Annotated in this window: 55 protein-coding genes, 3 tRNA genes and 1 pseudogene (1 of these 59 running past the window's edge); 16 read left to right on the forward strand and 43 right to left on the reverse strand. The window is 69.2% G+C overall.

The features are described 5' to 3' along the window. The coding region (locus Vse01_RS20525) for an AfsR/SARP family transcriptional regulator (protein ID WP_275415514.1) at positions 1–893 on the forward strand (893 nt) is incomplete at its 5' end. 318 nt (positions 894–1,211) lie between these two features. Then, positions 1,212–1,709 carry a nitroreductase/quinone reductase family protein gene (locus Vse01_RS20530; protein ID WP_093407933.1) on the forward strand — a complete coding sequence of 166 codons (498 nt, stop codon included), beginning with the start codon at positions 1,212–1,214 and terminating at the stop codon, positions 1,707–1,709. A 144-nt stretch (positions 1,710–1,853) separates the two neighbouring features. Here the strand turns inward: Vse01_RS20530 and Vse01_RS29435 are convergent, their stop codons facing one another. Next, complete coding sequence (locus Vse01_RS29435) at positions 1,854–2,867, reverse strand: DUF3885 domain-containing protein (protein ID WP_232511355.1); 1,014 nt, start codon at positions 2,865–2,867, stop codon at positions 1,854–1,856. 343 nt (positions 2,868–3,210) lie between these two features. Between Vse01_RS29435 and Vse01_RS20540 the strand changes: the two genes are divergently transcribed. After that, on the forward strand, positions 3,211–4,203 hold the full coding sequence (locus tag Vse01_RS20540; protein WP_232511361.1) for a DUF1152 domain-containing protein: 993 nt from the start codon (positions 3,211–3,213) through the stop codon (positions 4,201–4,203). A 60-nt stretch (positions 4,204–4,263) separates the two neighbouring features. Continuing rightward, a complete protein-coding gene (locus Vse01_RS20545) occupies positions 4,264–4,893 on the forward strand; it encodes a hypothetical protein (RefSeq protein WP_093407931.1) in 630 nt (209 codons plus the stop codon). A 147-nt stretch (positions 4,894–5,040) separates the two neighbouring features. Here the strand turns inward: Vse01_RS20545 and Vse01_RS20550 are convergent, their stop codons facing one another. The 6 genes from Vse01_RS20550 to Vse01_RS20575 form a co-directional block, all read right to left on the reverse strand. Next, positions 5,041–5,799 carry a formylglycine-generating enzyme family protein gene (locus Vse01_RS20550; protein ID WP_093407928.1) on the reverse strand — a complete coding sequence of 253 codons (759 nt, stop codon included), beginning with the start codon at positions 5,797–5,799 and terminating at the stop codon, positions 5,041–5,043. Positions 5,800–6,036: 237 nt separating this feature from the next. Continuing rightward, entirely contained in the window at positions 6,037–6,594 is a 558-nt protein-coding gene (locus tag Vse01_RS20555) for a hypothetical protein (protein WP_093407926.1), read from the reverse strand. A gap of 105 nt (positions 6,595–6,699) precedes the next feature. After that, positions 6,700–8,838, reverse strand: a complete 2,139-nt coding sequence (locus Vse01_RS20560; RefSeq protein ID WP_093407923.1) for a substrate-binding periplasmic protein — start codon at positions 8,836–8,838, stop codon at positions 6,700–6,702. 872 nt (positions 8,839–9,710) lie between these two features. After that, positions 9,711–10,781 carry a M23 family metallopeptidase gene (locus tag Vse01_RS20565; RefSeq protein WP_093407921.1) on the reverse strand — a complete coding sequence of 357 codons (1,071 nt, stop codon included), beginning with the start codon at positions 10,779–10,781 and terminating at the stop codon, positions 9,711–9,713. A gap of 416 nt (positions 10,782–11,197) precedes the next feature. Then, a complete protein-coding gene (locus tag Vse01_RS20570; protein WP_093408122.1) occupies positions 11,198–12,151 on the reverse strand; it encodes a DUF2637 domain-containing protein in 954 nt (317 codons plus the stop codon). Positions 12,152–12,422: 271 nt separating this feature from the next. After that, positions 12,423–13,220: a hypothetical protein gene (locus Vse01_RS20575; RefSeq protein ID WP_093407918.1), complete on the reverse strand. Its 798-nt coding sequence runs from the start codon at positions 13,218–13,220 to the stop codon at positions 12,423–12,425. Here Vse01_RS20575 and Vse01_RS20580 point away from each other — a divergent pair. Beyond that, the gene (locus Vse01_RS20580; RefSeq protein ID WP_093407916.1) at positions 13,219–13,596 is read left to right on the forward strand and encodes a hypothetical protein; all 378 of its coding nucleotides are present in this window, start codon (positions 13,219–13,221) and stop codon (positions 13,594–13,596) included. The genes Vse01_RS20575 and Vse01_RS20580 overlap by 2 nt on opposite strands. A gap of 369 nt (positions 13,597–13,965) precedes the next feature. On the opposite strand, the gene Vse01_RS20585 is transcribed toward Vse01_RS20580, so the two are convergent. The 3 genes from Vse01_RS20585 to Vse01_RS20595 form a co-directional block, all read right to left on the reverse strand. Continuing rightward, positions 13,966–14,481 (reverse strand): hypothetical protein, encoded by a 516-nt coding sequence (locus Vse01_RS20585; protein WP_139233200.1) that lies wholly within the window; start codon positions 14,479–14,481, stop codon positions 13,966–13,968. After that, on the reverse strand, positions 14,478–15,230 hold the full coding sequence (locus tag Vse01_RS20590; protein WP_093407911.1) for a hypothetical protein: 753 nt from the start codon (positions 15,228–15,230) through the stop codon (positions 14,478–14,480). The genes Vse01_RS20585 and Vse01_RS20590 overlap by 4 nt, the downstream gene beginning before the upstream one ends. Positions 15,231–15,367: 137 nt before the next feature. After that, the gene (locus Vse01_RS20595; protein WP_170863528.1) at positions 15,368–16,633 is read right to left on the reverse strand and encodes a DNA-processing protein DprA; all 1,266 of its coding nucleotides are present in this window, start codon (positions 16,631–16,633) and stop codon (positions 15,368–15,370) included. A gap of 1,356 nt (positions 16,634–17,989) precedes the next feature. Between Vse01_RS20595 and Vse01_RS20600 the strand changes: the two genes are divergently transcribed. The 3 genes from Vse01_RS20600 to Vse01_RS20610 all read left to right on the forward strand — a co-directional run bounded on the left by Vse01_RS20600 (position 17,990) and on the right by Vse01_RS20610 (position 20,904). Then, positions 17,990–18,769: a transposase family protein gene (locus Vse01_RS20600; protein ID WP_093407904.1), complete on the forward strand. Its 780-nt coding sequence runs from the start codon at positions 17,990–17,992 to the stop codon at positions 18,767–18,769. Positions 18,770–18,853: 84 nt separating this feature from the next. Continuing rightward, complete coding sequence (locus Vse01_RS20605) at positions 18,854–19,867, forward strand: CBS domain-containing anti-phage protein (protein WP_139233199.1); 1,014 nt, start codon at positions 18,854–18,856, stop codon at positions 19,865–19,867. Then, positions 19,846–20,904 (forward strand): hypothetical protein, encoded by a 1,059-nt coding sequence (locus Vse01_RS20610; protein WP_139233198.1) that lies wholly within the window; start codon positions 19,846–19,848, stop codon positions 20,902–20,904. The genes Vse01_RS20605 and Vse01_RS20610 overlap by 22 nt, the downstream gene beginning before the upstream one ends. A gap of 330 nt (positions 20,905–21,234) precedes the next feature. Here Vse01_RS20610 and Vse01_RS20615 read toward each other — a convergent pair whose 3' ends face one another. Beyond that, positions 21,235–21,609: a hypothetical protein gene (locus Vse01_RS20615; protein ID WP_198413220.1), complete on the reverse strand. Its 375-nt coding sequence runs from the start codon at positions 21,607–21,609 to the stop codon at positions 21,235–21,237. A gap of 447 nt (positions 21,610–22,056) precedes the next feature. Beyond that, positions 22,057–22,509: a hypothetical protein gene (locus tag Vse01_RS20620; protein WP_139233197.1), complete on the reverse strand. Its 453-nt coding sequence runs from the start codon at positions 22,507–22,509 to the stop codon at positions 22,057–22,059. 401 nt (positions 22,510–22,910) lie between these two features. Here Vse01_RS20620 and Vse01_RS20625 point away from each other — a divergent pair. Further along, a pseudogene (locus Vse01_RS20625) lies at positions 22,911–23,689 on the forward strand (transposase family protein). A 62-nt stretch (positions 23,690–23,751) separates the two neighbouring features. On the opposite strand, the gene Vse01_RS20630 reads toward Vse01_RS20625, so the two are convergent. From Vse01_RS20630 to Vse01_RS20690, 13 genes are all read right to left on the reverse strand, one after another. After that, a complete protein-coding gene (locus Vse01_RS20630) occupies positions 23,752–24,033 on the reverse strand; it encodes a hypothetical protein (protein ID WP_093407901.1) in 282 nt (93 codons plus the stop codon). Then, positions 24,030–24,365, reverse strand: coding sequence for a hypothetical protein (locus Vse01_RS20635; protein WP_093407899.1), 336 nt, complete (start codon positions 24,363–24,365; stop codon positions 24,030–24,032). Before Vse01_RS20635 ends, Vse01_RS20630 begins: the two co-directional genes overlap by 4 nt. Continuing rightward, entirely contained in the window at positions 24,362–25,471 is a 1,110-nt protein-coding gene (locus tag Vse01_RS20640) for a hypothetical protein (RefSeq protein WP_093407896.1), read from the reverse strand. The genes Vse01_RS20635 and Vse01_RS20640 overlap by 4 nt, the downstream gene beginning before the upstream one ends. 556 nt (positions 25,472–26,027) lie before the next feature. After that, a complete protein-coding gene (locus Vse01_RS20645) occupies positions 26,028–26,594 on the reverse strand; it encodes a hypothetical protein (RefSeq protein ID WP_093407894.1) in 567 nt (188 codons plus the stop codon). 138 nt (positions 26,595–26,732) lie between these two features. Continuing rightward, on the reverse strand, positions 26,733–27,758 hold the full coding sequence (locus Vse01_RS20650) for an ArdC family protein (protein WP_093407890.1): 1,026 nt from the start codon (positions 27,756–27,758) through the stop codon (positions 26,733–26,735). A gap of 121 nt (positions 27,759–27,879) precedes the next feature. Beyond that, complete coding sequence (locus Vse01_RS20655; protein WP_093407888.1) at positions 27,880–29,226, reverse strand: hypothetical protein; 1,347 nt, start codon at positions 29,224–29,226, stop codon at positions 27,880–27,882. 253 nt (positions 29,227–29,479) lie between these two features. Next, positions 29,480–29,818: a hypothetical protein gene (locus Vse01_RS20660; protein ID WP_139233196.1), complete on the reverse strand. Its 339-nt coding sequence runs from the start codon at positions 29,816–29,818 to the stop codon at positions 29,480–29,482. Continuing rightward, positions 29,815–30,465 carry a diguanylate cyclase domain-containing protein gene (locus tag Vse01_RS20665; protein WP_170863527.1) on the reverse strand — a complete coding sequence of 217 codons (651 nt, stop codon included), beginning with the start codon at positions 30,463–30,465 and terminating at the stop codon, positions 29,815–29,817. The genes Vse01_RS20660 and Vse01_RS20665 overlap by 4 nt, the downstream gene beginning before the upstream one ends. A gap of 146 nt (positions 30,466–30,611) precedes the next feature. Next, positions 30,612–31,610, reverse strand: a complete 999-nt coding sequence (locus tag Vse01_RS20670; protein WP_093407880.1) for a DUF4192 domain-containing protein — start codon at positions 31,608–31,610, stop codon at positions 30,612–30,614. 51 nt (positions 31,611–31,661) lie between these two features. After that, positions 31,662–32,015: a DUF3846 domain-containing protein gene (locus tag Vse01_RS20675; protein WP_093407878.1), complete on the reverse strand. Its 354-nt coding sequence runs from the start codon at positions 32,013–32,015 to the stop codon at positions 31,662–31,664. A 201-nt stretch (positions 32,016–32,216) separates the two neighbouring features. Then, on the reverse strand, positions 32,217–32,882 hold the full coding sequence (locus Vse01_RS20680; RefSeq protein WP_093407875.1) for a hypothetical protein: 666 nt from the start codon (positions 32,880–32,882) through the stop codon (positions 32,217–32,219). A 268-nt stretch (positions 32,883–33,150) separates the two neighbouring features. Continuing rightward, positions 33,151–33,582 (reverse strand): MarR family transcriptional regulator, encoded by a 432-nt coding sequence (locus Vse01_RS20685; RefSeq protein ID WP_093407873.1) that lies wholly within the window; start codon positions 33,580–33,582, stop codon positions 33,151–33,153. Between the two features lie 222 nt (positions 33,583–33,804). Continuing rightward, the gene (locus tag Vse01_RS20690; RefSeq protein WP_170863526.1) at positions 33,805–34,932 is read right to left on the reverse strand and encodes a GGDEF domain-containing protein; all 1,128 of its coding nucleotides are present in this window, start codon (positions 34,930–34,932) and stop codon (positions 33,805–33,807) included. A 1,843-nt stretch (positions 34,933–36,775) separates the two neighbouring features. Here Vse01_RS20690 and Vse01_RS20695 point away from each other — a divergent pair. Next, entirely contained in the window at positions 36,776–37,156 is a 381-nt protein-coding gene (locus Vse01_RS20695; RefSeq protein WP_093407868.1) for a tyrosine-type recombinase/integrase, read from the forward strand. Between the two features lie 354 nt (positions 37,157–37,510). On the opposite strand, the gene Vse01_RS20700 is transcribed toward Vse01_RS20695, so the two are convergent. The 4 genes from Vse01_RS20700 to Vse01_RS20715 form a co-directional block, all read right to left on the reverse strand. Then, positions 37,511–37,583: transfer RNA gene (locus tag Vse01_RS20700), tRNA-Met, on the reverse strand. Between the two features lie 180 nt (positions 37,584–37,763). Then, a complete protein-coding gene (locus Vse01_RS29660) occupies positions 37,764–37,892 on the reverse strand; it encodes a hypothetical protein (RefSeq protein WP_275415516.1) in 129 nt (42 codons plus the stop codon). 214 nt (positions 37,893–38,106) lie between these two features. Beyond that, complete coding sequence (locus tag Vse01_RS20710; protein ID WP_139233195.1) at positions 38,107–38,469, reverse strand: DUF6221 family protein; 363 nt, start codon at positions 38,467–38,469, stop codon at positions 38,107–38,109. Between the two features lie 107 nt (positions 38,470–38,576). Continuing rightward, positions 38,577–39,128 (reverse strand): hypothetical protein, encoded by a 552-nt coding sequence (locus tag Vse01_RS20715; RefSeq protein ID WP_093407865.1) that lies wholly within the window; start codon positions 39,126–39,128, stop codon positions 38,577–38,579. Positions 39,129–39,295: 167 nt separating this feature from the next. Here Vse01_RS20715 and Vse01_RS20720 point away from each other — a divergent pair, with 167 nt between their 5' ends. Beyond that, complete coding sequence (locus tag Vse01_RS20720; RefSeq protein ID WP_093407862.1) at positions 39,296–39,748, forward strand: hypothetical protein; 453 nt, start codon at positions 39,296–39,298, stop codon at positions 39,746–39,748. A gap of 1 nt (position 39,749) precedes the next feature. Here the strand turns inward: Vse01_RS20720 and Vse01_RS20725 are convergent, their stop codons facing one another. The 7 genes from Vse01_RS20725 to Vse01_RS20755 all read right to left on the reverse strand — a co-directional run bounded on the left by Vse01_RS20725 (position 39,750) and on the right by Vse01_RS20755 (position 48,225). Further along, complete coding sequence (locus Vse01_RS20725) at positions 39,750–39,992, reverse strand: hypothetical protein (protein WP_093407859.1); 243 nt, start codon at positions 39,990–39,992, stop codon at positions 39,750–39,752. 41 nt (positions 39,993–40,033) lie between these two features. After that, a complete protein-coding gene (locus Vse01_RS20730; protein WP_093407857.1) occupies positions 40,034–41,032 on the reverse strand; it encodes a replication-relaxation family protein in 999 nt (332 codons plus the stop codon). Positions 41,033–41,163: 131 nt separating this feature from the next. Next, a complete protein-coding gene (locus Vse01_RS20735; protein WP_093407854.1) occupies positions 41,164–43,641 on the reverse strand; it encodes a type IV secretory system conjugative DNA transfer family protein in 2,478 nt (825 codons plus the stop codon). Next, positions 43,638–45,464 (reverse strand): VirB4 family type IV secretion system protein, encoded by a 1,827-nt coding sequence (locus tag Vse01_RS20740; protein ID WP_232511354.1) that lies wholly within the window; start codon positions 45,462–45,464, stop codon positions 43,638–43,640. The genes Vse01_RS20735 and Vse01_RS20740 overlap by 4 nt, the downstream gene beginning before the upstream one ends. Next, entirely contained in the window at positions 45,461–46,384 is a 924-nt protein-coding gene (locus Vse01_RS20745) for a PrgI family protein (RefSeq protein ID WP_093407852.1), read from the reverse strand. The genes Vse01_RS20740 and Vse01_RS20745 overlap by 4 nt, the downstream gene beginning before the upstream one ends. Positions 46,385–46,417: 33 nt before the next feature. Beyond that, entirely contained in the window at positions 46,418–47,884 is a 1,467-nt protein-coding gene (locus Vse01_RS20750) for a hypothetical protein (protein WP_093407849.1), read from the reverse strand. Continuing rightward, on the reverse strand, positions 47,884–48,225 hold the full coding sequence (locus Vse01_RS20755) for a pilin (protein ID WP_093408115.1): 342 nt from the start codon (positions 48,223–48,225) through the stop codon (positions 47,884–47,886). The genes Vse01_RS20750 and Vse01_RS20755 overlap by 1 nt, the downstream gene beginning before the upstream one ends. 488 nt (positions 48,226–48,713) lie before the next feature. On the opposite strand from Vse01_RS20755, the gene Vse01_RS20760 reads away from it, so the two are divergent. Beyond that, a complete protein-coding gene (locus tag Vse01_RS20760; RefSeq protein ID WP_093408112.1) occupies positions 48,714–49,724 on the forward strand; it encodes a DUF5954 family protein in 1,011 nt (336 codons plus the stop codon). 147 nt (positions 49,725–49,871) lie between these two features. Here the strand turns inward: Vse01_RS20760 and Vse01_RS20765 are convergent, their stop codons facing one another. The 7 genes from Vse01_RS20765 to Vse01_RS20795 all read right to left on the reverse strand — a co-directional run bounded on the left by Vse01_RS20765 (position 49,872) and on the right by Vse01_RS20795 (position 53,338). Next, positions 49,872–50,828: an SDR family NAD(P)-dependent oxidoreductase gene (locus Vse01_RS20765; RefSeq protein ID WP_198413219.1), complete on the reverse strand. Its 957-nt coding sequence runs from the start codon at positions 50,826–50,828 to the stop codon at positions 49,872–49,874. A 14-nt stretch (positions 50,829–50,842) separates the two neighbouring features. Then, a complete protein-coding gene (locus Vse01_RS20770; RefSeq protein WP_198413218.1) occupies positions 50,843–51,238 on the reverse strand; it encodes a hypothetical protein in 396 nt (131 codons plus the stop codon). 21 nt (positions 51,239–51,259) lie between these two features. Continuing rightward, a tRNA-Glu gene (locus Vse01_RS20775) sits at positions 51,260–51,334 on the reverse strand. Positions 51,335–51,345: 11 nt separating this feature from the next. Continuing rightward, positions 51,346–51,418: transfer RNA gene (locus Vse01_RS20780), tRNA-Val, on the reverse strand. 159 nt (positions 51,419–51,577) lie between these two features. Continuing rightward, positions 51,578–51,844, reverse strand: coding sequence for a hypothetical protein (locus Vse01_RS20785; protein ID WP_139233194.1), 267 nt, complete (start codon positions 51,842–51,844; stop codon positions 51,578–51,580). Between the two features lie 108 nt (positions 51,845–51,952). After that, complete coding sequence (locus Vse01_RS20790) at positions 51,953–52,438, reverse strand: hypothetical protein (RefSeq protein WP_139233193.1); 486 nt, start codon at positions 52,436–52,438, stop codon at positions 51,953–51,955. Positions 52,439–52,543: 105 nt separating this feature from the next. Beyond that, positions 52,544–53,338: a hypothetical protein gene (locus Vse01_RS20795; protein WP_093407844.1), complete on the reverse strand. Its 795-nt coding sequence runs from the start codon at positions 53,336–53,338 to the stop codon at positions 52,544–52,546. A 788-nt stretch (positions 53,339–54,126) separates the two neighbouring features. On the opposite strand from Vse01_RS20795, the gene Vse01_RS20800 reads away from it, so the two are divergent. The 4 genes in view from Vse01_RS20800 to Vse01_RS20815 are tightly spaced (each overlapping or abutting the next) and all read left to right on the forward strand, a layout consistent with a single transcriptional unit that may run on beyond the window. Then, the gene (locus tag Vse01_RS20800; protein ID WP_093407842.1) at positions 54,127–54,723 is read left to right on the forward strand and encodes a hypothetical protein; all 597 of its coding nucleotides are present in this window, start codon (positions 54,127–54,129) and stop codon (positions 54,721–54,723) included. Continuing rightward, positions 54,716–55,555 carry a TRM11 family SAM-dependent methyltransferase gene (locus tag Vse01_RS20805; RefSeq protein WP_093407839.1) on the forward strand — a complete coding sequence of 280 codons (840 nt, stop codon included), beginning with the start codon at positions 54,716–54,718 and terminating at the stop codon, positions 55,553–55,555. Before Vse01_RS20800 ends, Vse01_RS20805 begins: the two co-directional genes overlap by 8 nt. Beyond that, entirely contained in the window at positions 55,552–56,091 is a 540-nt protein-coding gene (locus Vse01_RS20810; RefSeq protein ID WP_198413217.1) for an XF1762 family protein, read from the forward strand. Before Vse01_RS20805 ends, Vse01_RS20810 begins: the two co-directional genes overlap by 4 nt. Then, a protein-coding gene (locus Vse01_RS20815; RefSeq protein WP_093407837.1) for a DNA-methyltransferase crosses the window boundary here: on the forward strand, positions 56,088–56,849 show its 5' portion. 336 nt of this gene lie beyond the right edge of the window; only the first 762 of its 1,098 coding nucleotides appear in the window; it begins with the start codon at positions 56,088–56,090; its stop codon lies off the right edge, out of view. Before Vse01_RS20810 ends, Vse01_RS20815 begins: the two co-directional genes overlap by 4 nt.

Raw genomic sequence — 56,849 nt, forward strand, 5'->3', positions numbered from 1 at the left:
CCACCGACCTCGCAGCGCCCGTCACCGCTGAAACCAACACCAACCAGGCGGACATTGCCCGCCAGCCGCCGACCGACAGCCCCGAGTCGCCAAAACCCGCGGCGACCCGCACACAGCCGAAGGTCCGCGTCCGGATCCTCGGCAACCCCGCGATCATCGGCGCCGACGGAACCCCGGTAACGGGAGTCCGACGGGCCAGCTACGAACTGCTCACCTACCTCGCGGTCCACCGCGACGGCGCCGACATCACCGACATCGAAGTCGCCATGACCCCAGACGCCACACCCCGCCGCGCCCGCGACCGCCTCTCCACCAACGTCGCCAACCTCCGCAACCGGCTCACCACCGCCGCCGGACTCAACCCAGGCGACGACACCCACACCTTCAAACCGGTGGTCAACCCCGGCGGCCGCTACTACCTCGACCCCAACCTCCTCGACATCGACTGGTGGCGAGTCCTCGACGCCACCAGCCGCGCCGGACGCACCACCAACCGACAAGCCCAGCGGGAAGCGCTCGAGGAAGCCGTCAGCAACTGGGGTGGCCTGCTCCACCACGACTACGAATGGTCCGACGGCCCGCAACACACCTGCCGACAAGTCGGCGTCAACATCCACGCCCGCCTCGCCGTCCTGATCGCCGACACCGATCCCGCTCGCGCCCGCAACCTCCTCGACGCGGCATGCACCATCGACCCCATCAACGAGGAGATCGCCCGCCTCGCGATGACCGCCCACAGCCAGACCGGCGACACCGCAGCCGTGCGAACGCGACTCACCGCGCTCACCCAGGCGCTCCAGACAATCGACCAAGAATTGTCCGAGGACACCCACCGACTGGCCCGCCGCCTGCTGCACCCCACATCAGCCCGAACGGACAAACGGTTGACGTAGCTCGCCGGCCTCCGGCACCTTGCGCAGCACCAACAGCTGGTGTCGGTGTACGCGTTCCCGTGCGGAGCCAGGTACGCCCGAGGTACACAGGGCGGGATGTCCGCCACTTCGGCTCCGTCGGCGACTGCGGACGCAGCGGCCTCCCTCCGCAGCTCACGCTGGGCTACAAAGTAGACCCGAGTCGATGCGCTCGGATCACGGCTATGAGCGGACGTTGACTCGATCGGGTGGGCAGGCCGGCTGTCGGCAGAGCGTTCGGCGCTACCGGCCTGCCGCCGGTTGCCGTCCGTGCGTGACAGCGGCCCATACGATGAAGGAGTGACCGAGTCCTCGCGCCCTGCGAAGAAGCCGTGGCTGCCGCCCCGTTGGTTCATTCGGCTGTTCTGGTCGGCTCACCGGGGCGTGTTCCGGCGATCCGGCGGCCGGGTCGGACTGTCGCGTCCACGCGGCAACCGGTACGGAATGCTGCGCCTGACCACCGTCGGGCGTCGCACCGGCCAGCAGCGCAGCGTGATCCTCGGCTACTTCGAGGACGACGGGAATCTGGTCTCGCTGGCCATGAACGGCTGGGGAAAGCCCGAGCCGGCCTGGTGGCTCAATCTGCAGGCGCACCCCGAGGCGACCGTCGACCTGGTCGACGGGCCGCGGCCGGTGCGTGGGCGCGCTGCGACAGGCGACGAACGGGCGCGGCTGTGGGCCCGCTGGCGTGAGATCGACAAGAACCTTGATGGCTACGCAGCGCGGCGGTCATCCGAAACCGCGGTGGTCGTCCTGATGCCCCGGCCCGGCCCGTCTGAGGCGTCGCGGGGCACCTGATCGACTGGCTCTTGCTGGATGGGCTGATCAATCACGTGTTCATGGACGTGGATACCAGCGGCCGACGCCCACCAGCCGCCTTCAGTGACGAGCGCTTTCGCGACATGACAGTACGTCCGATGCGGGGCCGGGCGGCTGCTGGGATCAGAGTCCGGCGGGGTGGCTTGACAGCCATTGGCGATGCCGGTCACGTAGGGCGTCGCGTTGCGCGGTGTTCGCCAGCAGTACGTCCGCGCCACCGTCGTAGGGCGCGTAGAGCCAGGCCAGATCAGGTGGTGCGATGATCACATTGGTGATCCGGTCGTCAGCGACTTCACGAAGCAGTCGATCGAGGCGATCGGGCTTCCAGGCGATGTGGTTGACGTAGGTGTGGGCGAAGGCAAGTTCGGGATCGAGGTCTGGCCAGGACAGCACCGACCAGCATTCACCGTCCGGTAGCAGATCGTGCACGATGGGCGTTCGACGACGGGGCACTGGCGTGAACGCTACTTCCAGCGTGATCACGAGCAGCTCCGCGGTATCGCCGCGAAGTTCATCGAGAATGGTGTTGTGCCGGTGCAGGATGGTGGCGTACTCGGACTCGCTGTCGGCGTAGCGCTTTGAATCAGGCCGGCTATGCAATCGCACCCAGCGGTCATCCAGCCGCCTGAGGTGATGACGGATGGGTGCGACCTGCGGCCAACGGGTCTCCCAGACCTCCTGCCGACGATGCCCGTCAGCGCCTGGTGGGGGCCACACTCGGACCTCGCCGGAGGGCACCGACTGCCGGCCCGACAGGACCACCTCCCGCAACGCGATCACATGGGGATCGTCGCTCGGTGCATCCGGGTCGGCGTCGAAGACCACGATCAGCGGATCGTCGTCCCACTCCCAGCCCTGGATCTCACGCCAGATCCGCAGGTTCGGATGCTCGACCTCCCGGCATGCCTCGGCCGGCGCCAACATCCCGATCGCCTCCGCAAGCTGCGCCTGCCCCAGCCGCACCGAGCCGCTGCCACCACGCCACCCCGTGACCGTGGCCAGCACTGCAGCCGATAGCAGGTCCTCACGCGCGTTGACCCGCACGAACCCGATTTCCCACTCCATGGCGACGGAGGCGATCTTCCCATCCAGGCCGTGCTCGATGACGCGAGGAATGAAGCCGATGCCATGCAGCACCGGCCTCTCCCAGCCCCGATCCTGCTCACATCGCACCAGCGCTTCCTCGATCTCCCGAAGCGTCGACCACCTCTGCGACATGCCGAGATCATCCCAAACACGATGACCCCCCGGCTGCTGACCCAAGCGCCGACAACCGTCCACGGCAACCGAAGATGACCAACCACCATAAGATCCAAAGGGGACCGCTCGGGGAGCCCGCTCCGCCCGACCCAGCTGCCCGCAGCGACCACCCTGATCGCTGAACGCGGATGGCGGCATGTGCGTGCACCCGGTCGCTGTTGCCCGTCGCGGTGGGCCACGTGGCTTGGACAGTACGGGCGTGGTTGATCATTGAGCGGTGATGAACCCTGCCGTGCTGCCGGCCGACCCGGGTGTGTTCTCGTTGGCCGTTCCGCCGCTGTTTGCCGCCCTGGCTCCGGCGCGGAGCATCCTCATCGCCGGTGCGGGCGGTGGGTTCGACGTGTACGCCGGCCTGCCCTTGGCGTTCGCTCTGTGGCACCGCGGCGCGCAGGTGCACCTGGCCAACCTGTCGTTCTCCCAGCTCGAGTTGATCGACCGTGACGCGTGGGTAGCGGAGCACGTCGCGGCAGTGCAGCCGGACACCACCAGCCCGGACTGGTACTTCCCCGAACGGACACTCGCCCGGTGGCTGGCGGCTCAGGAGCTGCCGTCGACCGTGTACGCCTTTCCGCCGCTCGGTGTCCAGCCGTTGCGGGCGGCCTACCGGTACCTGGTCGACCACCTCGACATCGATGCGGTGGTGCTGGTCGATGGCGGCACCGATGTCCTGCTGCGTGGCGACGAGGGCGATCTCGGCACCCCGGTGGAGGACATCACCAGTCTGGCCGCGGTGGCCGCGCTGGACGTGCCGGTCAAGCTGGTGACCAGTCTCGGCTTCGGTATCGACGCCTACGACGGCGTCAACCACGTTCAGGTGCTGGAGAACCTCGCCGCACTCGACCGTGACGGCGGTTACCTCGGTGCCCTGTCCATCCCCGGATCGAGCCGGGAGGCGACGCTGTACCGCGATGCTGTCGCCGACGCCCAGGCCGCCACCCCGGACCGGCCCAGCATCGTCCAAGGACAGATCGCCGCCGCCACCAGCGGCGCGTTCGGAGACGTCCGCTTCACCCGGCGCACCGGCGGCGGCGACCTGTTCGTCAACCCGCTGATGGCGATCTACTTCACCGTCAGCCTCGACAAACTCGCCGCCCGATGCCTGTACCTCGACCGCATCGAGAACACCGTCGGCAGGCGACAGGTCATCACGCGCATCCAAACGTTCCGCGACGAACTCCTCAGCGCCCGCGTCCCCCGCGCATTTCCCCACTGAACGGCCGACGGCAGCAGATCCGGATGCCTCTGGGTTGCTGCCAAACAGGCTCCTGCAATCATGGGCAGCGTGGCCGGATTCAGTTACAAGACGTCGTGGCTGGCTGTCCGGAACCGGACCCCTTCGGAAGTCGCCGACGCGCTTGAGCTCCAAGACCGGAAAATCCTCGACTGGGCCACCGGCACCGACCGGGCCTACCAGCGTGGCGTGTACGTGGCCACGCCGGTGCCAGGCTGGACCCTCGCCCACGGCCGACTGCACTTGCCGACAGGGTTCGACGCAACTGAGCCGCCCTTTCCCGGCTGGCTCCGGCAGCTAAGCCGACATCTGGGCGAGGTCCAGTTCTTCGCCAACGAACGGGTCCCGGACTATCACGCCTGGGCCCGGGCTCGGCATGGTGAACTGTTGCGCGGCTACTGCTTCAATGGCAAGCGAGGCGAGGTGCCGCTGTTCGTCGGTACTCCGACCGCCGACGAGATTGAATTGGGCGTCGGCCTGCGCGGTATGGAGCCCGGGTGGGAACGCTGGTCGGACGATGAGTGGACTGCCTGGTACGAAACGACGCCGTCCGAGTCCGATGTGATGGCGATGGCCGGTCGCTGGAGCACCGACCCGAGCGCAATCGACGACGCCACCGTGACTGAAGGTGGCATCTACGGACTACCACCGTCAGTCTCCGACACGTCTTGAACTGACAATCCGGCTCGCAGACCCTCGGTCCCCTTGCGGACTCTCGTCGGCAGAGCCGTGAGCCGGAGGACCCAGCACGCCACGACGTTCGTAGCGAGCGCTGATCCGCGCGCGTCGTGGCGCACCTGTCTCGTCCGGCGGCTGGGGCTAACGGCGGGGTGGCATTGGTGCGACCGGGCGAACCGCGGTGAATTGGGTGTGCTCGTACCGGGTGGCGGCGAGTAGCAGCAGCCATTCGTCGCAGCCCTGCCACGGGTAGACGTCGGCGGCACCGCCGCGTACCGTCCTGGGACCGTCACCGGTGCGTGGGCGGGCATCCGCCGGGGCGCCGGCGAACCCGGGAATCCACACGTCGGCGCAGATCTCGTTCGCCGATCCCATCGCGGCCAGCCCGAACGCGTTCTCGGTGGCGGCTGTCCGCTGTTCATCGCTGAAGTCGTCGAGCACCTGGTCCTCGCCGGGTTTCCCGTCGCCGCGGAAGGTCAGGGTGGTGGTGCCGGCGCGGGCTGCGTACTCCCACTCCGCCTCGCTGGGCAGGCGGAATGGCAGCGCGTCGAGGAGGTCATCCAGGTCATCCTCAAGCCGGGCCGTGCCGGATTCCGCGTCGGCGTAGTCGTCCTCGTACTCGGGCAACCAGTGCTGCACCTGCGCGACCGTCAACGGATGCCGAGCGATCAGGAACGACTCGACCCGCACCTCACGGACCGGCTGGGCGTCACCGGCGCCGGCGAAGAACGGCTCAACAGTGTCCTCGACTCCGCCGCCGCGCTCGATGACGCGTACCGCCGCCAGTTCCGCCTCGGACAGACCCATCCGGAAGGCCCCACCCGGCACCTTTCGAAACACCACGCCGGACGCGACGTGCCGCCAAGCCGGCCGCCCCGCCACCATCTCCTCGGTCCACATGGCGCCGAACGCTAGCAGCCACCAACCCCATCGCCCGGCACAAGTACGAGCACTCGTGTCGGCACCCGCGCTCACTGGCTACGACCGCGCGTCCGGTCGCCCTCCGAGCTGAACGAGACGCTACGTGGCGAGCGATTCGCGTCTGGCGTCGCGCCCTTTGAGTACCGGCTTTGCCCTACGGGGCGGCCGCATTCGCTGGCTCACCTTCAGCAGGCCGGGGGTGATCTGCGATTCGTGTCAATCGCGGCGTCGGGGTGCGGGTGGGTGACCGCGGTTCGGGTCGTGTTTTCGGAGGGAATCCTCGGTTTCGTTGGCGAGTCGTTGTAGCAGCCATTCGGTTGCGGCGTGCACCTCGGTGGCGGCACCGAGCGGGGTCTCGACCGGCGGACTGGTCTGGGCGTCGACCTGGTGGCCGCCGCAGCTGGTGGAGTCGGAGTCACAGCTGAGGGAGATCGTGGTGTGCACCTGCCATGGCGGCCCGGGGCGGTGGTAGGGCATGCTGCCCGCCGGGGCGCACAGGACATCGACCCAGATCTGATTCGATCCCCCTTCGCCCGCCAGTATCGTGACCGGGAACTCCGGTTCAGGCCCGAGCCGCTGATAGCGGAAGCGGTTCAGGGTGACGCCCCAGAGATGGGCGTCGGATCGTGCACCCAGCCGCTGCCCAACCCGGAAGAGGGTCTCGTCGGCGGACTGCAGAACCTGACGAACGCGGTCGTGTTCCGTCCGATCTGCCAGCGCGGGGAACAGCCAACCGACCTCGCCCAGCGGCAGCGGAATGTCCCGAGAGGTCACGGCTCAGTCTGTGTTGCCGAACCAAGCTACGTCCACCCTTCAACCGTGAGGCCCGTTCGATGGCCGTCGGAGGCTCGGACGCTCTAGAGGGTGAGGCGGGTGTCGTCACCGAGTCTCCGAACGGTCGTCTGGAGGCGCGTCGACCCGCATGATGCATCGCGGATCCTCTAACGTCGAGGGTCGCTGCTGCCGGGCCAGAGCCTTCAGCAGGGATTCCCGCAGGGGCAGGCCGAGCAGGGTCGCCGAGTCCCCGGGCAGGTCGCTCAGGCTCGGGCAGGAGATGCGGGAGCGTACCTCGTCGTTGCGGACCGTTTCGACCCCGCCCGCATCGGAGAGGACGGTGGTGTACTCGTCGTCCACCGACACCAGGTAGCCGCGCAGATGGCGTAGCGGCGGGTCCGCTGCCGCGACGTCCGGGTCGCTAGCGGTCTGACCTGGCGTGCTGCTCGGGACCGGTGCCCGGGCGATCTGCAGCGCGGTGGACGGCAGGACCGGTGTGGTTACCACGGCGTGTATGACGCCGAGGGCGAGTAACCCGGCCAGGGCGGCGCTGGCCCGCAGGAAGGGAACGACGCGAGCGGGGTGCAGCGGTGCGTCCACACCGGCGACGAGCAGCAGCACCGGCCAACCGATGGTGAGGGCGAGCGCGGGTCCAGCAGGCAGCGCCAGAACGACGAGCAGGCCGACGATCGCGCCCGAGGCCGACAGGGCGAGCCACCGCAGCCGGCGCGCGCCGGGCAGCTGACGCCCGGTGACCGCCCGTTGGCGAGCCACGCAGAGCGCCAGCGCCCAGGCCGGGGCGAAGACCAGGGGTGTGCTGACAGCAGCGGCCACGATGGAACACCAGACCACCCAGCCGGGCACCCGCGCGGTCCACCGGGCCACCGCGTACCGGTCGCATAGGCGTTGCCGGCCACCCCGGTCGACGGCGCTGCTGAGCACCACCGCGCCGACGGTGAAGAGCAGCGCGGGCACGGCCGGGAAGATCCACACCACGGAGAGGCTGACCGCCGCGAGGAAGTTGATCGGGTTCACGCTCTGCGCCAGCATCAGTGTGAACTGGCGGTCGCCACCGGACTGGATCCACAGGTAGAGCGCCGAGACGGCGACCGGTACACCGAACAGCAGCGACCATGCCCCGGGCGACAACGGGCCCTGTCGGCTCGCCTCGGCCGCCGCCGGCTCGCCGGTGGGCGCGGGGGGATCAACGGGTACGGCAGTCGCGGCGGTCCTGAGCAGGACGGTACGGCGTGCCGTGCCACGGCGCCGCCGGTGCGCGATCGTTCGGGATCGGCGCGTCGACGGTGGCGTGCCGGTGGTGACTGCCTTCATCGCGACGGGTGAGCTGGTGGGACGGGGCCCGTCTCCGGCCCCGCGCAACATGGTCCCCTCCGGTCGCGGCTGGAGGCCGGTGAACCCGGCTGCGACGAGATGACGGTCCGCGGCCTGCTGCCAGACGCCGTCCACGCCCCTGATATAGCTGGCGTGCAGGAACGAGTCGACGAGCGCCTTCAGGAACGGGTCTCTCGGGGCGACACCGATGAAGTAGCGCTGCGCCGGCTGATACGCCGCCAGCGGGAAGAGCTTCAGCTTGCCGCCCGCAGCGGCGACGTAGCTGCGGAGCAGGATCTCGTCGCCAGCGGTGGCGTCGAGGCGGCCGGCGAGCACCTCGGCGACGCAGCGGCCCGGGCTCAAGCCGCGGATCAGCACCGAGTCGGTCCGGGCGGCGGCGGGCTCGGCGGCCGATCCTGCCGCCACACACAGCGAATGCCGCTTGGCCGGTGACGGCCAGGTGGTCCCGGTCGCGACCACCAGCTTCCCCTCGAGGTACGGGCCGGCGAACTGGACGAGTTGCTCCCGCTCCGCCGTCCGGACCAGGCTGGCGAAAACCAGGTCGACGCGGCCGTTCAACAGGGCGGAGAGCCGATCGGTGGCGTCGACAGCCTGGAAGCGGACCGAGACACCGAGGGAACGCCCGAAGGCGCTGGCCAGGTCGAGGTCGAAGCTGTTGGCGGTCCCGTACCCGTCGCCCTCGCCCACGAGTGGACGGTCGGCGAGGACTCCGACCCGAAGGTCTCGGCCCGCGATGGAGGAGTTGCTCAGGTAGTCCGCGACCGTGGCCGAATCCGGCCTTTCGGTGGCGAAGGCGACCGTTGAGACGGCCGTCAGCGTCAGGGCGACGAAGACCAGGACACCTCTCGGCGGTTGGACACCAGCCCGGCGTGGGCGGTCGGGAACGCGCATGCCACCATCCGGTCGTTGACGGGCGGCATCGGTACCCAACTGCCGCCGACCGTGATCAGGTCACTGACCGTACTGCGTCACGCACCTGTTGCGAAGGCGCGCGACTGTCCTCAACCGGACACCAGACGATCGCCTCGGAGGGCCGCGTCGCCTGCACCAACACCTGCACGATCCGGTACTGGTCAGTGTTGACCACGTGCTCCGCCCACACCTGAATATGTTGACGTCACCGGAGACCTCAGTACCAGCTCACGGCTACAACTGGCGCTATCTTTGGCGATGTGGCCACTTGTGCACGCCGCGTAAAGCGACTGGGCCACCAACCCTGCCCGCCCAGAGCTGCTCATGACAGGGCTGGCCATCAGCACGTTGTGGCCGCTGGTACACCCCCGTATGTGGGTATCGGGTTCGGCGAGGCCCAAGCCAAGATCGACGGAGTGTGCATGTTCGAAGCCCGCGTCCAGCTGGCGGACCAAACGGTTGACAACCGTGGGCCAGGAAGGCGGGGACGCATCGCCGGGTGCCTGCTCTCGCAGCTTCCGTGATCACTTATCCGCTCATCGGCAGATCAGTATGTTGAGGGATGGCATCCGTCACGCAACGTCACCGAGTTGGATCTCGGCTAAGTCGAGGTCCAGCCGCCGTGCGTGGGTGCAGGGGCGCGGTGTGCACCTTGCAGCCGTACCTACCTCTGTAGTCGGACCTGTACGCCGACCGTTGGGCCGCACTGCCTGGAGCGCCGCCACGGTCAGCCGCTTGGCGATTGCCCGAGTGGCATGATCGCTAAAGTGCCGTTCCTGAGCTGCTGGTCAGGGCGGATTGTTCCCCCGTGGTCGCCCTGGCCAGCCAAAACCCCGACGAAACCGCCCCTCCTACTGCGGGGACTCACCCAGCGGCGCTCCGACGGCGATCATGAACGGCACGGGATCTTGGGCGCCCGTGCTGCTGGGATCGCCGTTGGTGTGGATCTCGTAGTGCAGGTGTGGGCCTGAGCTGTGGCCGGTGGAGCCGACGAGGCCGATGGGTTGGCCGACGGTGACGGGCTGGCCTGGTTGGACCAGGGGCGGCTTGTCCATGTGGCAGTAGCGGGTCATGATTCCTTGATCGTGTTGGATGTCTATGTACCAGCCGCATCCGATGGTGAGGTGAGGGTTTCCGTCGCGGTGGCAGCCCCAGTCGCTGCCGTCGCGGCGGTCGATGGCGTTGCAGCGGACGCGGGTGACGGTTCCGGTGGAGGCGGCGCGGATGGTGGTGCCGCGTGGGGCGGTGAGGTCGACGCCGTTGTGTCCGGGGCGTGCTGCGGTCCGGAATCCGGATCCCACGGGGGCGTGGATCGGTTGGGTCCACGGGCCGGTGACGTCGCAGTTTTCGGTGGCCGGTGATCCGTCGGGCTGTGGGTCGGTGCCGGTGATGGTGGTGACCAGCAGGGTGGCGTCGGGTTCCCATTTCGCGTACGCGTCGGGGTGGGCCGAGATTTGGGCGCGTTGGGCGGCTTCGGTCAGCGGCATGGTCTGCCAGTGGGGGATGGTCAGGAGTGCGGCGTAGAACCTCCCTGCGGCGTAGGCGGGGTCGAGGAGCTGCTGTGGCGTGCCCCATCCTTGGCTGGGGCGCTGTTGGAACAGGCCGACGCTGTCGCGGTCGCCGCCGGGGAGGTTGCGCAGGCTGGACTCTTGCATGGCGGTGGCGACGGCGATGACCCAGCCACGAGCGGGTACGCCGTCGCGGGCGCCGACGGCGGTGATGGTGGCGGCGTTGCCGACCTGGTCGTGGTCCCAGCGGCCGATGGTCGGCCACCCGCCGGCGGGGGTTGGCGGTAGGGAGGTGGCGGGTCCGGGTGCGCAGCCGATGGCGGGGGTGGCGACCAGGACGCTGGTGCCGGCGAGACAGGTGAAGATCACCGCGAGGCTGACGGCGAGCAGGATGGTGGCGAGTCGGCTGCTCACCGTCGCACCCCGGGCATGCGGTCGCGGATAGAGGCGGTTGCTGACGTGGTCATGAAGTCCTCCAGGTGCGGGGGCGGCAATCGCTGGATTTCGCCGCCTGTTCGATGCGGTATTCGTGCTTTGTGGTGCTTGTGGCTGCTGGTTGTGGGCACAAAAAATGGCCGCATCTGCGGCACGGTCGAGTGCGGGGCTTACAGGGGCTGTGACGTCAGTAGCTGTTTGGGCAGGGATTGGGCCCTGGCGTCGGGAAGACGGTTCGTGATGTCACGTGCCCGCCCTTCCCGACGCCAGGGCTTATCGAGGATCGGTCAGCAGACGAGCTCCGGTCGGCATGTGCACGGCTGGCGGCGGATGTCAGCTGAGAACCCGGCTCACCGACGAACGTGGGGGGCGGCTTCCCGAGGCGGCGGGGTCGGTCACGGTGAGGCCGGTTGGGCGTCGGTGGGCGGCGGGGGTGGTGGTTCGTGGTGTCCGGTGGCGGTGGGGAGTGCGGCGAGGCGTCGTGCGGGTGGGTCGGGGTGGTCGAGGATGCCGAGTTGTCCGGCGCGGCGGATGGCTTGGACGGAGCGCACGTCGAAGTGGTGTCGTCGGGCGAGGTCCTTGAGGTCGGTGTTGCCGGCTTTCAGGTCAGCCCAGACTGCTTGCCAGCGTTGGTAGGGCTCGGGGTTGACGGGAATGCGGCGCATCAGGGTGACCGGCCAGTCGTCGGCGGCTGCCGTGTCGCCGTCGATGTCGTCGAGTCGCGACACGGCCGGGTCGTCGGGTGCGGCGGGCGGTTCCTGTCGCGACACGTTCTCGCTCGGCGCGTCGTCGAGCCCATCGGCCGGTTCCGCGGTCCTGGTGATGGAGGAGGCCGGAGGGTGTCGGTCGGGTGGGGTGTTGTGTCGTGGGGCGTGTTCGAGGATGCCGGAGAGCATTTTGATCGCGGCGATGAGTGCGATGGCGGGCCAGCCGGCGATGATCCGGGCGATCAGGTCGTCCTGGGCGACGAGGATGTTCGCGCCGAGGCTGGCGATGCCGCCGGCGACGAGCGCGGTCCAGGTGACCCAGGTGGAGGGGCGGCTGGCGCGTCGGTCGGCCAGGATGGTCAGGGTCGCCACGATTTCGACGCCGTCCACGGTCAGTGGGAAGGCGTGGGCTCGCCAGCCGGTTTCGCCTCGGGACTCGGCGAGTTCCCGGAGATGGTCGTAGCTGACGGCGCCGGCGATGCCGGCCAGTCCGAGGGTGGTGAGGGTGGCGGCGGCGGTGATCGTCAGGTCGGCTGGTGACCGTCGTGGTGTGTCGTGGCGGGCGCGTAGCCGCAGGACGATGTCGGTGAGGGTGAGTGCGACCGCGACGGCGATGCCGGCGGCGAGGAGACGCCCGTCCATCAGCGGCACCCCCGCCGGTGGGGTGGGCTGTCGTCGGGGTCGCGGCCCTTGTCGGGTGTCGCGACATCGGCGGGACCGGTGGTGTGGCGTCGGGTGGAACCGGCGGCCGGTTCGTGGGTGGTGCGGGTCGAGGGCATCAGAGGTTGCGCCTTCCACTCAAGACGTGCGGTGTCGGCGCTGGGGCGCCGGCACCGCAGTGGGTGTGATTCCGGCACCCAGGGGGAGCACCTGTCGGTGTGTCACCCGGGGGGTCAGGAACAGACCGCGGGGGTCAGTCGGTGGTGGGGTCGTAGTCGCTGTGGTGGACCGGTGTGATGTCCACGGCGCGGATGTCGGCGGTGTCGGCGTGGGCGACGTCGAGGTGGTCGAGGTCGGCGGTGACCATGTCGACGGCGATGGGGATGGCCTCGCGGTGGTCGACGGCCTTGACCGTGACGACCAGCGGCACCACCCACACCACCCGGTACCGGTACTGCTGCTGGTCGGCGGGGTGGGTTGGGGGTTGGTCGAGGACGCGTAGCCGCAGCTGCCACGGTTCGGTGGGGTGCACGACCGCATCGAGGCTGCGCAGGTCGACGCGCAGGAGGTGCTGCGCCGAGGCGACGGCGTCGTCGGTGGTGGCCGCGTCGACGTCCACGGCCAGGGGAGTGTGGACGGTCGCCTCGAAGTGGGTGCGCAGGGGCGGCGGCATGGTCAGGTAGTGCAGGGCGGTATTGGCGTCGGCGACGGACAGGGCGCCGGTGTTGACCGCCCAGATGATCCAGCGTCGGACGAGGTCAACGAACTGCTGATACCGGTATTCCAGAGCGCCGTTGCTGTCGCGCAGGGTGTCATCGGTTTGGGTGAGCGCGCCGCGCAGCGTGCTAATCAGGTTGGTGTCGGCGCGGCGCAGGAGCGCCACCTGCTGCGCGATGAGGTCGGCGATGGCGCGCAGGACAGTGTCGTCCGGCATTTCGCCGCGGCTTTGCTGGAGTCCGGCGTGCAGCAGGTCGGTGATCTGTTCGGCGGTCCACGGCGTCTGCTCGGGCAGGGCCCCGCTGGCGTCGGTGGGGTTGGGATGGTCTTTCATGACGGGTCCTTTCGGTGGCCGCGCGGAAGCGGCCCGGGCGGGTGTCGGTCTGTCGGGCGCGACCGAGTTCGACCAGGCACAGGCAGGCGCACAGGACGCCGCCGTGGGCGCGGTCGAGGACCCGGCCGATGTCGGCGGGTATGGGGTCCAGATCGGGGTGGGCGAGCTGCGCATCGACGGCGGCGCGCAGCTCGCCAGCGGCGGGGCGACGGCGACGCGACACACGGGGCTGGGTGCGGCCGGTTCACCGGAGCGCTTCCGTGAGCCGGCGGTGCAGTTCTGGCACGACATTCCTGCCATGCAGGGGGTGCGTGCGGCGGGTGAGGTCGGTAGCAAGGGCCTCGCCCGCCGCGTCGGTGAGGTCGGTCAGGGCTGAGGTAGGTCCTCGCGCAGCGCAGACGGACGAGGCGGTGCCGGTGAGTGAACCGCCGGAATTCGTCCGTCGGCCGGTGCAGTCAGACGGGTCGTTACGGTCGGCTCCACGGAAACTGCCGTCTTCCGCGTAGTCGACTGCTTGGTCGAGCAGGTCGCAGCGGTGGCCGCGTCACCGGGAGGCCCGGGCTTCATGCGAATGTGGCGGGCCTGGCGTGGAGGAATCCGCCGTCCGGCCCGGCGTGGTGACGCGACCGCAGTGACGGCATTCAGCGATGCGTCATCGAGCAGGCATCGGGCCGACGGGGGTTTGTGGTCACGGACACCGTGGCACGCCGGTACCTCTGCCTGGACTGTGGGCAGGTTGGTCCGGTCAGCGGGGCCGGCGTGAGGCCAGGTCGTGGATCTCGCCGCGAAGTAGCCTGATTCCGTCGGTGGCGGCGGCCTCGACGGTGTCGAACGATGCCGCGCGGGCGCCACCGTCGGTGTAGGAGGGGAAGCCGACCCCGGTGACCCGGTTGTGCACGGTTACCTGCCAGCCGGAGGTGTCGGTGGGTGGGTGCAGATAGGCTGTCGCGTCGATGACTCCGCCGGGCGCGTCGATGGCGATCGCGTACAGGGCGCCGTCTATTCCCTGATGGGGTCTGGCGGTCCAGCCCTCTGGCAGCATCGTGTGGACCCGGGGCAGGTTGTCGGTGACCTGCCGGGCGGAGGCGGCGACGCGCCGTGCCGTCTCGGCGGCACGGTCCCGTGACGCATTGTCGGCGTAGCTGACCCACTGGCCGGTCGGCTCGTGGAGGACAAGCCAGATGCGGCAGGTGTCACACCACGGCCGACCGTCCCGCACACCGCCGGGGGTGGCACAGGTGCCACAAGCGGGCCGCGTCACGATCTCCTCCCTTCCGGACGGTCTGGCCGGTCGGTGATGGTGGGCGGGGCGGCCCGCAGGGCGGGCAGCCGGGCGTGCAGCCAGTCCGCGATGAGGTCGCCGACGTCGCGGACGAGTTCACGACCGGGATCCGGCATGGCGGTGCCGAGTTCCGGATACCGTGCGGCCACCGTCCTGACCATGGCGCCGGCGGCGGCCGACGCGGCAGCGGACAGCCGGGCCCGCCGCGCCTCGACCTCGTCGATGGTGGCGATGACCAGCGCGCACACTTCCGCGGTGGTGGTGTGTTCGGGTACACGGACGCACCACCAGCTGTCCTCGTCGTCGGGACCGATGGTGAACTCACTGGTGTCCGCGACGGGCCGGCGGCGGCCGGGTGCGTCGAACCAGCCCGGCCCGGCGGACACTGACCAGCGGGTGTCACCGAGACGGTCGGTGTAGCGGCTGCCGGTGTAGAGGGTGGCGGTGTTGCCGCCGCTGTGCGCGACCAGAGCCGGACGGCCCTGCTCGGCCAGGTGGGCGACGAGGACGTCCAGGTCGATCAGGTGGGGGCGCCGGCCGGCGTTGAAGGCGTCCCGCAGGTCGTCGACGAGGAGGTCGTCGACGGGTGCGGGCAGCCCGGGGCGGTGGCGGCGGGCGTATGCCCACAGGTCGTCGTCGCTGGGCAAAGACGTGTCGTTGCGGCGGCTGGCCTCGCCCCACGCCGTGGTGAGGTCGAGGAGTTCCTGCCAGTCCTGGGATGTGTCCACCGTGCTCCTTCCAGGTTGACGTCGAAGGTGTGGCGTGGGCGTGGGGTGCTGGTTCCGGCGCGCACCTGCCGGGGTGCCCGGGATGTAGGGCAGCGGCTGCCCGGGCACATCAGGCAGATCGCGGCTCAGGCCGCTGCTCACGCCGGGGGCGGGTCGGTGACCTGCCAGCTCCATCCGTCGAGGAGGTAGTAGCCGTCGACGTAGGCCGTGATGGTGCTGGTCGACTCTGTGGGAGTGCCGGCCCGCTCGGTCTGGCGGACGGTGCCGTCGACCAGGCGGATGCGGGTGGTGCCGACCGCCTCGCCGACCCGCGCCGCGTGCGCATCGCAGTCGGCCGCGATCCGGGCGATCGTGTCGGCGGTGAACCGGGCGATCGGCCAACCCTGCGGGCCGGTCAGGTCGGCCACGAGCGCCGGGTACCGGCCGCCGACCCCAGGCAGCGCCACCCACCCCGGCTCCCACGTCGTGACGAAATCCCGGTCCTGCCCGGGGCGGCTGGTGGGTGGGGTGATGTGCGCGATGACATCGGCGGCGTCGCGCACCAGGCGGATGCGGGGCTCCTCGCGCAGCGCCTGGTGGCAGCCGGCGGACAGCCCGGAGGTGACCGGACCCGGCACGGCCACGGCCGGTCTGCCCAGGGCCAGCGCCCGCGCGAGGATGCCGCGGCCTCTGCCGGGGGCCGCTTCGACGAGGACCGCGCCGCAGGTGAGGGCGGCCAACCAGGTCTGGTTGAGCATGGTTCGGGTGCGGCTGGGGTCGCTGCTCGGCGGCCAGACGCTGATCAGGTCGAGCCGGTCGAACAGCGGCCGGTTGCCGACGGGGTGCAGCCGGTCGAGCCCGCAGGCGGGCATCGCGACGGCGGCGTGGGGTCCGCTCGTGAGGGCGCCGCGCAGCGCGGCGGCGTCGATGCCGTAGCCGCCGGCGTTGAGAACGGTCCAGCCCTGCTCGGCGAGCCCGTGGCCGAGTTCTGCCGCGACGTGCTGGCCGTAGGAGGTGGCGCTGCGGGAGCCGACGACAGCGACCGCACGGTGCAGCAGGTCGGGCAGGGGCCGGTCGGCGCGCGCCCACAGGCACAGCGGCGGCGCGGGCAGATCAACGCCGTCGGCGGTGTGACCCGCGGTGGCAAGGTCGTGCAATCCGGTGGGCCATTCTGCGTCGTGCGGTGTCACGATCCGCGCGCCGAGGCGTGCGGTGTCGGCGATAACCGTCTTGGCGACCTGCCCCTCATCGACGGTGGACAGATGCCCGACGGGAGCCGGCATCGCGGCGGCGGGCAGGTCGCGGGTGAGCAGGCGCCGCAGGACGGCCAGCGGGCCCTCGTGGTGGACCAGGGTGTGGATGTGCCGGTTGCCGGGCGTGGTCAGGTGGGCCAGCACGGCGCGGGCAATCGTCGGGTCAGTCATGGCGGGCATGGTGGTCTCCTTGGTGCAGGGTGAGGGCTTCGGTGATGTGGCCCGCGTCGGGCAGCGGCCGGCCGCCGAGGTCGGCGAGGGTGAAGGCCAGGCGCACGGGCGGTCTGGACCGTGCGCAAGCGCCCGCCGGCCCCGGTTGGTGTGGACCAGGTCGCCGCGCACTTTCCCGGCAGGCTGAATGGGTGTTCTACATCGGCCAAGGTGGGGGCGACCGGCCCGTCATCCTGTCCCTACGCGACGACTCCCCACCCATCGCCGTCAGCGCCGAGACAGGCGCGGGCTAGAGCGTGCACGCCGAGCTGGTGGCCGTGCAGGCGCTCGCCCGGGGCGGCCGCGTCGCCACCCTTCACCGAAGTGCTCGCACCGTCGGGCGCTCAGACTGGCCGGGGTCGACTATTCACGCGGCCGGCGCAGATGCATGAGGCCCTGGTCCGCGCTGATGTTCTCGCCAACGAGCGCAACCACGTCGCACTGCACGAGCCGGAAGACTGGGATCCCGGTCCCTGCAGGCTGGTCATCGCCGAGGAGTTGAAGGCCAGCATCGGGCAGTTGGTCAACTTCTGGACGGACGTACGCGGCAAGGGTGACCCGAAGCGGTCCCCTTGCCGTGTCGGCTCTGGCCAATCTGCTGTTCATGGGTCGCAGTGCCAAGGTCAACGTGCTGGCCATCGCGCAGATACTGACCGCACGCGCCATCGGCGGACCCGAGGCGCGGGAGAACGTCGGCATCCCTTGCCTGGCCGGTACACGGCGAACAACGGGAAGATGTGCTGATTGCCGAGGCAGCCATGCCCCGGGTATCCCGGACGCTTGGCAGCTGGCAGCTGGCAGATGGTGATCGGTGGACAGGCGACAGAGATACAGGTCGCCCACCTGACCGCTGCCGAGGCTCGGGAGTTGGCTTGTCCCCGGTCCCCGTAGACATCCCAGGTCAGCGGCCTATCAGGCACTGCCGGAGGACTTCCTGACGCTGCGGCAGGCCGCCGAGGCGGGAGTCATCCCATGGAAGCTCGACGCAGCCAAGAAACGGCTGCAGGGCAGGGTAGGCAGCGTCCCCACCCCGAGAGGTAAGGACGGGAACGCCCGACCTGTACGCGCGGAGCGACCTCGTGCGTTGGAGCGGGAGACAGTGAGCTATTTTCATCGTCTGACGCTGGCGTTCGGTGCGACGCCGGAGGTCACCGGGGACTGCGACTCGTCGGGTTGCCCTCTCGCGGCAGAGGATCTTCGCGATCTCCGGGCCCCGCTTGACAGGGCCCCTCCTGAACATCCGATTGCTCCGCTCGATGCCCTTGCCTAAGGGACGTCTCGTAACTCCGTCGGCCGTCCATGATGGATCATGTTGGGGTGCAGGTGATCTCGGCAGCCCGCCCGGAGTGGATCTTCCCGTTCACCGGGCTGCAGCCCGTGCAGTTCCGCAGGCTGGTCAGGCTGGTCGCTGAACGCGGCGGTGACGCGATCGCGGACGGGCGGCCGGGGCGGCAGTGGTCGCTCGATCTGGCTGATCGGGTGTTGCTCGTCGCCGCGTACTGGCGCACGAATCTGACGATGCGGCAGATCGGCCCGCTGTTCGGGGTGTCGCACTCCGCCGCGCACCGGGTCATCGACACCCTCGGCCCGCTGCTCGCGTTGGCCCCGGTCCGGCGGCGTCGGGTCGACCAGATCACCATCGTCGACGGCACCCTGATCCCGACCCGGGACCACCGCCTCGCGGCACCGAGCAAGAACTACCGCTTCAGCACGAACGTGCAGGTCGCCATCGACGCCCACACCCGCTTGGTCGTGGCCCTGGGTGACCCGCAGCCCGGCAACCGCAACGACACCATCGTCTACCGCACCTCCGGCATCGACGCCAAGCTCGCAGGACGACCAGTCATGGCCGACGGCGCCTACCGCGGCAACCCCGACGTGATCATCCCGTACCGCAAACCCACCGACGGCAGCGAACTACCCGACTGGAAGAAGGACCTGAACAGACACCACCGCACCGTCCGAGCCCAGGTCGAACACGCCCTGGCCCGCATGAAGACCTTCAAGATCCTCCGCGACTACCGCCGCGCCGCCCACACATTGACCGACACCGCTTCCGGCATCGCCCACCTCCACAACATCATCCTGCTCGGATGACACCACCACCGTTGCCAGGCAACGCCTTCACCGAGTTACGAGACGTCCTTTAGTGTGACCACTCACAAGGGACGAGGTGCGGGGATGAGCATGAGCGCTGGCCGTGAAGAGTTCTTGGCCGAGGCGAAGGAAATGTCCACTTCCAGCCCGGTTGAAGTTACGGTACGGGACCTAATCGGTTATTGGGGAGCGAAGCGTCGAGGATACTGGATCGTTGAGCAGGTCCAACGCTCGTTGAAGAGGCGAGGACTCCAGACCATACCGCCGTTTACTGATGTCTGGATTAACTCGACGGTAAGGCTTGTGCCGCTTGAGCCGGAAGAACCACTTGTGCCTGTGCCGGAGGTGGCTCCCATTGAGGCAGGGCAGGACGCACAGGCCGACATATATCTCCGCGTCGGCAGCTTGGGGTCGGCGAACTCGGGTGTCGTTTCTGTAACACCCCAGGACGATGTCCAGAAAGCGCAAGCGCTGATGCTCCGCTATGGATACTCGCAGCTCGCAGTGCTTTCTGGTGAGCGCGATCTCAGGGGGGCTGTAAGCTGGGAATCGATCGCACAGGCGCAAATCCGGGGCATTAGCACCACTCTTGCGGATGTGACTACAGCCGCGGAGGTGGTGCGCGAGGACGACGACCTGTTGGCGCAGATTCCTCGCGTTATTGGGGCTGGTTTCGTGTTTGTGCAAGCTAAAGATAGGCGGATTCGAGGAATCGTAACGACCGCAGATCTGAGCGAAGAGTTCTCCCGCACGGCAAACCCCTTCTTCGTTATTGGTGAGATTGAAAGACGGCTTCGAACCATAATTGATGGGGCTTTTTCTGCCGAGGAACTGTCTCAGATAGTCGACCCCGAGGACGCAAACCGTGTCGTCAGCGAGGCGGCTCACCTGACTTTCGGTGAGTATCAGTGGCTCCTGGAAAATCCGGAACGATGGGGGCGACTCAACTGGCAACTAGACAGAAAGGTGTTCATTGAGGCCCTAGATGAGGTTCGTGGAATTCGGAACGACATTATGCATTTCAGTCCAGATCCACTGGATGAGGAAAGCGTCTCGAAGCTACGAAACTTCGCGCAATGGATCCGAAAGCTCATGTGATCGCCCAAGGCGGTCACGGCCTGCGGCGAGCCAGGATGCTCGGGCGTCGTAGCGTTATCAGCTGGAGGGGTGAGTTGAAGGACGTTAACTGGGGCGTTGTCAACAACGGGCTTGACTTCCTTGAGAGCTCTGTCGAGCACCTTGCAAAGTCAAATAACCGAAGCCTGAAGTATGCGGCGTTGCACCTATATGCGAGCACGGAGACGCTCGTCAAGGCGAGACTTGCTCGAGAACACTGGACGCTTGTCGTTGCCGACGCGAACGTTCCTAGTAAAGCTGCGTTCAAATCAGGAGACTTTAAGAGCATCTCGCTTGCGCAGGCTTTGCAGCGGCTAGCTGCGGTTGCTGACGTCGTCACTGACAGCAAGGCTGTTGGGCGCATTAAAGATGTGGAGAAGTTGCGGAATCGAGCAGCCCACTTTAGCCTCGGCGGCGAAACGCCGGAGCGAGTAAGGGTCGTGGTCGCTCGCGGCCTTGACTTCACTCTTCAATTCATCGAAAAGGAGTTGAGGCCAGAAGCGCCTATCGAGGAGGCGCGTTTGATCGATGAGACGCTCGGGCGAGTGAGGGAGGCGATCGGGAGGATCCAGGTACTCGTTCAGGAACGAATGAGATCGCTCCAAGGAAGCTTGACCGGATTTCCTGTTGTTCTTGATTGTCCGGCCTGCCGCCAGGCGAGTCTCGTTCTGCCAAGTGGCCATGCAGCCAAATGTCTTTACTGTCTGTACAATCCTGATGGGGAGGTGTGTGCGGAAGAGTACTCTGCCTCAATCCTGGAAATCTCCCGCTACAGTCATGCTGCCGAAGGCGTTGACTGGCCAATCTACTCCTGCCTGAACTGTGGTGCCGAAGCGTTCGTAGACCACATCTACACGGCCAGCGGGGAAGAAGTCGGCTGGGCCTGCTTTGCGTGTGGCTATTATGCGCCGACGGGTGATATCGCGATATGTTCCGGCTGCGGGTCACCCACGGACACAATGCGCGGCGGCTTGTCACTTTGCGCCGATTGCGTGGCTGCCAAGTTCGAGAAATTCTGACGGTGTGTTCCTGCCTCGCGCGTTACCTCGGCTTGGATCAAGAGACTCGCCAAGGCGACAGTGGTCGCGGTCGTACAGGGCGGAAGTGCAGCCACTCGGTCGGCGACGGGTGGTCTCAACTGCGGTCTCATTCGCTGCCGTAGGCGGTCGTCCCATGGCGGTCCGACGGACAACCGAACAGCTGGTCATGTGCACTGTCGGACCGGCCTGGACGGATGATCGCAGACCTCGAAAGCGTGTGAGGGGTAACCTCTCCGCCGGTTCAGATCCCGCTGCCCTCTGGGCATGGGGCCGCCCCCGTCTACCCGGCGGTCCTGTCGCGGCCGGGAATCAATCGTCGGTCTGCACCTCGCCTGCGCCCTCACCCGGGAAGTCTGAGATCGTCGTCAAGAACTCGCTGGACACGAAGTACGGGTTGTCGGGATTGTTCACGACTTCGATGAGAATCGCATCGGCATCGCACTCCAGAACCCGGTACTCGTCACCAGCGCCGAGCTTCAATCCGCTGTCCTCACCGTCGGTGACCACCCTGAAGAGTTGGCCCTTCGTCTCGCATGGCGTGTTCCTTTTCTTAAGCGCGGCCATCCACGCCTTGATCGCCCTCTTGCCACCTGCTTCGGTGGCTCTACCGAGGACGTACCCACCGCCGAGAGTCGCGAACAGCAGCGCCTTCGGGCCACCGAGCGTCTTGGCGAGGCTCGTCATCCGTTGGTAGTTCCCTAGATTGCCCATCCGCGCCTTCCTCGCCCCGGGGCCTATCCGAGTGACTCTATCGAAGCTGATTGCCGCCAACGCCCCGCACACGGTGGGGGCCACCGCCGAGCTGGTCCACTCTGGGAGGCAGTGACGTCGGCGGGATCACGGGGCACAAGCCGGGTACAACTGAGGTCGACAGAGGCTCTCGACCGCTGTACGGCAACAAGAGACGCCGCCCAGGTCAGGACGCCGATCCACCCGGCGTGAGGTGATCCACAGGCCGCCGGAGGGGTTCAGGGTTCGAGTCCCTCGTCACCGCCTGGCGGTCGGGCTGGGTGACAACAAGGGCGGCCGACGCCAGATGCCCACGGAAGGTGACTGACCGTTTCGGCAGCTCACCCGTCTACTTGCCCAGGTCATCGACGGCTGATCATTCCTTCACGCCGGAGGGTTCATTCACTTGCCGCTCGTCAGCTCTCGACCGCGCTGAAGCGCTTCGTACTCAGCGGTCGACGGTGCTTGAGCGACGTAGCCCTGTGACATGACCATCTGGCGCAGGCTGTAGGCACGGTTGACGTTGCCCGCCTCGGACTCGCTGACCCGTAGAAGCACGTAGTCAGATGGTCGGCCATCCTTCAGTTCGTCGAGAGCTTGAGACAGTTCCGCTGGTTCCGTGACAAGTTGAACACCGTAGACCTGAGTCCCGCCTGGCATCCAGCCCCGCATGGTCCTCTCACGGTTTAGGCGAAGCTCCTTCGTCTGCTCCTCGGCCAGCTCCTTTTCAGCTTGTTGCCGGGCTCGCCAGTCTGCCCAAGCTGAGCGACTGCCGAGCAAAGCTACTATGCCGAGAACGACAGCAACGAGGCCGCTGATTGCATCGCCGAGGTTGCCTAGATCATCGATCGTCACGGTCGTTGAAGGTATCGGGTCAGCGCAACCGGTCCAGCCGGCTAGTAGCGCCCGGGGCTTGTAAGCGAGGCATCAGGCGGACCGAGGCAGCGAGAAGCCAGCGCGAACCTCGCCCAAGGCCGGCTCCGAAGGAAACTCGACGACGGCCGACGCCTGCTCAACGACGCGGATCGAGGCCGGTTGGCAGGGGCCGACAGATTGGGACCGCACCCCCCGGGTTGGGGCCGTCCCCCGGGCAGGAAGCCGACGGCATCGACGACCTGATATTAGTGAGCCTCCTCCAACCTGACCTTGCAGGTCAGGGACGGTGTGCGTAGCCCGGTGATCGATGAGGGCGAGGCTCCAGGTAAGACAGCAAATCGACCAAAACCCGATGCCCCAACACGGGAGCCTCGCCTGCGCTGTCTTACCCGTCCACGATCTCGTTGTCCAGCCGGACCCTGAACCACCTCGCTGACCGTATTCGCAGCCACCGCAACCAGCGTCGATCCAGGTGGGGCCGCCTCGACGCGGGACGGCAGGCACTGCACGCTCTGGCTCACCTGCGCAAGGGTGATACCTACACCCGCCTGGCTGCCGGGTTCGCCGTCGGCGTGAGTACCGCATGGCGGTACGTGCAGGAAGCTGTAGCCCTGCTCGCGTGACCGCCGATGACCTGGCCACCGCCATGGATTGGATCTGCCGGCTGGCGTACGCGATCCTGGACGGCGCCCTGATTCCGATCGACCGGGTTGCCGACCAGAGGCCGTACTACTCCGGAAAACATCAGCGCCACGGCGTGAACGTGCAGGTCATCACCGACGCGGCTGGCCGCCTCGTCTGGGCTTCGCCGGCACTGCCCGGCTCGGTCCACGACCTGACCGCAGCCCGAACCCACGGCATCATCGAGGCGCTGACTAGCGCTGATGTGATGACCTTCGCGGACAAGGGCTATCAGGCAGCCGGCGCAAGCGTGCGCACGCCGATCACGCGGCGCCGCTCCCGGCCGAAGCTGTCACGCCGGCAGAAGGCCGTGAACCGCGCCCACGCGAAGATCCGCGCCTGCGGCGAACGGGCGATCGCCACGCTCAAGACCTGGAAGGTCCTGGCCAAGCTGCGTTGCTGCCCACGGCGAGCGACCTGGCTTGTGCAGGCCATCCTCGTTCTCCACCGCGTCGACGCCAACCGCTACGCAGGATGAAAAGGGCTCAGTTGTCGGATAGGTGGGCAGGGAAGCCTGCACCTGGTGGCGCAGGCTTCCGCTCACACTGATCGACGGACGACGGCCAGACCGCAGGTAGCGAGAATTCCCACCGCAACGAGCCCGATGCGAAGCCACGGCACGTCCTCGGTCTTTTTGATCCCGATCGACAGGGAGATGCCAACGCAGCCAGCGAGGACCAGGCAGATGAAGGCGGTTATCGTCCGGTATGTTGCGCTGTTCTCAGACCACCAGGCCCATGCGCCGAACACTGCGGGCACGAACAACAGGAGACTGAGCCCGAGCAGCGGGATGGCGATCCTCCACCGCTTCCATGCGCTCATCGCTGTTGGCCTCCCTCAGGACGCTCTTCGTCCTCTGTGTCGTCGTCGTCCAGCAGCGTCAGGTCGTCACCCGCGTCGCGAAGCAACCGAGTCTGCCGTTCGTGCTCGGCTCGCTCCTGCGGCGACATCGTGTCACGCCGGGCCATAGCTTCCTCGAACGAGGCATGCAATGCCGTGCCGTACCACGAGATGGAGGCAGCGGTTTGAAGGTTCGCCTCGCCGCTGAGGACGGTGCGAGCGAGTGAGCCGAGAGGATCGTCGGGCCCTCGGGTGCGTGCCAGCTTGGCGAGCACGGCACGCGCAAGGGGTTCCTGGGTGATGTCGTCGTTCATCGGTCCGCCAAGGCTGGGTGCTGGTAGGGCTCCAGATCGGGCAGCGAGGCCACGTCCATTCCGGCTTTGACCATTTCGATCGAGGCGGCTATACCCTTGAAAACCATCTCGGCGTTGCCGAAGAAGCTGGAGATCTCGTCATACAGGTCGTATGCCTGCCAGGCGTAGTAGCCGGCTACGCTGTAGCCGATAACGGCACCGACGCCGGTCTTGATCGTGGCAGTGCCGACAGCGGCAGCGGCGTTGATGACGATCAGCACGTCGATCAGCTTGCTGATCAGCCCTGTGACCACAGAGTAGAGTTGCTTAGCCGCTTCGGCTGCCTTGCTGTACAGATCCGCGTACTGGTCACAGACGGGATGAAGGGCACGGGCGGCCAGGCCGACCGATAGCTGGTACTCCTGCTCGGCCTCCGCAGCGTTGCCTCGCCACACGGTGGATACGTCCGCTGCGCCGGTGATCAGGTTGCGTCCGATGTCATCCATCGAGTTGCCGATTATTCGCCATGCGGCGGCGCAGTGAACGTAGGAGTTCCAGTCGCCACTGAAGGCTTTTCCCCAGCTCTCGAACGGGTCTTTGCCGAACAACCAGACGCTGACCTGCCGCACCCAGGCGGCGGGGCTGAGCAGGTCAGACATCGGGTTGATGTGGAACATCTCGACGCCAGTGATGTAACTGGGAGGCACCAGCCGCGCTGTCGGCTCGACCACGTCGGCGAAAGGTGACCGGACAGCCGCAGGCCACAGGTCCGGCCGGGTCGGGCCAGCTAGCGTGCCGCGAAGACGGGAAGGGTCACTGGCGCCGGGGTAGGTTCGGTCCAGATCGGCTGCCACGTCTGCGTCAGACGTCACGTACTCACCCTGGGCCAGATTCACTTGCGTCGCGGCGCTCTGCAGGAGTTTCTTGAGCCGCTCCAGACCTTCGCTCATCCGACGGTAGGCCGTTTGATGGGGGCCGGCGAGCATGAAGATAAGACCCTCTTGGTCGAAGGTCAGGTCGCAGTGTCGGGTCATGTAGTGCAACCCTTCGGCGGCATCCTGCGACGCACGGTGCAGCACGTTGTATACGCCATCCATGCCGTTGACGTCCACGTAGAAGCCGCTCACTTATCGCGCCTCCACGCCTGGCGGCTGGGACTGCGCCTCATCGCGCTTCCCGGTTGCAGCGGTCACCTGCGCGATGATCTGTGCCGCGCTCACGAACCCTCCCCCTGATCCTGATCGCCGGTCGTGATCGATCCGCAGCAGCCTACGCAACAGAGCGGATGCGGCGCAGTACCGCACGTGATCGCAGCGAGTGAAAGGCGCAACATCCTCGCGAGCAGTGACACCCGAGAGGGGATCGGGCCCGGACGACGAGACAGGGTCGCGTCCATTGGCAGCAAGGAGCTGATCTCAGTGCACACCCCCATGGGGCCGGCCGGTTCGAAACGGATGCGGTGCCTGCCGCCGCGGGCGGCACCGCCCACGGATGCCTGCCTCGTCGCGGGCCAGGGAATACCGGCTCCACCGCCGGCAGACGGCGGTGTGCGTCGCGGTGCTACCAGCCGTTGCAGGTCGGCGGTCTCAGGCAGGAGCAGTTCCTGGGGGACATGCGACACGCCACCCGGGACGGGTGGCGCCAGATGAGACTCGACAATCGGCCCTCGACGGGCGCTGCCAGTCACAGGTGGTGGGTTGCGGTGACGAGTCGGCTCAGCACGTCGGGGATGGCGCCGGCCAGGCGGTTCGGCGTGAGCGCGTCGTGGACCGTGATCGGCTGGGGGCCTTCGCCCCGGATGCGTCTGGTCTCGTAGCAGCGGCCGTCGGTGTCGATGGCGGCGATGATGCGTACCTCGGCGTCGGCCATCGCCGGCACGGTGTTGATGTCGCCGTAGGTGTAGTCGGCGTACGGCGTGTACTGGAAGCCTTCGAACACCAGCGCGTACCCGACGAACGTGCGGTGCGTGGCGTCGAGCCAGTCCGTCAGCTCGAGTGCGTTCTCGGGGATGCAGATAAAGCCCGCGAGCAGGCTCAACACGCCGGCGAGGCCGGAGTCCGAGCCAGGCTCCAGGTCGAGAGCGAACGGCGAGGGCTCCACCTCGATCAGGTGCAACGGGGAGCCCGTGACCAGGTGGCGGTGGAACAGGGCGAGAAGCACCGGTGGGGCGTCCCAGCCGAGATTCTCGGCTTTCTCCTCGATCCCGGTGACGACCTCGGGCAGCGCGAGGGTGATCTGCGGGGACAGCATATTCATGCTCCTAACGAGTGCGGGATGTGTGTGCACGATCTGCCGGCATGCGGACGGGCGCGTGCGCCCGGTGCCGGCCGGGCCGGCGCGGAATGAGATGTCGACGGGGTGGATGAGGAACCAGTCGGCGGCAGCCGGTCAGACGGGCTGCGCCTCGACGGCGAGCCCAGGCCCGGCGGCCGCGGTGAGGTCAGCGTCGTCGGGGGTGAGGTCGCGCAGGATCGTCTTGGCCACCCGCAGCACGGTCTGCGCACAGTCACGGATCAGGGCGAGATTGCCGTCGGCCCAGCCGAGCACGTACGCGTCGGAGTAAGCCTGGGTGTCGAGGCCGAGCAACCGGCACACCAGGTGGGCGACGCTCTCGGCTTCGGTCTCACGTCGGCCGCGGTGCAGCAGGTCCTGCCGGTCGAGGTCGTCAAGGTGCCCGCACCGGATGTGGGCCAACTCGTGCAGGCTGGTCTTGATGCGCTGCGCGCTGCTGACGTCGTCGCGCACCCGAACCACCTGCACACCGTTGCCCTTGACGGTGACCCCGTTCGCGCGGCCCAGGTGGGCGCTGCCCGCGGGCGCGAGGGCGAAGTCGTAGCCGGCCTGTCGGATCAGTCCGACGACGTCGTCGTAGGCGCCGGTGGGGTCGTCGCCGGTGAGCAGCTGCGCGGTCTTCCCGCCGGCGGCCTTCACCTGGCGGCGGCGCCGCACGGTGGGCACCTCAAAGGGTTCACCGTCGGTCTGGCTGATGTCGAAGGTGCTGGTGGCCCGGAAGCCGACGACCTGGATCGCGGGGCGCCCGTCCGGGTCGCGTCGAACGGTGCGGCCGGCGGCCTCCCACTCGCGGACCTGCTCCTCGGTGGGCCGGCGGGTGACCGGCGCCCAGATGAGGAACCCGGTCTCGCCTGCGCGGACGTGCCGGTTGAGGGCCTTCCAGCCTGAGGTGCCGTCCCTGTTGCCGTAGGGCAGGAAGTAGCGGGGCTCGATGTTCCGCTCGGCGGCCTGGAGCATGAGCAGGAACTGGTTGTGCAGGCTGTAGCGGGCGCCGAAGACGGCCGCTTCCTCGATGAAGGTGACCCACTCGGTGGGGTCGGCGGCGAGGCGCGCCAGCCGGGCGTCGAACTCGGCTTTGCTCCGTTCGAGGAACGCGTCGCGTTGCTCGGCTGTCATGGCCATGGTGGCCCTCCTGTCTCCGCCACGTGGCGGCGGACAGGCTGGGGCCGCAGCCCCAGCCGGCCCGTAGGCACGAGGTGGGACTGCGGCCCGGGTGTTGCGGGAGCGCGGACGGATGTGCGCGTCAGCTCCGGGTCGGTGCGGGAAGAGTCGCGGCCAGCGCGGCGGTCTTGGGTGCGGTGCGGAACATCGAGACCGCGTTGGGGGTGATGTCCGCGACGCCGTCGGCGCGTTCGGTGGCGGTGAAGGGAAGTTTGGCGTGGGGGCCGACGCGGAACGCGGGCAGCGTGTAGTGCGTTCGGGCAACGACGGTGCCGTCGGCGGCCGTGTACTGGTCGAAGGAGGCGAGGTCGAGTCCGTCGATGGGTGTCTCGCGGTTGCCGGTGCAGACGATGACGAGGTCGTAGGTGCGCCCGCCGATCAGTGCGGCGTCGGGTAGCGCGATGGGACGCACCCGGCGGCTGATCACGGTGAGTCGTTGGACGCCGCGGCGGTCCGGCCGTAGGTAGCGGCCGGTGGCCTGGTATCTGCTGCGGATGTCGGTCTGCCACTGCTCGCAGGTTGTCGGCAGGTCCTCGGCGTACCAGTCGATGCGGTCGACCTGGTCGAGGGCGGCGGCGGCCATGAACGGTTGCGGGGCGAGGCCCAGGCACGACTCGACGGCGCACTTGGCGGAGTCACCGCCGCCGACGACCGCGACGCGACGCAGTCCACGCAGCGGCCACATGCCGGCCATCCGCTGCATGAACTGCCGGAAGGTGAGCACGGTGGTGCCGTTGGCGCCATCTTGGATCGGGTCGCCCACGCCGCGGGCATCGATGACCCGGCCCGCCAGAATCGGGGCCTTGCCCGCGATCTCAATCTTGGCACCGGTGCCGGCAGCGCTGACGGACGAGACGGTGGCGTTGGTCACCACGTCGGCGAACTGGGCCAGCGCCAGGCGGATCACGAACGCCATGTCCGTGTTCGGCTGATATTCGATCATGGACAGGTCTGCTGCCTGGATCGGCGCGCCCGGCAGGTAGTTCAGGCTCACCCCCTGGTCGCCGGCGGGTCCGGCGCCTCCGGCACGGTTGCGGGAGTTGAGCCAGAACGTCGGCCGTGCGGTCAGCGCGAACGTGCCACCGACGCGCTGGTGGCGTTCCAGCACCAGCGGCTTCGGGTAGCCGGCGAGGACGCGGACCGCCGCGTAGGTGGCGGCGTGGAATCCGCTGCCGATGATGACCTCACGGTCGGTGCCGCCGGCACTGATGATGTCGTGGTGGCGCTGGTCGTCGGACCAGTAGGTGTCCAGGAACTGGTCGGCGAACTCGCGGCCGTAGGGGTCCAGGGCGATGCCGGTGAGCTGCGCCTGCGTCTGGCTGGGGAACTCGGACTGGCGTTGCATTATCGTCCGCATTCCCTCGGCGGCGGCCGGCCGTAGAGAGACGGCGGCGAGCAGGGCCTGGATCTGCGTGGATGGCTCGATCATGGCTCCGTGTCCTTTCGTGCGGAGTCCAGGCATCGCGCCGTGCCGTGCACCCACCCCGGGGTCACCCCCCGGGGTTGCGGCACACGGCCGGCACGATCCCCGGAAGGGGTCAAACTGGGATGGGTTCTGGGCTGGCGGTGACCAGCCCCTGGTGGGTCGCTGACGTGGTCGGCGTGGACCGTCAGGCGGGCGGCGCCTCAGCGCGGGGCAGATGCCCGCCGGTGGTGGCGGTGAGGCTGGCGTGGTGGGGCGGTTATCGGGCGATCACGACCTCGTCGTCGAGGACGGCGAACCAGGGGATGGCGGTTGCCTGGCGCAGCTGGGTCAGCCAGTCGTCGATGGCCGTGATCGGGCCGTCGGGATCGGGCAGCGGATACCGGTCGGTGAAGTCCGGGGCGTCCTCGGTGAGGCTGCCCGTGTCGGCGAGGGTGTGGGCGAAGATCCGGATCGCTTCCCGCTTCACCGCCTGGTCGCTGCTGCCGACGATCAGGATCGGCGCGTCGTCCCAGTCGATCAGCCCGTACACGTCCCCGCCGACTACCGCAGCGTTACGCGCCCGACGGCGGCAGCCGACCGGCCGGCGGGTCCTCATCGGACCGGTCCGCCGTCGGTGGTGCCGGGCGTGGTGGCGGGATGGAACACCGTCGTGTGCCCGCGACCGGTCTGCTTTGCCGCGCGCAGGGCGCGGTCGGCGTGCACGAGCGCCAGCCGCCGCGCGGCCTCCTGGTGCGGCGTGAGGGACGCGACGCCGGCGCAGGCGGTGACGGTGACCGCGACGGGCGGCCCGGCGAGTTGGAGGTCGGTCGGTTCGGCGACGGCAGCGACCAGCCGCGCGGCCAGACCAGCGGCGTCGGCGCGGTCGTCGATGATGGCCGCGAACTCGTCGCGGCGCAGACGGAACACCTGTGCGCCGGCGGCCTGCGCGGCGTGGTGGAGGCGACCGGCGGTCAGGACGAGCAGTTGGTCGAACGCGCGGTCGCCGAAGCGGGCCACGAACGTCCGGGCGTCGTCCAGGTTGATCAGGATCACCGCGACGGGTCGTCCGGCGACGGCCAGGGCGGCGTGCAAGCCCGCCCGGTTACCGAGGCCGGTCAGGTCGTCGTGGTGGAGGCTGTGCAGGGCGGCGGCGACGGCCGCTCGGTAACGGCCGGCGGCGCGCAGCCGGGCCAGGTGGTAGGTGATAGATGCGGTGATCACGATCGCCGTCAGGAGGACGGTGATCTGCGTCAGGGTGGACACGGTGCCCACACCTCCAATCCCCAGGGTTGGGGAGGTGTCGAGGGCAGCCGGGGGATGCCACCGGCTGCCCTCACCTCGAACGGTGTGCGAGCGTCTGCTCGCGACAGGGTGCTGGCGGCGCCCGGGTCGGGCACCGCAGCGACGGACTACTCGGCGGTGGTGTCGGTGGTGGCGGCCCGCCACTGCTGCGGCGACACACCGGCCTGCAGGGCGTGGCCGAGCAGGTGCGCCAGGTGGTAGTCCGGGTCGGCGTGCAGGGCCCGGGTTACGGCGATGTTCGCCAAGGCGCCGTCCCCGGCCAGGTAGGCCGTGATGGCGAGCAGGCAGGCTGGTGCGGCGCTGGTGGCGGGCATCGCCCGTCGGGTCACGTCGATCCACAGCCGCCGCTGCCCGTCGCTGCCGTCACAGCTGATCCAGGCGTGATCGCGGACCTCAGGGACCATGAGGACGGCGGTCAGCCACGCCACCTCGTCGTCGGACAGGGCCTCGCCGCGGGCAGCGGACTCGTACGCCTGCTGCACCGCCGCTACCCCGGCGCGCACCACATGCTCCGTCGCAGTGCCGGCGGTCGCGCTGGTCTCGTCGGCGAGCATGCCGGTCAGCCGGTGAAGCGCGGTCGTGGTCGTGGCGCGCATCCGGTCACGCTCAGCCCCGCTGATCGGCGTGATGAGGCGTTCCAGCGCGGCCCGGTCCGGTAGTGGCGCGAGACCGCGGTAGACCGCTTCCGCCGCAATCCTGCTGCCAGCCGGGTCGTAGGCCACACCGTCGGCGCAGCCGGTGTCACCGCACAGGCACCAGTAGCGGCCGTCGCCGACCCGCAAGGCTTCGAGGACGTCGACGCCGGCGGTGGTCAGTGCGGTGGTGAGCAGCGTGGCGGCGGGTGCGACCCGGTCGGCCGGTCCGTAGCCGACGAGGAACGCCGCCGACCCGTGCCGGGCGATCATCGCGGCGTTCTGCGCCGCCGGCGCCGCCAGTTCCGCAAGGTCGGACGGGTGGGGGAGGTCGAGGCGGGCGGCGAAGCGGACTTGCCTGCCGTCCAGGACCACCACGACCAGGCTGTCGGTCGGGGTGAAACCGACGAGGTAGGGCACTACAGCGACACGATCGTCGCGGGTGGTGAGAGTCAGCTTGTCAGGTGTGACCACGGTAGTTCTCCTTCCCGAGGCCGTCGGCGGCCCGTGCCGCCGACGGGCAGATCAGCGGCAGCAGGTGAGCGCGGTGAGCACCGCGTCGGTCTGGGTGGTGGTGAGACTGATGGCCGTGGTGCCTCGGCGACCGGTGACGACGACAGGTCCGACCAGCGGCAGGTCACCGCCGCCCAGGCGCGCCACGAGCAGGCGGGCGACAGGGTTCGGGCGCAGGGCTTTCGGGTGGCCGTCCTCGTCGCCCCAGGCGTAGAGGTCCGGGACGCTGATCGGGATCGGTGTCAGCCACCCGCCGACCGTGCGGCGCAGCAGCGATGCGACGTTGCTGTGGCGCAGTCGGGTGTGGTGTTCGTGGCTCGTGCCGTCGTCGGCGACCACGATGTATCGGAACGTTTCACGGGCCATGGAGACTCCTGTCGGGGCAGTCGCCGGGCATGGCCGTCTGGCCATGCCCGGCGCGCGAAAGGGGTGGCCGGGCATTGGCCAGGACAAGTGGTGTGCAGGTACGGCCGCCGCTGGCGGCGCGGTCCCGTGGCGGATGGCCGCCGGGACCAGGAGGCAGTCCTGAGTGGTCACGCCGCGTGGGCGGTCGCCGCGATGCGCGTCTCAGTCGCCGAGGTCTTCCACGTCGGCCGTGACGTCGATCGTCACGGTGTCGTCCTCGACGTTGTCGACCCGATCGGTGTCTATCCGCAGGTAGCTACGAACGTCGGACTCGGTGTCCTCGGTGTCGCGGTACACGTCGGGGATCACGTCGAAGCTGCCGCTGATGGTGAACCGGACCCGGTGGCGCGGCTGGTAGGGATCGAGGTCCAACCGGGACAGGAGGCTGTCGAGCCCGTCGCGGGTGATGTCTGCCTCGCGGTACTGGCCGATGGCGTAAGACCGGATCTCGGTGAGTTGGCTGGTCTCGCGTCGCCGGTCCTCGTCGCGTTGCTCGGCCAGGTTGCGGGCGCGTTCGACGGCGCTGTCCTGTTCCGTCAGCGCCCAAGCCACGGCCTGCCGGGTCAACGCCAGCGCGGTGGCCGGGTCCGTGACCGGTACCGCGGAGATGTCCGCGCGCACGCTGCGGACCTGCCCGTCGACCAGGACACGGACCATGCTCGTCCCCGGGGCGGGGGACAGCACCACGGCGTCGTAGCTGGCGCCGGCGTCCAGGATGGTGACCGCCCGGCCGGGAGAGCCGGCGAAGGCGGTCAGCGGACGCGGCGACGGCTGCGGGGCGACGGCGGTCGGGGAATCGGGGCGTTCGGAGGTTAGGGCGTCGGTCATGGCGATGCCTTTCAAAATGAGCCCGGCGGGACACCGGGACGTGAAATGGGGTTCGCGCCCAACGGCGCGCAAAGGGGGAGTGGTGAACTGGCCACGCGATCACGCCCGGTGTGGGCGGCGACGACGTACGGCCGCTCGCGTCCCGGGTCACAGGGCACTGACGGTGGCGCCGACCCTCGGCGTCGGGTCGGTCAGCGGCGTAGCCGCATTCGCCCGTGCTGGCGTGGTCGTCATCGGCGATTCAAGTGCGTCGCCAGCGGCTGCCGGGTCAGTCGGGTGGGTCGGTAAGAACGTCGATCAGGGGTTCGCCGGCGAGCGCCGGTTCATCGAGCCAGCCGCTGCGCGTGAACGCATGCGCTGCGGTGCTGACCTGGAACATCCCGCTGCGGGGGTCGCGGTCCAGCCAACGCAGCCGGACCAACCGGTGCAGGGCCGACTTCACCGACCCGGCCGACATGCTGGTCATGTCGACCAGGTCGTCCGGATGGCAGCCCGGGTAGGCGCCGCCCGTGGCGGTGACGCAGTCCGCGTGATGGTGCACGGCCGCGCACACCAGCCGCTGGGCCGGCGTCAGGTCATCCGGGTGCAGACCACGTCCGGCCCGACCGTCGGCCAGCAGCCACCATCCGTAGGCGGTGTAGGTGCACAGCCTGCTGGTCGCAGCGGCCAACGCGCTCAGCCGCTGCGGGCGGCCAGTCACTGGCCGTCCCGTCCAGGCGCTGCCGACAGGCGTCCGGTCTGGTGGCGGCACCGGGCATCTACCACTGGCCGGCCACGCATGCCGTTCGAGGTCCGACGGCACTCGGGTACGGCCAGGACGACGTCCACCTCGCCGGGCAGCCGGACGACGTCGTCCTGCCGCAGATCGACATCCCGCGCAGTCCGACGACCACCAGAGCAGGCGGTAGCGGTCGTGGCCGGGTCACGACTCGCTGCTCGGCATATCGAGGGCCGCGGCGATCGCGTCGGCGAGTGTCGCGTACGTGGCCATCTCCGCCTGCGCCACCACCGTGATCCGATCGATCCCCGCCGCCGTGGGCGTGACATCGATCGTCTGGTCCGCCCCGTCTGCCGTACCGCTGCCCGTCGGTGTAGGTCCGGCGATGGCTGCCCACCTCTCGTAGGCGGTTCGAAGGGCGTTGACGATCGCTGCCGCGTCGGCTCCCGAGCACAAGATTCGGACCGGCGGAACCGGCCTGTCGGTGACAACGATGTCGCGGCCGGGTTTGAGGTCACGGCGACGGACCTGCGTCCGGGTGCCGTCGGCCTGCGGTATCCCGTCGCGGTCCGGCTCGTAGACCAGGGTCTGGTTGCCGGCCCACTTCGCGGTGTACATGGCAGCGTCGGCCTGGGCCAGGGCGTAGCGGGGATCCCTGCCGTCGCTTGCAGCCACGCCAACACTGGCCCGCGGCACTGGTTCATCAGCGGTCGGTGCAGTGAAGGCGGCGCGGATCGCGTCGGCCAGCACGGCCGGGTCGGTGTGCGGGGCCACGATCACGAACTCGTCGCCGCCGGCACGAGCCACAACGGCGTCGGCCCGCACAGCGGTGGCCGCGGTGGTAAGCCGATCCGCGATCACGGTGAGGTACCGGTCGCCCGCCGCGTGCCCACCGTCGTCGTTGACCTCGTGCAGACCATCGGCGTCGGCCACCGCGACCGCCACAGGAGCACGCTGATCGGCGGCGGTAGCCAGAGCACTCTCAACGACCGCCCGGGTGGGCAGGCCGGTGAGCGGATCGGTCAACGCCGCGACGAGTTCCCGCCGAAGGCTGTTCTCCCGGTCGGTGGCCGCGGCGAGACAGGTCCACAACCGCTCGTACTCGCTGCCCCACCTGACAATCATCTGGTGGCGGCGGGCAAACCGGACCAGCGCCACGGCACCCGGCAGCGCCACCACCACAGCGATGACGGCGGCTACCGCCGCGGCGGTGAACCGTTCGGTGGCGGCGAACGCGCCAGCCGGCCCAGCGGCGATGACGCTGGAGATGACGACGAGGGTGCCCGCCCTACTCAGGCGGGGTTGGCGGTCTGGTCGGTGAAGAGAAGGCATTGAGAGGCTCCTTATGGCTGAGGAGCACCGGGGACGGTCCGGCTTGGCAAGGCAGGGCCCGCCCCCGGGCCCACGTGAAGCCGGCCCACTGGTCAAGCGGGCTGGCCAGGCGTTGTCCGACGGCGAATCGGCCCGTGCACGGTCATCGGCTACGGCGACACAGGTGGTGGCTGCGGTGCGGCTCGCGCGAGCTACCGGCCGGCAGCCAAGGTGGACGAGATGGCTAGCGGAACGCGGTGAGGCGACGCCAGGCAGCGCAGAAGCCTGTCTGCTGGCCTGCCGAGAGTGTCGCGGCGTGGCGGTTGCCAATCCCGGCAGCCCCGAACGCAGCCGTCCGGGCCGCACTCGATGCCCGCGGCCATTCGCCTGAGCATCTGCCGCAACTGGGGCGTCGATCGGGTCGGTGAAGAGCCAGCTGAGCCCGTCGGCCAACATTGGCCTTGGGCGCCCCGGTACCTCGGGTAGTCGGCGTCGTCGATGACCGATGCGAGGTCGTCGCGGCCGTGCAGCCAGGCACTGCTCACGGACTACTCCCCTTACTGCCGAACCGTTGTGGTCCGGGCATGGCAATGGCCGGGCAGGCTCAGTGCCTGTCCGGCGCAAGAGAACGAATAGAGGTGCGGCCCGGATCGAGGCATCTCAGGCAGGCGATGCCCGGGGTGCGTGCGGGGACTATCCGGCTGGGTGGGCGGCGATGGCGACCAGGGGAGTGCGCGTGGGCAGGTGGTCGATGTAGCCGTTGGCGGCGTGAAGATAGGCCAGTTTGTCGGACAGTCGACCGCTGCGGGTGGTGAGCTACATGCCGGTGGCAGCGGCGGTGGCATCGCCGGGAACCCCAACGAGTGTGGCTGCGGTGCAGTGCTTGCTAAGTCTGGCCTGTAACGATTCGAGTCCGGTCGTGGGGATGGGGTGCTGCCGGTATGCGGCGTTGTAGGCAGTCATACCCAGCGCTGGCGGCTGCGCCAGGTACGCCTGTTGGGCGCGGTTGATCGGCCATGCGGCGGGGTCCGCACGGTGGCAATCGAGAAATACCCACCAGAGTTGAGCGTCGTGGGATGCCGAAGACGACGCAACGCCATTGCTGCCACTGCCAATCGGCGCGATCTGCGGCATGGTGGCGCATCAGGCGAAGATCCAGCAGGCGAAATCGGTCCGCCGGCGCGTGTTCATGCAAGCGGTGCACGAGTCTGCGGGTCAGTCGACGGTGCGCCGGGAAATGACCGACAAGGCCGGTGGAACAAAGGTGCCCCTGCGTGTGCACGTGGTCTGCGGCGGAGGCGGTCAGGGCGTCAGTGGTGATGTCGGGGTCGAGTGCGACCACGATTGTCTGGGATGTGGGACATACCTCCATTCGAAGAGAGATTGCGATCGGCGAAGCGCGTTGGCGTCGAGGCTGTTGACCGGAAAGATCCATTGGTGGGCAACAGCGTTGGAAGAAGGGACGGCGTGGGGAGCGTGGGGCGATTCGGTGGTACGGGTGGGCGGGCGTCGCGGGAGGAGGTGTCGCTGCCGACCGGCCGATGAGGCGGGTGGGCGGGTGCGGATCCTGCCGTGACGGGCCGAGGCCTGGGGTGGCGCACGATGAAGAATTCATATATATGAGCCCTCACCGTAACCCGCCTACCCAACAGAAAACGATCATGCTCTGGTGCTGGCAAACCATGATCTGAACAGGACTGTTGGCTACGTTAAGGGTCGCTGTGGTGGAGGAATCGGCCAGTCCTGTTGGCCGCTTCGGTCCGGCTGTTGGTCCTCAAGCCATGGCGGTTGGGTATGGGGCTACAGTGAGGTGGCGTTGGCAGAGCCAGGTACTCAGCGCTATCAGGGTCGCAAGCAGCGTACGATGTGGCCGACCGAAGAGGTCGCCCTGGAGGTCAAAGCGATCGTCGAGGGCTACCGCGGCAACCGCACCGCCGACCAGGTGTACGCCGACATGGGCGTCCTCGACCCCGAGCCCGAGCCAACCCTGCCGACGCTGCGGGACTGGTCTACCACCTGGCTGGCCGCGAAGACCCGCATCACCCCCGGCACCCGGGCCGCGTACGAGCGGCAGCTCGTCACCCGCATCTGGCCTGTCCTCGGCGACCACCACATCGACCGGATCACACCCACCCAGATCGGTGCGCTGCTCAACGCGCTGCGACGGCCGGAGGACGACGACGAGCCCGGCCTCACCAACTCGACGGTGACCCGCTACTACAGCCTGCTGTTTGCCATCTTCTAGGCCGCCGTCGACGAGGGACACCTGACCCGCAACCCGGTGAGCAAGACGGACTACGTCCGCGACCAGGTCGAGCACGACGACACCGGAGAACCGGAGCAGGTCCGGCTCACCCGCGACGAGTATCGGTTGCTACGGAACGCCTTCGACCCGGCCGACCGGCCGCTCGTCGAGCTGCTCGCCGGCACCGGCGCCCGCTGGTCTGAAGCGACCGCGCTGAGCGTCGCTCACATCGTGCCGCCGAGGGGCAAGGCGGTGCCGCGGGTGCGGATCTGGCGGGCGTGGAAGAGAGACGGCAAGGGCGGCTGGTACCTCGGCACCACGAAGGGCCGCCGCCGGCGGGAGATTCCCATCCGTAAGCGACGCCCGGGTTCGAACCGGGGACCTCCGGGTTATGAGCCCAGCGAGCTACCAGCTGCTCCACGTCGCTCCGGGTGCGGGCAGACCGGTCGCACCTCCGGCCTGCCCGCACCCCTTGTACGCCGGCCGTCCCCCGGACGCACAACAGCCCGCCGGGTGGGCGGGCTGGGGCTCGTCTGGTCCATGTCTCGGCTACGAGGCCGCCGAGCGGGCCTTGGACATAGTCCACCTGTACGGCCGACTGATCAAATCATGCGGCGTGGGCGTGGCCAGCGTCAAGCGGGGGTGGCGCGTGTCGCGGCCGGCCCTTGCCGGTTTCCTCCTTCGACACCCGCTTGGCCCGCTCGATGCCGCCACACTCGTCGAGGGCGAAGAACACACTGCGGCGGTACTCGCGGCGGGTGAGGCCGTCGCGGTTGGCGTAGTTGCGGAAATCGCCTCGCTGACGTCGCCGTTGTTGCCGAGCGCATGGGCGAGCTGGGCGGCAATGCCCCAGAGCCGGCCCTTGTGCTCGATCAGGGGTGCGAGGCCGGGGCATCGACCGGAGCCGGGGATCTTGGCGCGGCAGGACGGGCAGCGGTCGGGTTTGGCTGTCACGCGGGCCGCCACTCGTCGCGATAGCCAGGCCGGTGATCCTGTGGCACGGCCAGCAGCCGGAGAGTTGGGCAGCCCTCAGCGCCGTAGTAACCCGTGCAGCTTTCGTTCACGGTTTGATCCCACTCAGGGCATTCGTGCGGGCCGGTATGAAGGTCGAGGATGCGTCGCCTGGCGTCCAGTTCGGCCAGGGGACTGTGCCATCGACCTCCGCTTTGAGCGAGGAACTCTTCGCGGGTGATGGGTACACCGACCGCGAGCACGTTTCCGATTTCGGTCTGGATCTCGCGCTCGACCGCCGCCTCGTCATCTTTGAGCTGACGGCGGAGCCACGTCGCCAGGTCTTCCCCGTTCGGTCGCACCTTCCTAGGCTACCTGGTTGGTGTACACCAGCTTCCCGCCTTACGCACATTAGTGGAATTATGGTGCGCCAAAACCAGACACTACGGCGGCCTGAGACGCGCGTCTGCTACCACTCCATGATGGGCTGTCGCGGCCTCGGGGGAAGCTCGACCACGTCAGCGACCGCGAGAAGCTTGGCGGCAACGTCCACACCCAGATCTGCCGCCAGTCGCTCACGATTCGACGCGCACGCGATCCACGAACTGCCTGCTCTGCCCGCCAATCGTTCAGCGGCATCGATTACCGCCCCTTGGTGCACCGCCATCAGCGCCTGGATATCCGGCTCGTCGGGCTGGATATCTTCGGTGCCGGCCACGTTGTCACTGCGGTCCGTCAGGTTGTCGAGGAATATCACCGGCGGCCCTTGCTCGATGAGACGCGGGTCGTAGGCGCGGGCCATCTCATAAGCCTGGTACACCCTCAGGTTGGCGGGTGGGTAACCGGCGGCGAGTAGGCGGCGGAGCGCGGCGTACGCGTTGTGGGTCTTCCCGGACATGAAAGGGCCGAGCAGCAGTAGGCGAGCCCTGGAGCCGGACAGGATGGCACCGCACCAGCGGTCAATCTCCGGTAGGGACGTCTCGGCGTCGCTGAAACGGGCAGGTATGAAGTCCTCAGCCATTAGCCCTCCCGGCGCTTGTCATCGGCTTGTCACACTCTGTGAGCAACGTACTCCTTGGCCGGGGTACACGGTCGTCAGCCGCGGCGTTTCTTGTCCGCCGAGGTCAGACTGCGGGCCGTGCCGCTGCGCCGAATGGGTAGCTGACAGCCCCAGTTACCTTCTGCGGCATGGACGTAGCCGAGATCGTCACGAGCGCCATCGCGGTGCTCGCCCTGCTCGTTTCGGGCTGGAGTGTGCGGTACGCGCGGGCATCCGCCCGGTCGGCGGACAAGTCAGCTGGTGCGGCCGAACGTTCGGCCGATGCCGCAGAGCGACAGGCCGCAGCAGCCGAGGCCGCACTGCCCCCACCGCCACCGGACGTCGCCTGGTCCGCGCGCCGCGACTACAAAGACCGCTATCTGCTGAAGAACATCGGCACCAAATCAGCCACGGGAGTGGAGTGGATCAAGACTGGTGACAGCCGGGAGGACCTCATCCACTTTGAGCCTCCCCCCGGCCGGGTCCTGCCGGGGGGCGAACTCGAGTTCTTCGTCATTCCTGCATGGACAGACTCCCCGACCGAACTGCTCATCACCTGGGATGGGCAGAGTGAACCGGTAGCTATCCCCATCCCGTCGTGAGTCAGCGGGCGGCGGCCGGGGCGGCCGTGTGGGTGCGTACCCAGACGTGCCGTGCGCCGGCCACCGCGCCGTCCAGCCGGCATCGGCAGCCGGGCCCGGCGCACACGCAGTCGTCGCGGCAGATTACCGTGCCCGGGCTGGCCGCGTAGGCGTAGACGAGCCGGCCCCGGCAGGCCGGGCACTCCACCCCCACCCCGCGCAGGTGGTCGCGGCCGCTGCCGATGCGGAGCTGGGCCTGGGGCAATGGCGGGCAGCTCGCACGTGTGGTCTCGCCGGTTGTCGGAGTCAGGTGAGTTCGTGTAGCGGGTCGTGATCGGGTGCGGGTGGTCCGGGGTTGAGGGGGCCGGGTTCGTCGTTGGTGGTGGGGAGGTCGGCCAGGCGGAGTCGGTGGCCGCCGTTGCCGACGAGCCGCCAGACGGGGCCGGCGGGGCCGTGGCCGTTGATGCGGTCCCGGGCGCAGGTGGCGATGGTGAGGGTAGCCAGGGTGGCGGCGATCCGGTGGTCGTGGCCGGCGGTGTCGATCAGCCTGTGGTGGAAGTGGCGTTCCCGTTCTCGGGTGGGCAGGGAGAACAGCAGGGTGTAGTCGGGTCCGCCGTCGATGCGGAGTCGGCGGTAGGGCTCCAGCTTGTCGCGTAGTCGTGGGTGGTGTTCGGTGCCGCGGTCGTGTTCGAGCCAGAAGCCGGCGTGGTGGTGGCCGGTGGTCCAGACGCCGTGGCCGTCGGGGCGTATACGGCGGCCGAATGCGGCGGTGGTGTGCTGCTCGGACCACCAGCGGGTCAGCCGGGATTGTGGGTGCGATCGGTTGTGGACGAGCAGGTCGATGAAGAACTGGTTGGTTTCGATGGTGTGTCGGCGGGTGCGGTCGGACAGGACGCGGTCGGCGGCGAGGGCGACCGCTTTCGGGGTGGGTGGGGCTTCGCCGCGGGCGAGGGCGACCAGGCGCGCCGACAACCGGCCGGGCACCCAGTGAACCTGGGTGGGTCGGCCGGGGTGGGAGCGCAGCACGCGGTTGACGAAGTCCATGCGGCGTAGCGCGTAGAGGCGGTGGCCGCAGGTGATCGGTGAGTCGAACAGCACTGCCGCGATCTGGGCGGTGGTGAGGGCGGTGTGGTCGGACAGGAGGAAGGCGATGACCCGGTCGCGGGGCCGCAGCCGGGCAGAGATGTCGGCCAGGGTCGTCGTCGTACGCCGGGCCGGTGTGCGGGGGAGAGGGGGCGATGGGCCGCCCCCCGGTCGGAGAGTGTCCCCCCGAGGGGACTGTCGGGACGGTTGATCATCGAGCATTTATGCACCTACCTGCACTGTTGGGCGTTCGAGGGTGAGTGGGGGCCGGCCGGGTCTGCACCGAGGCGCGGACCAGTGCCCGCCCGCCGCCAGGCCGGGCGGCATTCCGGCGTGGCAGCAGCGGACGGGGTTCACCGGCGGCGGTGGGTGTCGGCGTGGGTGGCCAGCCGTTTGGCGAGTTGCTCGATCGCCGTGGGATCGCCTGCGCCGCCGCTGGCCGCGGCGCAGGCGGCGCGGATCTGGTCGGCCGCGCCGACGATGGGGCGGGGTGGTCGGGTGTGCAGGGTGAACGCGGCGGTTTCCCGGTTGCCGATCACGAGGCGGGCGGCGGCTTGGTAGGCGTCGAGGTGGCTGAGGTCGTGGTCGGACAGTTCGGGGAACATGTGTCGGGCCATCTGGTGGGCGTCTTCGGGCGCCACGTTGAAGGTGATTTTGTTGCGGGCGTTCGCGGACAGGGCGAGTTGGGTGGGGCGGGGGAGTTGGGCGAGGTCCTGGTGGGCCAGGACGAGGCTCATCCGGTAGCCGCGGGCTTCGGCGAGCATGTCGTCGACGGAGCCGGGCAGGTTCAGGAAGTTGTGGCATTCGTCGATCACGACGGTGCAGTCGCGTCGTTGGTGTTCGGGGAGTTTCGCGCGGGCGGTGGCGGCCTGCCAGGCGCGGGCCAGGACGAAGGAGCCCATCAGCCGGCTGGTGTCCTCGCCGAGTTGTCCCTTGGGTAGGCGGGCGAGCAGGATCCCGCCGCTGTTGAGTAGCCGCTCCATGTCGAACGATGAGCGTGGGGTGCCGAGGGTGCGGCGGGGGAAGTCCCGCAGCAGGAATGCGCGTAGGCGGGCCATGACGGGGCCGATGACCTGCGCCCGTACGGGTGGGGGCATGGATTCGTACCAGGTCCAGTAGCCGAGGAGGCCTTCCGGGTCGTCGAGGCCTTCGGTGAAGGCGAGGCGGAACTGTTTGTCGTTGAGCAGCGGCGGGACCAGCGCGAGGGTGGGGTTGGCTTTGCGCATCAGGGTCAGACAGGCGACGCGCAGGGTGTCGTCGATGCGGGGTCCCCAGTGCCGTTGGAAGATTTTGGAGAAGATGGAGACGACGTTGTCCACGGCGAGGTCGTGGTCGTCGCCGGACAGGGGGTTGAAGTAGCCGCCCTGGGTTTGGTCGGGGTCGATGAGCACGACCCGGTCGGCGACGTTCGGGTTGAGCCGGTCGAGGACGTCGGTGACCAGGTCGCCTTTGGGGTCGATGACGACGACGCCGCGGTGGGCGGCGACGTCGTCGAGGATCATGTTGACCAGCAGGGTGCTCTTTCCGACGCCGGTGGAGCCGAGGACGTGGAGGTGTTGGCGGGCGTCGGGGACGGGTAGTCCGACGGCGTGGCCGCCGATCTGCGCCCGGCCGAGCTGTTTGACGCCTCGGCCGCCGGTGGTGGGAACGTCGACCGGCATCGGCATCGGTTTGGCGCGGGCCCGCAGCAGGCCGGGCACTGCCACGTCGGAGGGCAGGGCGGCGATAGCGGCGAGTTCGGCGGCGCCGAGCAGGTAGCCGGTGCGCAGTGGCCGGTTGGCCAGCACGGTGGCGGGTTGGGTGAGGCGGACGCGGCGCAGCCGTTGCCGGGCGGTGTAGAGGCCGTAGGCCGAGGCGACGCCGTGGGCGAGGGTCGTCAACCGGGCCCGCAGGTTTTCTTGCGGGGCTTGGCGGGGGTTGGTGTGGGCGATGCCGTAGCGGATGGAGGTTTCCCACAGCTGGCCGCAGGCCAGCTTGTCCACCGCGGCGCGGGCGTCGCGGTCTCGTTCCGGGTCACCGGCCGGCGGCCGGTAGGCGGTGGTCCGGCTGCCCGCTGTGGGGCGGGTCTTGCCGGGCGTGAGGAGACCGAACAGTCCTTCCAACCAGGCCGACGGGTCGAGAACGCCGGGGGTGCGCTGGCCGGTACGTAGTGCCGCGGTGCCGGCGCGCAGCCGGCGGATCTGGCGGGGTGTGGCGGGGCGGGCGAGGATCTGCACGCAGGCGTACTCGTGGTCGCGCAGCCCCGACAGGGCAGAGATCAGAGGGCGTAGCGGGTCGGTGTCGTGGTCGGTGACGATCGGATACCACGCCGGCAGGGTCGGTGTCAGGGCGCCGCCCTCGGCGATGACGCCGGTAGGGATCGGGTCGGTGGCGTCGGCGGTCGTGGTGGCGGCGCCGGGCCAGGCGCCGGCGATCGCGGCGAGGACCGGGCCGGTGGCGACGGTGCCGGGCAGCCAGATGGTGATGGTCAGCTGCCGGCCCGCCCACCGGTACTCGTAGCCGACGTGCGGGGTGCCGTAGAGCCACCGTCGCCAGCCGGCCGGGCGCAGGATCTCCGCGCAGGTCGCCCACCACCTCGCGGCGCTGTCCGGCTCCACCTGCGGCGGTGGGGTGATGGTGACCTGCTGCGCATGCCGCTGCCAGCGCCTTTGCCGCCAGATCTGCAGCTGGCCGTGGGCGACGACCGCGACCACAGCTGCCGCGGCGGCGACGGCGGCGAGCCACGGCCGGGCCACCACCCACCCGACCGCGGTGCCGATCGTCTCGGCGACCGGGTTGGTCGGCGTGACCGACGACGGCAGCGGCGGGGTGGGTGGGGCGAGCCAGGTCACGACTCGTCCTGCGGGTCGGTGCCGGTGACGCAGAGCTCGTGTTCTCGGTAGGAGGACACGGCGTGGCTGGCCACCCGGTTAGCACCGGAGAGGAGGAGTCCTTCGCCGCGTTGGGCGGACAGCAGCATCCGGGCTTCCCCGCCGGTGAGGTGGAAGCTGTCGGCGACGGCGGCGATGGCCTGTGGGGCTTGGCGCATCAGTATCTGGGTGGCGCTGTTGGCGATGACGGCCTGGCCGAGGTCGGAGCCGAGCAGGTCGGCCGCGTCCTGCGTAATCACCGACAGGCCGGCGCGGCGTTTGCGGGCGGCTTTCGCCAGCCGGTTCAGGAACCGCACGCCTTCGCCGTCGCGCAGCAGGGTCCAGGCTTCGTCGACGATGACGAGCCGACGCGGGTCGCTCGTTGGGCCGGTGGCGGGTGGGGCGTCCACGATCCGCCAGATGGCGTCCAGGGCCAGGAGCATTCCGGCGGGGCGCAGTTCGTCGGCGAGGTGCCGGGTCGACCACACCACCAGATGCCCGACAGGGTGGGTGGTGGTGGGTTCGGCGAACAGGTGACTGAAACTGCCGGTCGTCCACGGCGACAGCCGAGCGGCGAGAGTGACCGCCGGCGGCGGACCGTCGGTCTCCAGGGCGGCGGCCACGTCACGCAGCAACGGCGCTGGCCGCGCCCAGGTGCCCGGGTCGTTGGTGATCCCCGCCTCCAGGTAGGCGGTGTTGACGGCCTGGTCGAAGGCGGCACGTTCGGCCGGCTGCATGCCACCGTCCTGCCCGGCGCCGAGGAGCACGGTGACCAGGGTGTGGGCGAACAGCGCCCGTCGGGTACGCGCGTCGGGCCGCCGGTCGTCGGCGGCGATGTCGAAGGGGTTGAGTCGCACGTCGGGGGCGCCGAGGTTGATCACGGTGCCGCCGACCGCCTCGGCGAGCCGCCGGTACTCGTCTTCCGGGTCGATGACGTGGACCTGCACCCCGTCATACAGGCTCCGCAACGTCTCCAGTTTGATCATGTAGCTTTTGCCCGCGCCGGAGCGGGCGAGCACCACACTGTTGTGGTTGTCGGCGGCCCACCGGTCGTGCCACACGATCCCGTTGGTCGCCGTGTTCAACCCGTACAGGACACCGGAGGCGGTGGGCGGATCCCCAGGCAGCGGCGCGGGAAGGTCAGCGGAGGCCAGCGGCATACCGGCGGCGAGGCTGTCGGTGTCGAACACCCGCCGCATCCCGATGCTGTCCACCCCGAGCGGCAGGGTGGACGTCCACGCCGGCAGCTGCCGCCACGTCGCCGCAACCGTGTCGAGCATGACCGACGCGGCGGTGGCCCGCACATGCGCCACCGACTCGGTCAACTCCTCCAAACTCGTCGCGTGCACGGCGACGTAGTGCGCGACCCGGAACAGACGGCTCGCACCCCGGGCCACCCGGTCGGCCAAATCCGCGGCATCCGCGGCGGCGGCCTCGGTGGTCGGGTCGTCGAGACGGCCGTGCTCGGCATCCGAGCGCCGAGACGATTCCAGGCGGGCACGCTGGCGGCGCAGCCGCGACGCGGCCACCTGCGGATCGAGCGGCTCGATGTGGATGACCACGTCGGCGCGGCCCGGCCAGCCGGTCAACGGCGACAGCCAGCCCGCGCCGACCTCCGCCGGATAGCCGTTGACCAGCAGCGTCGAGGTGTAGCCGTCGCCGACCTTCAGGTAGCGGGGGGTCACCTCGACGCTGGCCGGGCCGATCAACGCGGCCACAGCGTCGACCTGCGACCCTGCCGACGGTGCGGCCGGCGGCGGCGTGCGGGTGGGAAGCAGAGCACGCAGCACGTTTCGGAGCCTCATCGTTGCCCTCCGGTGACCGGCTCGTCCGGCAACGCCCGCTCCCCGGACAGGGGGAGGGTGTAGGGGTCGACCGCGGCGGCGAGCACGGCGGCGACCGCCGGCCCGTCCAAGACCCGGGTGGCCGCACCCACACCCTGCAACGCGGCGGCGGTGTGCTCGGCGGCCCGCAGCACATCGGTGTCGCGGCGCGCGCCGGTGGCGGTGTGCACGATGGTCACCGTTCGCCACAGCGGCTGCCGCTCCTCCTCCACGTCGAGGAGAAACTCGGCGTAGTCGGCGGCGGCGTCCGCCAACGCCGGATGAGGCAGCAGATCCGCGGCGTCCGCGATGCGCTGCGCATGCCCGGCCAGGTCCACCGGCTGCGTGGACACCACGATCTGCACCGGCGCCGTCAGACTGTTCAACCAGCGGGCGTAAGCGCCGACCAGCGCCGACTGCTCCGCCGGCGTCCGCAAACCCAGGTTCACCGTGGTCACCGCGACCAGGGCGGCGCTGGTCCCGCCCAGGTCCACCACCCCGTTGGCGGCGATCGCCCGCGCCGGCAGCCGCAACATGGCTGGTGGCGTCAGGTTCCCCTCGGCCCCGACCGGGCTCGGCGCCCACCGCGGCGCCTTCCCGCCGGGGGAGGGGACCTGCCGGCGCGGAGTGCGCGAGCCCCGGACCGCCGCGAGGAGCCACGCGTCCAGGCCCAGCCCGTCACGACGACCCAACGCCAGGACCGTGGCGGCCCCGAGCAGCGGAATCAAGGCGGCAAGGAGGATCGGCATCGGCACATGGCCCAACAGCGCCCGCCACAGCAGGTACGCCACCGCGGCGGCGGTGGCCAGAATGGCCACCTGCCGCGGGCTCAACTGGTACAGCAGACGATCCGGGGCCTCAATGTCCGCCGGAATACGAGCACGAAGATCAACATCAGACATGGGAAACACCAATCCTTGACATCAGAAGGAAGGTCAGCCCGGCCAGCCGGTGCCGCTGCTGTCGCGGCCGGCAGCCGGCCGGGGTGAAGGCCGCGGTCGTGACCGGGTAGTGGCTGCGGCACGTGCTGCCGCCGAGGTGCGGGTGGTCCGGGGTCCGTAGATGGGCACCGACGGCCAGCCCGTGCCGCTGGCCGTTCGCGCGGACTCAGGGACAGCAGAGAGCACCGGCGGCACGCGCAGGCCTGGCACCGACTCGGCCGACCAACTCCGAGACGCGCCGCTCGGCCAGCCGATACCGGATTCGGTGTAGGCCCACCAGCGACGCCACCGCGGCATCCGCTGCGGCATCACCGTCGCCGGAGTCCGCCCCGACGGCACCCTCCGCACCCCGACCCCGGGCTCGGCCTGGGACGGACTGGCAGACGTCGACGCCGCAGCAGTTCGCGGCGGACGACGCGCCACCGGACCAGGCCCCGCACCAGGGCGAACCCCAGCCGGCTGCGGCAGCGGCACTCCGCCGAAACGGGCAGCCAGGTTCCCGGCACGGCGCGTCCGGCCGACGACGGCTCCCGCCGCAGCACGCCCCGCGCCACCCCACAGACCCCCGGTGAGGGCGCGGCCGAGTTGCTGAACGATAGCGACCCGAACGAACGCGCCGACCACGTTGCGGGACTGCCCACCCGTGACGTACCGGCGCACCAGCCCCGGTATCCGCGTCACCGCCAGCAGCAGGCAGCACACGATGAACAGGTTGAGCGTGCCCGTCGGATCGTTCGGCAGACCCAGGGCGGGCAGATTCGCCGTCGGGCTGACGAACACCGTCAACCCGGCGTGCAGCGCGATGCCCTGGCCTCCGACCGTGGCGAACACGCCGAGGAAAGCCCGCCACCACAACTTCGCCACCGGCTCGGTCCACGGCGTGCCGTGACAGGCCAGCGCCGCCGGTGCGAGACCAACGAGGATCACCAGCAGGCCCAGCCGCAGCACCCAACCCGCCATGATCATGGCGGCGAGCACGGCGATGACCACGCCGATGACGAGCGTGAGCAGGGCGTTGGCCGGATTGGTCAACGCGTCGACGATCGTGCGACGTAACTGGTCCAGCGAGCCATCGGTGGTGACCGACTCACCGATGAGCGCCTGGATCAGCGCGTTGCCCACGGCGATGAGTTCCCGGCACATCGGCATCGCGAAGTTCGCGCCGATAATGCCGATCAGCAGACGCGGCGCGAGTTCCGCGACGCCGTAGCGGGCCTGGACGCTGTCGCGGGCCATGACCACCACACCGCAGGCGACGATCGCCACCACGTAGCAGGTGTTGGCGACGAACAGCGCGCGGGTGCTGATCGTCTGGACCTGCGGCAGGGCGGTCACATCCGGCACCACGAGGAACGCCCAGGACAGCAACCTCCACAGGGCGTCGATGACGTCCGCGACCCGTGCCGCGATCCATTCCAGGACCCTGTCCAGCACCGCCGCGATGGTGAACGGGTTGTACATCAGTTCGTCCCGAGGATGCCGCGCAGGATGCTCATCAGCACCGGCGCGAGCACCGCCAGGCCGTAGCCGGTCGCGGCGCCCTTCAGCGCACCCTTGGCCTTCTCCACCTGACCGGGGTCACCGCCGGCCATCAGATACAGGGCACCGCCGTAGGTGAGGAACAGCGTGGCGACGCCGACGAGGATGCCGACGATCCAGGCGATGAGGTTGTTGATGACGGTGTCCAGGCTGTTGACCGCCAGCAGTTCTGGCGGCCCAGCCTGAGCCGCACCGGCCGTGCCGGCTATAACGGCGGCGACGATCGTGGTGGACAGGAACAGACGGGACAGGACACGGCGCATCTGGTCTTCACCTCCCACCCCGCCAGGCGGCGGGGCATGCGCGACAGCCGATAGGGAGGCGCCGCCCGCACGGGCGGAGACCGTGGAAGCACTCTCCTTCCACAACCAGGTTCGGAAATTGTGGTGAGCACGGGCCGACAGCCGGGCCGAGTCACCACCCACACCGGGCGGCGCCCAAGACCGTCCGCAAACCCGGCTGGCGTGCCGGGCTGGATCGGTCTTGTGACCGCCAAAAGCCGCTGTTGGCCGCGAACTGCGGGGACCTGGCAACCCAACAGCGGCCAACGGCTACCCAACTGTTGGGGCGTCTCCTCAGGACTGGGACATGCATTGGAGTCGGTGGGCTTCCGCATGTGCGCCTGCCTTCGCCTTCGCGCAGCGACCTTCTCCGACTGCGGCGGTCCCTGTGAGGAGGTTGCCGACGGTGGTGGAGATCTGTGGAAGTGGCGGTGCTGCGTTTCGGCGATCGGGGGGCACACAATGCGTACATGGCCCATCACGACAAGCGGGTGCCTGAGCACCTGCTGATCGCCGTCGAGCAGCAGGACGATCCGGTGTCGGCGGTGTCCGAGGACGATGCCCGACGCCGCTCGGTCGCCTATCCCACGCTGATGTGGGGCGCGCCGGTTTTCGGCTGTGCCGAGGAGGTGGACGGCCGGTGGCGGGTCGTGCGGCTTGACGCCGACGAGCCGCAGCATGCGCGCGACAGCCTCGCGTCGCACTTCCGGCGCCTGTTCAGCGAGACGCCGCAGACGGCGGAGAACGCGGCCGTGCGGGCGGCGTACGAGACGGCGTACGAGGTGCTCGACTGGGAGTCGGTGAATGAGCTGACCGTCAGTGGCCGTCGTTACCGGATCATCCGGGCGCAGCCGTTCATTCGAATGGGCCCGGACGGGCCGGAGCCGCCCCGGCCCACCGATGCGGACCCGTACCCGCCGGGCGAGGCGGAGCGGACCACGTCGCCGATGGACGGATTCGTCATCGACCCGGCCGCGGGCACCGGGCTCACCGACGCCCTCGTACGGATGGAACTGGTCTCGGCGACCTACCCGGCGACGTCCTTCCCCGACGACGTGTACGCCGATTCGCGTCGGGCGTTGGTGACGCACCCGAACGTGGTGCTGCTCCCGGTCGGGTTCACCGTGGGGGAACAGGTCGACGGCAGGTGGCGGCCCCGCTCGTTCACCACCTACCCGACACCGCAGGCGGCCCGGGACGCGGAGTCGTTCGCCATCGCCGACGTTCCACGGGATGCGGACACTCCGATCGAGGAGTTCATGGCGGCTTACGCGCGCGCCCGCGCGGCGCACCGTCCGCCACGCACCGACGACTTCGAGGTGGGCGGTGTGCCGTGCCGGGTGACCCGGGTCGAAACCTTCATCCGGTACGGCCCCGACGGTCCGGAAGGACCCCGCCCCTCAGATCACGACCCGCTACCACCGCCAGCCAGCCAGGTCGAACAACTCCGCGCGCAGGGCCTGATGCCCAAACCAGACTGACCCGAACACGGCAGGCATTCGGCGGCAGGTACGCCGTACGCCCGCCGTGCACCGCGGGCGGCACCCGTCACGCCCTGCGGCCCGCCTGCCGTGACGGTTGACGTCCCCAACCCGACGTCGAGGTCGGCCCTGTCGTTGACCTTGCTACTACCAAGGGACGACGGTGTAGTTCTTGAGCAGGACGCCGTGTAGTGGGGTGCCGGTTTCGCCGCTGATGATGGGGTGGTAGATGCGGGCTGCGGCGTCGGTGACGTCCAGTGGTGGTTGCCAGCCGGTGGCGGCGCGGTGGGCTTTGATGGTGGTGGGGTTTTCGTCGGTGATCCAGCCGGTGTCGACGGCGCTCATGTGGACGTGGTGGCGGGCGAGGTCGGTGGCGCCGACGCGGGTGAGCATGTTGAGGGCGGCTTTGCTGATGCTGGTGTGGGGGTGTCGGGTGGGGCCGGTGCTGTCTTCGGAGAACCAGCCTTCGCGACCTGTCACGTTGATGACGTACCGGTTGCCGGGGCCGGGTGCGGTCAGGGTCGGGCGGAGCCGGTCGAGCAGGAGGAACGGTGCGACGACGTTGACCAGTTGCACCTCCAGCAGTTCGACCGGGTCGATCTGGCCGATGGTGGCGGTCCAGGAGTTCGTGGTGCCGGGGACGACGAGCGCGCCGGTGGCGTCGATGATGCTGGTCAGTTCGCGGCGGGGTGTTTCCGGTGGCGCGGCGAGCCGCAGGCTCCAGTCGGGTGGTGCGGCGCCGGGTCGGAATCCGGTGGCGGATTCGATGGCGACTGCGGTGGGGGCGGCGTGCAGCTCTGCGGCGATGAGGGGTTGGTAGGCCCATTCCGGTCGGCGTACGGTCTGGGCGGCGTTGTTGATGAGGATGTCGAGTCGGGGTGCGTCGTCGGTCAGTCGTTGGGCGATGTCGAGGACCTGGCGGGGGTCGCGGAGGTCCGCGCCGATGATGCGCAGTGAGTCGAGCCAGTCGGTGGCGTCGGGTTGGTGGGCGTAGCGGCGGGCGGCGTCGGCGGGGAATCGGGTCACGATGGTGACGGTGGCGCCGTCGCGGAGTAGTTTCAGCGCGGTCTGGTAGCCGATTTTGACCCGGCCTCCGGTGACCACCGCGCGGCGGCCGGTCAGGTCGGTGCGGGCGTGCCGGTGTCGGCGGTGCAGGTCCGCGCAGGTGGGCAGAGCGCGTGGTAGAAGGCGTCGACGGTGCGGAACCGGTCGCGGCAGGCGTAGCAGCGGCGGTCCCGCCGGGTGCGTCCGACCCCGGCCGTGTCGGTCAGCTCGGTGGGTTCTGCGACGGGTACGCCTTCGGCGCGGTTGCCGGCTGCGGTGGCGGCGTCGGCGACGACGGCCCGGTCGGCGGCGGCGGTGGCGCGCCGTCGGTCCGCGCGGCGTTGGCGCTGCGCGTCCTTGAGTAGCCCGTCGACGGCGCGTTGCACTCGTTGCCGGATCGGGTCGTCGACGGGCAACGCGCGGATCTCGCCGAGCACCCGCAGGGCTTGCTCGACCTCGGTGCTGTCCATCGTGCCTCACCAACCAGTCGACGTGGACGGACCGGATTCGAACCGGTGTCCTCCGCCTTGAGAGGGCGGCGCGTCGACCTCTGCGCTACCGACCACGCGACGGGGGTGGGACCCGACCGGACTCGAACCGGCATCCTCCGCCATGTAATAGCGACGCGACTACCTCTGCGCTACGGGCCCCACCACGACGCATCGTAGCGACGCCGATCACCATGCCGCCAACCGTTTACGCCTGCATGGTGTTGACCTCGACCGGCGCGGCCCGTGCGTCGACGTGCCGCCATATCGTGACCGAGGACCGCCCTGCGGCGTCCGGGAGCTCGAGGACGGCGAGGGTGATTAGGACCACGGTAGGCGACGGGGGTACCCGTCGGTGACGGCGCTGATCTCGGCGACGGCGTCGCGCCAGTGCATCGACCGGCGTTCGGTGCCGAAGTGGAGGTGTTCGGCGCAGAACCAGTAGGCGTTTTCCGGGTGGCCGACCCAGCCGACGGCTCTGCGCGCTTCGAGTCCTGCTCTCTCATGGTCGTTGACGGCGAAGTTCACCACGGTGAATTGGGTAGCGCTGTCGGTTGATCCACAGACGAGGCACAGCGGTGGCTTCATGAAAGCAAGTGTCGCAGCTTCGATCCGCATCTCTGCACCAGGTTTCCCAGGGATAGGCGCTCCGCTGGTGTAGGTTTGCGCCAGCGATGTCGCTGGCGGTTGCCCTGATCAGGGACGGCATGATCGGTTTTCGCGGTCACGTCGCTGGGTCCTTCTCAAGATTGCGTCGCTTACCGCGTCTTCCGGCCGGGACAGCATCGATCGGCGACGAGGTGGCTGCCGCGGAGCGTGTTGAAGTCGCTGCTGGACGCGGGATACCGGCTGTAGGCCCGTCGTATCCGTGACCAGCTTGCTGCCGTAGACCTGCCGCACCATGCGGCAATGGTGGCGAAGCCTTGCGGGCCGCCGGGGGATGCCGAATCGGATCAGGTTCCGGCGGACGGCTTCGGGGGTGAGTGCGAGGTCGGCGGCGATGTCGCTGGCGGAGCGCTGCCTAACTTCGCTCCACTCGCGCAGCCAGCCGCGGTAGGCCGAGCAGTACCAGCGCTGAATGGTCGGGTCCGCGTAGGCAGCCACGGCAGCGCGGCGATCCGACAGCTGCCAGGAGCCAAGCAGCAGATCGTTCGCGTGGATCTCAGGCTGCGCCAGCGCCACCATAGGGCTCGCCCTTCGACGGCCGGCGGCCGGCACATGGCTCGGCCGTTGCTGCTCTGGACGACATCACCACCGAGAGGGCCTGTTCCGCATTCCCGGGTGGGCCTACTCGCCGGGCCATGCCATCAGCGTCGTCCGATGGATAGGTTTGGCGGGATGTGGCCGTAGCCGCACGTGGGCGAGTTCGCCCTTGCGGATGGCGTTGATCAGGCGCTTTTCGGCTTGGTCGCGCCAGTGTGAGGCGAGTTGGCCCTGGATGCCGCGGCGGGCGGCGGCGACCTGGACGGAGGCGCCTTCAAGTCGGGTCTCGGCGATGATGTTCGCGTCGTCGGCGTCGATCACGCCGATGGCAACGGCCCGTGCGAGGACGAAGTCGGGGTGGTCCCACGGCTGTAGTGGTGTGCGGGGGCCGGCGGGTTCGCTGTCGAGCGGGTCGGTGGTGACGTCGGCGTAGCGAATCTTGAGTCCGGCGCGTTCGGCGGCGTCGAGCATGCGCCCGAGTACGCGGCGCTGGTCGGCGTCGACGCGTTCCAGGAGTTGTTCCCAGAAGGTCTTGAGCATCTCCGCGTCGATGTCCTCGACGTCGCGGTGGAAGCCGCGGGTGATGTTACCGGCCCGCTTGCGTAGGCCAGGTAGGGCGATGCCGATCGCGCCGATGCCCCAGCCGGCGCCGTCACGGCGGGCCCGTACGACCAGCTCCCGCCACACCGTGTCGCGGACCTGCGGTGCGGTGTCGCGGTTCAGCAGGAAGGCCTTCAGTTCGTCCAGGGCCATGAGCCGCGGCGGGCAGCCGGGGATGCCGCGGCCGTCGAAAGCGATCGGTACGGGCCGGCGGACGAGGAGATCGAAGGCGCGTTGGTGGGCGTCGAGCGGTGACAGACGGATGGAGGTGGACGGCATGAACCTCTCCCGGGGGCTCCGAAGCGCTGTACCGAATGGCACGGCTCATCCACTCACACCAACCCAACAGCAATCGGAGTGCGCCGATGGATGGTGAATGGTGGGTGTATCGGGTACGGACGTGTTGGGTACAGGTCGGGGCCCTGCATGCTCGACGGTCCGGCGCAGTTTACGAACGGCCGGAGTTCACGCGCGTGGACGGCGCCGGCTGTTGGTTCAGCTCAATGCCCTGTTGGCCGCTGTTAACCAGGTTCTTGTCCAACAACGGCAGCGGCCGGGTTTCTTGCTGTCTCACCGGGTGTACACAGTCGACCCGACAGAGCGCACCGCCCGGCGCTCGGGCCTGCAAGCTGGCGGTGTCGCCGGCAGAGTCGACCCTGCCGATCGGCTGAATGCCTAAGGCCGGGCGGGGCATCGCCTGTTGGGTCCGCTGTCTCACGCCGTTGGGTGGCGCCAGGCCGCGGTTGGGCTGAACCAGCCCGGACTCTAGGCAGGATGTTGGGTTGAGCGGCCCGACCCAACTGGCGGCCGGTTGGCCAACGGTCCTGCCGGCCCGCGTCGCTGTTGGTTGCTGTTGGCCGGGAGAGCCGGACGGCCCCCGCACATCGGGGTCCGGTTGCCCTATTGGGAGTCGTGAGCACGGGCCAGCCGGTGGAAGCCACCCGCCGATGACCGAACCCTTCGCAACACCCGCACACCCCGGCGAGTCGCCTCAGCCGCAACGCGGCAAACAAGCGAGTCGCGACACGCACCCACCCAATGGGGTCGCGTACCGCGACTTCCTCCGGGTGGACCTCACCGACGGCCCGCCAGTGCCGATCTCGATCTGGCGTGCCGTCGGCACGGACGGCGACAACGACAAGGCGACCCAGCAGCGGCTGGCGCGGCGGCTCGTCGTCACCTACAGCCGCCGCGACGCGGCCGTGGTCGACTTCGACGGCGACCCCGCCATACGGGAAGCCGCCGCGGCGACCGGCCGCCTGTACCTGCCCGTGACCCAGCCCGCCGACCTCGCCGACATCGACGCCGCCCAGGTGGACCTGGTCGTGCTGCGGTGGCCCCGACCGCACCCCGCGGCCGAGGCTGTGGCGGATCTGTTCCGCGCGTTCCGGCTGGTGGTCACCCCGGACGGCTTCGCCGTACTCATCGTCGACCCGACCCAGGACGGCGGCAGCTACCCCGAACAGGCTCGCCGATTGATCCCCGAAGCCCGCTCCGGCGGCATGCGCCACCTGCAACGCATCATCGTGATCACCGTCCCCACCGCTGTCAACGGCAGCGACACCACGCCCGAGGACGACACCACCTCCAGGGATACGGCGACCGGCCGCCCTGTGCGCGTCGATGTCCTCGTGTTCGTAGTGGCGGCAGGCCGCCATGGCTGACAGACAGCTCAGCGCGTCGTTGATGTCGCCGCCCCAACGGTCGGTGTGGCTGCTCGGCCAACGCCCGGTCGCCGCCCAACGGCGCGGGAAGTACGTCCCCGGCTCGGCCGCACACCCGCAACGGATGTGGCCCGACCTGGCCACCGCCGCGATCATCCGATACAGCCAGCCCGGCGACCTCGTCCTCGACCCCCTGGCCGGTGTCGGCACCACGCTGATCGAAGCGGTGGCGGCGGGTCGCGACACGATCGGGGTCGATTACGAGCCGGACTGGGTGCGACTGGCCCAAGCGAACCTGCACCGCGCGAACCGCGCCGGCGGCACCGGGCAGGGCATGGTCCTGGCCGGCGACGCGACCGCCCTGTCGGACGTGCTGCCGTCCGCGCTGCGGGGACGTGTCGCGCTGGTGGTGACCTCACCGCCGCACGGACGCCCCCTGCAGGGCCGTGTCGCGAACCGCACCCGCCGTGTCGACCTCGCCGCCGGCATGACCGCCGTACTCACCGGCTGTCTGCCGCTGCTGCGACCGGACGCCACCGTCGTGGTCACCCTCCGCCGCCACCCCAACCACCCAGCAGTTGAAGCGCCGGACGCGATCCCCGCCGCCGGCGCCGGAGCTGGTCTGACGCTCATCGAGCACACCATCGGCCTGCTCGCCGACGCCCACGACGACCGACTCGTCCCCACGTCGCCAGTCCGCCCGCCCGCAACGACCGCCCCACTGTGGGACGACCTGTCTGTCCACACGAGCGCCTACGAGGACATCTACGTCTTCCGGCACCAGCCGTCCGCAGACCTGGTGGCACCCGACCAACACGGAGTGCGCCCATGATTGCCAGCCCGCACCGCCGTGCTGCCCGCCCCCGCGTGCGCTCGATCAGTTACCGGGCGGCCAGAGACTTCATCACCACCCATCACCGCCAGCTCACCCCACCGCAGGGTCACAAGTTTTCTCTCGGGCTGACCAGCCATGCCGGTGTGCTCCTCGGGGTTGCGGTGGTCGGGCGACCGCTTGTCCGTCACCTCGACGACGGACTCACCGCCGAGATCACCCGCCTGGCCACGGACGGATCCCGCAACGCCTGCTTCGTCCTGCTGTCCGCCGCCTGGCGCGTCGCCCGCCACATGGGCTACCAGCGGATGATCACCTACACCCGCGCCGACGAGCCCGGCACCAGCCTCCGCGCGGCCGGCTGGACCGCCGTGGCCGACCTGCCCGCCACGCCCGGCTGGGACCGGCCAAGCCGACCCCGAACGCCGCACGGCACCGACCACATCGCTCGTACGCGCTGGCAGGTGACCACCCCCGACTGGACCCGTCAACCCAGAAGGCCGCACCGGCCACGACGGCGGGGCGAGGCCGGATGACCAGCCACCACACCGACCCGTCCGACCGGTTCCTGTACCACCGGGACGAGAAGGTCACCCTCTACACCGGCGATGCCCAGCAGGTCCTCGCGACCCTGCCCGCGGCAAGCGTCGACATCGTGGTCACCAGCCCGCCGTACTACGGGCTGCGGGACTACCGCCAGCCCGGCCAGTACGGACTCGAACCCACGCCCCAGGACTACGTCAACACGATGGTCAACGTCTTCGGGCACGTCCCCCGGGTCCTCAAACCCACCGGCACGCTCTGGCTGGTCCTCGGCGACTCGTACAGCCTCAACTCCGGCGGCGCACCCCAAAGCGGCACGTACTCCGGCTACCGCAGCCCCGACACCACCCAGCCCAGGCTCGTCCGCCTCCGCACCCAGGACATCCTCCCCGCCAAGAATTTGATCGGCATCCCATGGAGGGTCGCTCTCGCGCTGCAAGACACCCGGCAGTGGATCCTTCGCCAAGCTGTCGTCTGGCACAAACCCAACGCAATCCCGGAAAGCGTACGAGACCGGCCATCCTGCTCCCACGAGTACATCTTCATCCTGGCCCGATCACGCTTCTACTACTTCTACCTCGACGCCATCCGCGTCCCTCTATCGCGGCCCGAGGCGCTGGATGGAACCAGGATCATCGGCGGCCGCCGCAAAGGAACCCAGGGCGGCATCGGGGCCACCGCCCGTCGGAGAGGCGTCACGCCCTACGGCGCGAACCAGCCCAAGTACGTCACCGACCCTGCTGCCCACCGC

Origin of the sequence: Micromonospora sediminimaris, assembly GCF_016863575.1 — a bacterium.
Taxonomy (GTDB): domain Bacteria; phylum Actinomycetota; class Actinomycetes; order Mycobacteriales; family Micromonosporaceae; genus Micromonospora; species Micromonospora sediminimaris.

Coding starts and splice junctions, on each gene's coding strand:
- Vse01_RS20540 (WP_232511361.1), top strand. CDS start 3,211: ATGAACCCTGCCGTGCTGCCGGCCGACCCGGGTGTGTTCTCGTTGGCC.
- Vse01_RS20545 (WP_093407931.1), top strand. CDS start 4,264: ATGGGCAGCGTGGCCGGATTCAGTTACAAGACGTCGTGGCTGGCTGTC.
- Vse01_RS20550 (WP_093407928.1), bottom strand. CDS start 5,799: ATGTGGACCGAGGAGATGGTGGCGGGGCGGCCGGCTTGGCGGCACGTC.
- Vse01_RS20560 (WP_093407923.1), bottom strand. CDS start 8,838: ATGCGCGTTCCCGACCGCCCACGCCGGGCTGGTGTCCAACCGCCGAGA.
- Vse01_RS20570 (WP_093408122.1), bottom strand. CDS start 12,151: ATGGACGGGCGTCTCCTCGCCGCCGGCATCGCCGTCGCGGTCGCACTC.
- Vse01_RS20580 (WP_093407916.1), top strand. CDS start 13,219: ATGACGGGTCCTTTCGGTGGCCGCGCGGAAGCGGCCCGGGCGGGTGTC.
- Vse01_RS20575 (WP_093407918.1), bottom strand. CDS start 13,220: ATGAAAGACCATCCCAACCCCACCGACGCCAGCGGGGCCCTGCCCGAG.
- Vse01_RS20595 (WP_170863528.1), bottom strand. CDS start 16,633: ATGACTGACCCGACGATTGCCCGCGCCGTGCTGGCCCACCTGACCACG.
- Vse01_RS20605 (WP_139233199.1), top strand. CDS start 18,854: ATGAGCATGAGCGCTGGCCGTGAAGAGTTCTTGGCCGAGGCGAAGGAA.
- Vse01_RS20610 (WP_139233198.1), top strand. CDS start 19,846: ATGGATCCGAAAGCTCATGTGATCGCCCAAGGCGGTCACGGCCTGCGG.
- Vse01_RS20615 (WP_198413220.1), bottom strand. CDS start 21,609: ATGACGAGCCTCGCCAAGACGCTCGGTGGCCCGAAGGCGCTGCTGTTC.
- Vse01_RS20630 (WP_093407901.1), bottom strand. CDS start 24,033: ATGAGCGCATGGAAGCGGTGGAGGATCGCCATCCCGCTGCTCGGGCTC.
- Vse01_RS20635 (WP_093407899.1), bottom strand. CDS start 24,365: ATGAACGACGACATCACCCAGGAACCCCTTGCGCGTGCCGTGCTCGCC.
- Vse01_RS20645 (WP_093407894.1), bottom strand. CDS start 26,594: ATGCTGTCCCCGCAGATCACCCTCGCGCTGCCCGAGGTCGTCACCGGG.
- Vse01_RS20650 (WP_093407890.1), bottom strand. CDS start 27,758: ATGGCCATGACAGCCGAGCAACGCGACGCGTTCCTCGAACGGAGCAAA.
- Vse01_RS20655 (WP_093407888.1), bottom strand. CDS start 29,226: ATGATCGAGCCATCCACGCAGATCCAGGCCCTGCTCGCCGCCGTCTCT.
- Vse01_RS20660 (WP_139233196.1), bottom strand. CDS start 29,818: ATGAGGACCCGCCGGCCGGTCGGCTGCCGCCGTCGGGCGCGTAACGCT.
- Vse01_RS20675 (WP_093407878.1), bottom strand. CDS start 32,015: ATGGCCCGTGAAACGTTCCGATACATCGTGGTCGCCGACGACGGCACG.
- Vse01_RS20680 (WP_093407875.1), bottom strand. CDS start 32,882: ATGACCGACGCCCTAACCTCCGAACGCCCCGATTCCCCGACCGCCGTC.
- Vse01_RS20690 (WP_170863526.1), bottom strand. CDS start 34,932: ATGCCTTCTCTTCACCGACCAGACCGCCAACCCCGCCTGAGTAGGGCG.
- Vse01_RS20695 (WP_093407868.1), top strand. CDS start 36,776: ATGTGGCCGACCGAAGAGGTCGCCCTGGAGGTCAAAGCGATCGTCGAG.
- Vse01_RS20715 (WP_093407865.1), bottom strand. CDS start 39,128: ATGGCTGAGGACTTCATACCTGCCCGTTTCAGCGACGCCGAGACGTCC.
- Vse01_RS20720 (WP_093407862.1), top strand. CDS start 39,296: ATGGACGTAGCCGAGATCGTCACGAGCGCCATCGCGGTGCTCGCCCTG.
- Vse01_RS20730 (WP_093407857.1), bottom strand. CDS start 41,032: ATGCTCGATGATCAACCGTCCCGACAGTCCCCTCGGGGGGACACTCTC.
- Vse01_RS20740 (WP_232511354.1), bottom strand. CDS start 45,464: ATGAGGCTCCGAAACGTGCTGCGTGCTCTGCTTCCCACCCGCACGCCG.
- Vse01_RS20745 (WP_093407852.1), bottom strand. CDS start 46,384: ATGTCTGATGTTGATCTTCGTGCTCGTATTCCGGCGGACATTGAGGCC.
- Vse01_RS20750 (WP_093407849.1), bottom strand. CDS start 47,884: ATGTACAACCCGTTCACCATCGCGGCGGTGCTGGACAGGGTCCTGGAA.
- Vse01_RS20755 (WP_093408115.1), bottom strand. CDS start 48,225: ATGCGCCGTGTCCTGTCCCGTCTGTTCCTGTCCACCACGATCGTCGCC.
- Vse01_RS20760 (WP_093408112.1), top strand. CDS start 48,714: ATGGCCCATCACGACAAGCGGGTGCCTGAGCACCTGCTGATCGCCGTC.
- Vse01_RS20770 (WP_198413218.1), bottom strand. CDS start 51,238: ATGGACAGCACCGAGGTCGAGCAAGCCCTGCGGGTGCTCGGCGAGATC.
- Vse01_RS20785 (WP_139233194.1), bottom strand. CDS start 51,844: ATGAAGCCACCGCTGTGCCTCGTCTGTGGATCAACCGACAGCGCTACC.
- Vse01_RS20795 (WP_093407844.1), bottom strand. CDS start 53,338: ATGCCGTCCACCTCCATCCGTCTGTCACCGCTCGACGCCCACCAACGC.
- Vse01_RS20805 (WP_093407839.1), top strand. CDS start 54,716: ATGGCTGACAGACAGCTCAGCGCGTCGTTGATGTCGCCGCCCCAACGG.
- Vse01_RS20810 (WP_198413217.1), top strand. CDS start 55,552: ATGATTGCCAGCCCGCACCGCCGTGCTGCCCGCCCCCGCGTGCGCTCG.